The sequence below is a fragment of the Azospira sp. MPR-E4 genome (genome assembly GCF_058809645.1).
The window spans coordinates 1-42,203 of record NZ_JBXAST010000029.1; the positions used below are offsets into that span (position 1 = coordinate 1).

At 67.4% G+C, this 42,203-nt stretch carries 41 protein-coding genes; 32 read left to right on the forward strand and 9 right to left on the reverse strand.

Going from position 1 to position 42,203, the window contains the following annotated elements; translation table 11 throughout:
- The 9 genes from AC1RTA_RS10055 to AC1RTA_RS10095 all read left to right on the forward strand — a co-directional run.
- Positions 1-684 (forward strand): tetratricopeptide repeat protein (locus AC1RTA_RS10055; protein WP_492784646.1); only part of this gene is annotated, 684 nt, incomplete at its 5' end.
- A complete protein-coding gene (locus tag AC1RTA_RS10060) occupies positions 681-2,387 on the forward strand; it encodes a GspE/PulE family protein (RefSeq protein ID WP_014236489.1) in 1,707 nt (568 codons plus the stop codon). The genes AC1RTA_RS10055 and AC1RTA_RS10060, both read left to right, overlap by 4 nt.
- A gap of 9 nt (positions 2,388-2,396) precedes the next feature.
- A complete protein-coding gene (locus AC1RTA_RS10065; RefSeq protein WP_492784647.1) occupies positions 2,397-3,596 on the forward strand; it encodes a type II secretion system F family protein in 1,200 nt (399 codons plus the stop codon).
- A 3-nt stretch (positions 3,597-3,599) separates the two neighbouring features.
- Positions 3,600-5,144, forward strand: a complete 1,545-nt coding sequence (locus AC1RTA_RS10070) for a hypothetical protein (protein ID WP_492784648.1) — start codon at positions 3,600-3,602, stop codon at positions 5,142-5,144.
- Complete coding sequence (locus tag AC1RTA_RS10075) at positions 5,141-5,740, forward strand: hypothetical protein (protein ID WP_416243139.1); 600 nt, start codon at positions 5,141-5,143, stop codon at positions 5,738-5,740. The genes AC1RTA_RS10070 and AC1RTA_RS10075 overlap by 4 nt, the downstream gene beginning before the upstream one ends.
- Before the next feature lie 18 nt (positions 5,741-5,758).
- On the forward strand, positions 5,759-6,262 hold the full coding sequence (locus AC1RTA_RS10080) for a hypothetical protein (RefSeq protein ID WP_014236485.1): 504 nt from the start codon (positions 5,759-5,761) through the stop codon (positions 6,260-6,262).
- Between the two features lie 3 nt (positions 6,263-6,265).
- On the forward strand, positions 6,266-8,422 hold the full coding sequence (locus AC1RTA_RS10085; protein WP_492784649.1) for a hypothetical protein: 2,157 nt from the start codon (positions 6,266-6,268) through the stop codon (positions 8,420-8,422).
- Positions 8,419-9,135 carry a type II secretion system protein gene (locus tag AC1RTA_RS10090; protein ID WP_492784650.1) on the forward strand — a complete coding sequence of 239 codons (717 nt, stop codon included), beginning with the start codon at positions 8,419-8,421 and terminating at the stop codon, positions 9,133-9,135. Before AC1RTA_RS10085 ends, AC1RTA_RS10090 begins: the two co-directional genes overlap by 4 nt.
- A gap of 88 nt (positions 9,136-9,223) precedes the next feature.
- Positions 9,224-10,540 (forward strand): adenylate/guanylate cyclase domain-containing protein, encoded by a 1,317-nt coding sequence (locus tag AC1RTA_RS10095; RefSeq protein ID WP_014236482.1) that lies wholly within the window; start codon positions 9,224-9,226, stop codon positions 10,538-10,540.
- Here the strand turns inward: AC1RTA_RS10095 and AC1RTA_RS10100 are convergent.
- Complete coding sequence (locus tag AC1RTA_RS10100; protein WP_492784651.1) at positions 10,530-12,233, reverse strand: ATP-binding protein; 1,704 nt, start codon at positions 12,231-12,233, stop codon at positions 10,530-10,532. The two genes, AC1RTA_RS10095 and AC1RTA_RS10100, sit on opposite strands and share 11 nt — an antisense overlap.
- Positions 12,234-12,401: 168 nt before the next feature.
- Between AC1RTA_RS10100 and AC1RTA_RS10105 the strand changes: the two genes are divergently transcribed.
- Positions 12,402-13,079, forward strand: coding sequence for a prepilin-type N-terminal cleavage/methylation domain-containing protein (locus AC1RTA_RS10105; RefSeq protein ID WP_014236480.1), 678 nt, complete (start codon positions 12,402-12,404; stop codon positions 13,077-13,079).
- A 44-nt stretch (positions 13,080-13,123) separates the two neighbouring features.
- Here AC1RTA_RS10105 and AC1RTA_RS10110 read toward each other — a convergent pair whose 3' ends face one another.
- Positions 13,124-15,091: a monovalent cation:proton antiporter family protein gene (locus AC1RTA_RS10110; protein ID WP_492784652.1), complete on the reverse strand. Its 1,968-nt coding sequence runs from the start codon at positions 15,089-15,091 to the stop codon at positions 13,124-13,126.
- Positions 15,092-15,194: 103 nt separating this feature from the next.
- On the opposite strand from AC1RTA_RS10110, the gene AC1RTA_RS10115 reads away from it, so the two are divergent.
- From AC1RTA_RS10115 to AC1RTA_RS10145, 7 genes are all read left to right on the forward strand, one after another.
- Positions 15,195-16,184 carry a KpsF/GutQ family sugar-phosphate isomerase gene (locus AC1RTA_RS10115; protein WP_014236478.1) on the forward strand — a complete coding sequence of 330 codons (990 nt, stop codon included), beginning with the start codon at positions 15,195-15,197 and terminating at the stop codon, positions 16,182-16,184.
- The gene (locus AC1RTA_RS10120; protein WP_492784653.1) at positions 16,184-16,696 is read left to right on the forward strand and encodes a KdsC family phosphatase; all 513 of its coding nucleotides are present in this window, start codon (positions 16,184-16,186) and stop codon (positions 16,694-16,696) included. Before AC1RTA_RS10115 ends, AC1RTA_RS10120 begins: the two co-directional genes overlap by 1 nt.
- Positions 16,693-17,283 carry an LPS export ABC transporter periplasmic protein LptC gene (gene lptC / locus AC1RTA_RS10125; protein ID WP_152090536.1) on the forward strand — a complete coding sequence of 197 codons (591 nt, stop codon included), beginning with the start codon at positions 16,693-16,695 and terminating at the stop codon, positions 17,281-17,283. Before AC1RTA_RS10120 ends, lptC begins: the two co-directional genes overlap by 4 nt.
- Complete coding sequence (gene lptA, locus AC1RTA_RS10130; protein WP_492784654.1) at positions 17,270-17,893, forward strand: lipopolysaccharide transport periplasmic protein LptA; 624 nt, start codon at positions 17,270-17,272, stop codon at positions 17,891-17,893. Before lptC ends, lptA begins: the two co-directional genes overlap by 14 nt.
- A gap of 6 nt (positions 17,894-17,899) precedes the next feature.
- Complete coding sequence (locus AC1RTA_RS10135; RefSeq protein ID WP_014236474.1) at positions 17,900-18,676, forward strand: enoyl-CoA hydratase; 777 nt, start codon at positions 17,900-17,902, stop codon at positions 18,674-18,676.
- Positions 18,677-18,957: 281 nt separating this feature from the next.
- Entirely contained in the window at positions 18,958-19,533 is a 576-nt protein-coding gene (locus tag AC1RTA_RS10140) for a phasin family protein (RefSeq protein WP_014236473.1), read from the forward strand.
- A gap of 218 nt (positions 19,534-19,751) precedes the next feature.
- Positions 19,752-20,309, forward strand: a complete 558-nt coding sequence (locus AC1RTA_RS10145; RefSeq protein WP_014236472.1) for a phasin family protein — start codon at positions 19,752-19,754, stop codon at positions 20,307-20,309.
- A gap of 140 nt (positions 20,310-20,449) precedes the next feature.
- On the opposite strand, the gene AC1RTA_RS10150 is transcribed toward AC1RTA_RS10145, so the two are convergent.
- The 3 genes from AC1RTA_RS10150 to hrpA all read right to left on the reverse strand — a co-directional run bounded on the left by AC1RTA_RS10150 (position 20,450) and on the right by hrpA (position 26,180).
- A complete protein-coding gene (locus AC1RTA_RS10150) occupies positions 20,450-21,238 on the reverse strand; it encodes a competence/damage-inducible protein A (RefSeq protein ID WP_014236471.1) in 789 nt (262 codons plus the stop codon).
- Positions 21,239-21,274: 36 nt separating this feature from the next.
- Positions 21,275-22,042, reverse strand: a complete 768-nt coding sequence (locus AC1RTA_RS10155; RefSeq protein ID WP_014236470.1) for an EI24 domain-containing protein — start codon at positions 22,040-22,042, stop codon at positions 21,275-21,277.
- Between the two features lie 217 nt (positions 22,043-22,259).
- Positions 22,260-26,180, reverse strand: coding sequence for an ATP-dependent RNA helicase HrpA (gene hrpA, locus AC1RTA_RS10160; protein ID WP_492784655.1), 3,921 nt, complete (start codon positions 26,178-26,180; stop codon positions 22,260-22,262).
- A 127-nt stretch (positions 26,181-26,307) separates the two neighbouring features.
- Here hrpA and AC1RTA_RS10165 point away from each other — a divergent pair, with 127 nt between their 5' ends.
- On the forward strand, positions 26,308-27,987 hold the full coding sequence (locus tag AC1RTA_RS10165; protein WP_492784656.1) for a methyl-accepting chemotaxis protein: 1,680 nt from the start codon (positions 26,308-26,310) through the stop codon (positions 27,985-27,987).
- A gap of 9 nt (positions 27,988-27,996) precedes the next feature.
- Here the strand turns inward: AC1RTA_RS10165 and AC1RTA_RS10170 are convergent, their stop codons facing one another.
- Complete coding sequence (locus AC1RTA_RS10170) at positions 27,997-28,896, reverse strand: LysR substrate-binding domain-containing protein (RefSeq protein ID WP_205231326.1); 900 nt, start codon at positions 28,894-28,896, stop codon at positions 27,997-27,999.
- 103 nt (positions 28,897-28,999) lie between these two features.
- On the opposite strand from AC1RTA_RS10170, the gene AC1RTA_RS10175 reads away from it, so the two are divergent.
- The 3 genes from AC1RTA_RS10175 to AC1RTA_RS10185 all read left to right on the forward strand — a co-directional run bounded on the left by AC1RTA_RS10175 (position 29,000) and on the right by AC1RTA_RS10185 (position 31,221).
- A complete protein-coding gene (locus AC1RTA_RS10175; RefSeq protein WP_492784657.1) occupies positions 29,000-29,902 on the forward strand; it encodes a DMT family transporter in 903 nt (300 codons plus the stop codon).
- Between the two features lie 141 nt (positions 29,903-30,043).
- Positions 30,044-30,334, forward strand: a complete 291-nt coding sequence (locus tag AC1RTA_RS10180; RefSeq protein ID WP_014236465.1) for a hypothetical protein — start codon at positions 30,044-30,046, stop codon at positions 30,332-30,334.
- 50 nt (positions 30,335-30,384) lie between these two features.
- Positions 30,385-31,221, forward strand: coding sequence for a hypothetical protein (locus AC1RTA_RS10185; RefSeq protein ID WP_492784658.1), 837 nt, complete (start codon positions 30,385-30,387; stop codon positions 31,219-31,221).
- Positions 31,222-31,229: 8 nt separating this feature from the next.
- On the opposite strand, the gene crcB is transcribed toward AC1RTA_RS10185, so the two are convergent.
- Complete coding sequence (gene crcB / locus AC1RTA_RS10190; protein ID WP_416243151.1) at positions 31,230-31,619, reverse strand: fluoride efflux transporter CrcB; 390 nt, start codon at positions 31,617-31,619, stop codon at positions 31,230-31,232.
- Positions 31,620-31,739: 120 nt separating this feature from the next.
- Between crcB and AC1RTA_RS10195 the strand changes: the two genes are divergently transcribed.
- The 9 genes from AC1RTA_RS10195 to AC1RTA_RS10235 all read left to right on the forward strand — a co-directional run bounded on the left by AC1RTA_RS10195 (position 31,740) and on the right by AC1RTA_RS10235 (position 40,910).
- Positions 31,740-33,521 carry a glutamine--tRNA ligase/YqeY domain fusion protein gene (locus tag AC1RTA_RS10195; protein ID WP_492784659.1) on the forward strand — a complete coding sequence of 594 codons (1,782 nt, stop codon included), beginning with the start codon at positions 31,740-31,742 and terminating at the stop codon, positions 33,519-33,521.
- 36 nt (positions 33,522-33,557) lie between these two features.
- Positions 33,558-33,773, forward strand: coding sequence for a hypothetical protein (locus AC1RTA_RS10200; protein ID WP_492784660.1), 216 nt, complete (start codon positions 33,558-33,560; stop codon positions 33,771-33,773).
- Positions 33,774-33,788: 15 nt separating this feature from the next.
- Positions 33,789-35,810: a biofilm regulation protein phosphatase SiaA gene (siaA, locus tag AC1RTA_RS10205; RefSeq protein ID WP_492784661.1), complete on the forward strand. Its 2,022-nt coding sequence runs from the start codon at positions 33,789-33,791 to the stop codon at positions 35,808-35,810.
- 23 nt (positions 35,811-35,833) lie between these two features.
- Entirely contained in the window at positions 35,834-36,382 is a 549-nt protein-coding gene (siaB, locus tag AC1RTA_RS10210) for a biofilm regulation protein kinase SiaB (RefSeq protein WP_014236459.1), read from the forward strand.
- Positions 36,383-36,394: 12 nt separating this feature from the next.
- Positions 36,395-36,772 carry a biofilm regulation phosphoprotein SiaC gene (gene siaC / locus AC1RTA_RS10215; protein WP_014236458.1) on the forward strand — a complete coding sequence of 126 codons (378 nt, stop codon included), beginning with the start codon at positions 36,395-36,397 and terminating at the stop codon, positions 36,770-36,772.
- A gap of 1 nt (position 36,773) precedes the next feature.
- Positions 36,774-37,550 (forward strand): biofilm regulation diguanylate cyclase SiaD, encoded by a 777-nt coding sequence (gene siaD, locus AC1RTA_RS10220; protein WP_014236457.1) that lies wholly within the window; start codon positions 36,774-36,776, stop codon positions 37,548-37,550.
- A gap of 152 nt (positions 37,551-37,702) precedes the next feature.
- On the forward strand, positions 37,703-38,977 hold the full coding sequence (locus AC1RTA_RS10225; protein ID WP_492784662.1) for a M48 family metallopeptidase: 1,275 nt from the start codon (positions 37,703-37,705) through the stop codon (positions 38,975-38,977).
- A gap of 112 nt (positions 38,978-39,089) precedes the next feature.
- The gene (gene pyrF, locus AC1RTA_RS10230) at positions 39,090-39,911 is read left to right on the forward strand and encodes an orotidine-5'-phosphate decarboxylase (RefSeq protein ID WP_492784663.1); all 822 of its coding nucleotides are present in this window, start codon (positions 39,090-39,092) and stop codon (positions 39,909-39,911) included.
- Between the two features lie 183 nt (positions 39,912-40,094).
- Entirely contained in the window at positions 40,095-40,910 is an 816-nt protein-coding gene (locus tag AC1RTA_RS10235) for a peptidoglycan DD-metalloendopeptidase family protein (protein ID WP_492784664.1), read from the forward strand.
- A 42-nt stretch (positions 40,911-40,952) separates the two neighbouring features.
- Here the strand turns inward: AC1RTA_RS10235 and AC1RTA_RS10240 are convergent, their stop codons facing one another.
- Positions 40,953-41,084: a hypothetical protein gene (locus tag AC1RTA_RS10240; protein WP_014236453.1), complete on the reverse strand. Its 132-nt coding sequence runs from the start codon at positions 41,082-41,084 to the stop codon at positions 40,953-40,955.
- A gap of 78 nt (positions 41,085-41,162) precedes the next feature.
- Here AC1RTA_RS10240 and AC1RTA_RS10245 point away from each other — a divergent pair, with 78 nt between their 5' ends.
- Positions 41,163-41,480 carry a hypothetical protein gene (locus AC1RTA_RS10245; protein ID WP_492784665.1) on the forward strand — a complete coding sequence of 106 codons (318 nt, stop codon included), beginning with the start codon at positions 41,163-41,165 and terminating at the stop codon, positions 41,478-41,480.
- On the opposite strand, the gene AC1RTA_RS10250 is transcribed toward AC1RTA_RS10245, so the two are convergent.
- Positions 41,372-41,812 carry a hypothetical protein gene (locus AC1RTA_RS10250; protein ID WP_492784666.1) on the reverse strand — a complete coding sequence of 147 codons (441 nt, stop codon included), beginning with the start codon at positions 41,810-41,812 and terminating at the stop codon, positions 41,372-41,374. The genes AC1RTA_RS10245 and AC1RTA_RS10250 overlap by 109 nt on opposite strands.
- A 177-nt stretch (positions 41,813-41,989) precedes the next feature.
- Here AC1RTA_RS10250 and AC1RTA_RS10255 point away from each other — a divergent pair.
- Positions 41,990-42,203 (forward strand): GntR family transcriptional regulator (locus AC1RTA_RS10255; RefSeq protein ID WP_492784667.1); only part of this gene is annotated, 214 nt, incomplete at its 3' end.

Sequence of the window (42,203 nt, forward strand, 5' to 3'; positions counted from 1 at the left end):
CCCGTACCGGAAATGCCCGCCCCCCTTACCCGGGAGCGTCCCGTGCCCCAGGAACGCCAGCCGGCGCTGCCGCCGGAGGAGCCCAGCCCCATCCGCCTCAGCCGCGGCAAGCCGGCCACCAACCCGCTGCTGGAACGGGCCTACGGCGCCCTGCAGCGGGAGGATTTCGCCGCCGCGGTGCAGGACTACGACAAGGTGCTGCAGGCCGACCCGCGCAACACCGACGCCCTGCTCGGCATGGCCAGCATTGCCGGCCGCGAGGGCCAGACTGCCAAGGCCGAAGCCCTCTACCTGAAGGCCCTGGAGGCGGACCCGAAAAACCCGGTGGCCCTGGCCGGCCTGGTATCCCTCCTCGGCAACGGTGATCCGGCGGCGGCGGAAAGCCGCCTGAAGAATCTGCTGGCGACCCAGCCCGAAGCCGGCCACGCCCACTTCGCCCTGGGCAATGTGTACGCCCGCCAGGGCCGCTGGAGCGAAGCCCAGCAGGCCTATTTCAAGTCCCTGGCCAGCGACGGCGACAACCCGGACTATCTCTTCAATCTGGCGGTGAGCCTGGACCACCTGCGCCAGGTCAAGCCGGCCCAGCAGTACTACCAGGCGGCCCTCGGCGCCGCCGCCGGCCGCTCAGCCATGTTCGACAAGGAAGGCGCCCGGCGCCGGCTGCAGGAGTTGGCCGCGCCATGAACGCCCCCAGCCCCCAGCGCCGCCCCCTGGGCCAGATTCTCATCGCCCAGGGGATCATCTCCGAAGACCAGCTGCGCATCGCCCTGCTGGAGCAGATGAAGTCCAACCAGCCGGTGGGCAAGCTGCTGGTGTCCCTCGGCTTCGTCTCGGAAACGACCCTGCGGGAAGCCCTTTCGGAAAGCCTGGGCAAGCGCTCCATCGACCTCTCCCGGGCCGTCATCGACCCCTCCGCCCTGAAGCTGGTGCCGCGGGAGCTGGCCAAGCGCCACCACATCCTGCCCCTGGACTTCGATGCGGAAAGCCACCGCCTGACCCTGGCCCTGGCGGACATCAACGACATCGTCGCCCTGGACAAGGTGCGCAGCCAGCTCAACGCCGAGCTGGAGATCGAGACCCTGCTGGCCGGCGAGTCGGAAATCGACCGGGCCATCGACCAGTACTACGGCTACGAACTGTCCATCGACGGCATCCTGCACGAGATCGAAACCGGCGAGATCGACTGGAAGAGCCTGCAGTCCTCCTCCGACGAATACAGCCAGCCGGTGGTGCGCCTGATCGACGCCATCCTGGCCGACGCGGTGAAGCGGGACGCCTCCGACGTGCACTTCGAGCCGGAGGCCAACTTCCTGCGCATCCGCTACCGCATCGACGGCATGCTGCGCCAGATCCGGGCCCTGCATAAGTCCTACTGGCCGGCCATGGCGGTGCGCATCAAGGTCATGAGCGGCATGAACATCGCCGAGACCCGGGCGCCCCAGGACGGCCGCATCAACCTGGTGCTGAGCGGCCGCCAGGTGGACTTCCGGGTCGCGGCCCAGCCCACCATTCACGGCGAAAACGTGGTGCTGCGCATCCTGGACCGGCAGAAGGGCATCGTGCCCCTGGAGGGTCTGGGCCTGGCGGAGGACCATCTGGACCTGCTCAAGCTGATGATCGCCCGGCCCGAGGGCATCATCCTGGTCACCGGCCCCACCGGCAGCGGCAAGACCACCACCCTCTATTCGGTGCTCAACCACATCAATTCCGAGGGCGTGAACATCATGACCCTGGAAGACCCGGTGGAATACCCCATGGCCCTGGTGCGCCAGACCTCGGTGGCGGAATCGGCCAAGCTGGACTTCGCCAACGGCATCCGCTCCATGATGCGCCAGGACCCGGACGTGATCCTGGTGGGCGAAATCCGCGACACGGACACTGCCGAGATGGCCTTTCGCGCCGCCATGACCGGCCACCAGGTGTATTCCACCCTGCACACCAACTCGGCCATCGGCGCCATTCCCCGCCTGCTGGACATCGGCATCCTGCCGGACCTGATGGCCGGCAACATCATCGGCATCGTCGCCCAGCGCCTGGTGCGCCGTCTCTGCCCCGGCTGCAAGACGCCCTACCAGGCCGAGGCCCACGAATCCCGCCTGCTCGGCATCCCGGCGGAAGGGCCGCGGCCGGTGATCTACCACCCCTGCGGCTGCGAGCGCTGCGACTTCCAGGGCTACCGGGGCCGCATCGCCATCATGGAACTGCTGCGCATGACGCCGGCCATGGACGAGCTGGTGGCGCGCCGCGCCACGGCCCGGGACATCCGCAACGAGGCCACCCGCCAGGGCTTCCGCCCCCTGGCCGACGACGGCCTGCGCCGCGTGCTGGACGGTTCCACCTCCCTGGAGGAGCTATCCCGGGTGGTGGACCTCACCGACCGGATGTAGGGTCCGGCCATGGGACTCTTCAACTACAAGGCCGTCGATGCGGATGGCCGCATGGTCCAGGGGCGCCTCGACGCCATCAATCTGGTGGACCTGGAGATGCGCCTCAAGCGCATGGAAATGGACCTGGTGAACGGCACCCCGGTCAGCAGCTGGGACATGTTCGGCGGCTCGGTGCCGCGCCGGGAGCTGATCAACTTCTGCTTCCACCTGGAACAGCTGAACCGGGCCGGCGTGCCCATCCTCGAAGGCCTCTCCGACCTGCGGGACTCCCTGGAACATCCGCGCTTCCGCGAAGTCATTGCCAGCCTGGTGGAATCCATCGAGGGCGGCCAGACCCTGTCCCAGGCCATGGCCCTGCATCCCCGGGTGTTCACCAAGGTCTTCGTCAGCCTGGTGCGGGCCGGGGAACTGACCGGCCAGCTCTCCGAAGTGCTGCAGAACCTCACCGAATCCCTCAAGTGGGAGGACGAGATCGCCTCCCAGACCAAGAAGCTGCTGATGTACCCGGCCTTCGTCGGCACCATCGTCCTGGGCGCCACCTTCTTCCTCATGGTGTACATGGTGCCCCAGCTGAAGCAGTTCGTGCGCAACATGGGCCAGGAACTGCCGGCCCAGACCCGGGCCCTCTTCTTTGTCTCCGACCTGCTGGTCAATTACTGGTACCTGGTCCTGCTCCTGCCCATCCTCGGCATCGCCCTGCTCAGCTACCTGTTGCACACCAATCCGGCGGTGCGGCACGGCTTCGACGCCTTCAAGCTGAAGCTGCCGGTGTTCGGGCCGATCCTGAAGAAGATCGTGCTCTCCCGCTTCGCCAACACCTTCGCCCTGCTCTGTTCCTCGGGCATTCCCATCCTGGAGTCGATCCGCACCACGGAAGAGGTGGTGGGCAACCGGGTCATCCGCCAGGGCCTGGAAAAGGTGGAACAGCTGATCGGCGAAGGCCAGAACGTCACCACCGCCTTTCACACCATCGGCCTCTTTCCGCCCCTGGTGATCCGCATGCTGCGGGTGGGGGAAAGCACCGGCTCCCTCGACACCGCCCTGCGCAATGTCAGCTACTTCTTCAACCGGGACGTGAAGGAGTCGGTGGAAAAGATCCAGTCCCTGATCGAGCCGGCCCTGACCCTGATCCTCGGCTCGGTCCTGGGCTGGATCATGCTGGCCGTCCTGGGGCCGGTGTACGACGTCATCAGCAAGATCAAGACCTGAGCCATGCCCCAGCGCCATCTCCTCTACCTCTCCGCCCACCAGCTCTCGGCCCATGCCTGGAAGGGTGGCCGCCTGGACGCCCAGGCCAGCTTCCCCCATTCGGAGGAGGGCCTGGTGGCCTTCCGCCAGTACCTGGAAAAGCGTCGCCACGACCTTTTCTACCTCCTCATCAACGTGGCCGACGAAGGCTTCCAGCTGGACACCATCCCCTTCCTCCAGGGCAAGGACCGGGAAGCCGTGATCCAGCGCAAGCTGGGCCAGTATTTCTACAGCACCAACCTGAACATGGCCCAGCGCCTGGGCTTCGAGAAAAACCGGCGCAAGGACGAACGCCTGCTGCTGGCCGGCTTCACCAACCCGGCCCAGATCATGCCGTGGACGGCCCTGATCCAGTCCCTGGGCGTGCCCCTGGTGGGCATCTACTCCCTGCCCCTGCTCGGCCCCCAACTGCTGAAAAAGCTGCAGCCCGGCCCGGCCCCCTGCCTGATGCTGACGGTGCAGGATCACAGCCTGCGCCAGAGCTTCTTCGACAAGGGCGAACTGCACTTCTCGCGCCTGGTGCCCCTGCACGATTCCAGCATCCACGGCATCGGCCACGCCATGGCGGCAGAGGCGGCCAAGATGCACCAGTACCTGACCAGCCAGCGCCTGCTGGCCCGGGGCCAGTCCCTGCAGGCCCTGGCCCTGGTCCATCCCCAAGCGGTGCGGGCGGTGCAGGAAGCCTGCAGCGACAGCCCGGCCGTCACCTTCCGCATCGTCGGCAACGACGAGGCCGCCCGCCTCATCGGCCTGGCCGATGCCCCGGAGGACAGCCGCAGCGAAGCCCTGTTCCTGCACCTGCTGGCCGTCCAGACGCCGGCCCAGCAGTTCGCGCCGCCGCCCCTGCGCCACGACTACCGGGTGTGGCAGCTCAAGGCCCTGCTCTCTTCCGGCGGGCTGCTGGTCTTCCTCGCCTGCCTGCTTTTCGCCGGCAAGCAGCTGTACGACGCCAGCCGCCTCGGCAGCGAACGGGCCGCCATCCAGGCCCAGGCCGACAGCGCGGCCCAGCGCTATGCGGAACTGGCCCGGACCTTCCCGCCCATGCCGGTGGACAACGACACCCTGCGCCAGGTCATCAACCGCTACCAGGCCATGGAACGGCAGCCCACCACCCCGCGAGACTTTTACCTGCTGCTCAGCCGGGCCCTGGAAGCAACGCCCCAGGTGGAGCTGGACACCATCGCCTGGCAGCGGGGCGGCACCAGCGCCGGAGGCAATGGCAACGCCACTGCCGCGGCGGCAGCGCCGGGCGAGGGGGACGAGAGCGCCCTGGTGCGGGGCAGCATTCCCACCGGCCCCCAGGCCAATCCGCGCCAGGTGCTGGCCATTTTCGAGCGTTTCCTGGCGGCCCTGCGGCAGCAGCCCGGCCTGCAGGTGAATGTGCAGCAGCAACCGTTCGACGTGGAATCGGGCAAGTCCCTCAAGGGCGGCAGCAGCAGCGACGATGCCCCGGCCAGCGCCGAGCCCCGTCATTTCGTCGTGCAGATCGTGCATCGGGTGACGCCATGAAACTGACCGCAGCCGACTGGCGCAAGCTGCGCCTCAGCCTGGTGATCTTCGTCCTCTTCTGCCTCGGCGGCGCCGTCCTGGTGCTCTTTTCCCTGGAGCAGCAGCAACAGGCCCGCCGCCTGCTGGCAACGGCCCAGGCCCACAACGCCCAGGCCCAGGCCAAGCTGAAGCAGGTACGGGAAGAGGAAAGCGAGATCAAGCTCAAGGCCGCCCTCTTCAGCAACCTGGCCGCCCGCGGCGTCATCGGCGAGGAACAGCGCCTGGACTGGGTCGAGCTGCTGCGGGACATCCGCAACAACCGGCGCCTGCTGGACATCCAGTACGAGTTCTCGCCCCAGCAGCCCCTGGGCAACGGCCAGGGGCCGTGGAGCTTCCAGGTCAGTTCCATGCGCCTGCAACTGCAGCTGCTGCATGAGGAGGATCTGCTCAACGTCCTCGCCGACCTGCGCAACACGGCCAAGGCCCAGGTCCTGGTGCGCAGCTGCGAAGTCAGCCGCCAGCCCCGCCCCCCGGGCGACAGCCCCGGCCTGCACGCCAACCTCAAGGCCCAGTGCCTGCTGGACTGGATCACCCTGCGAGGCCCCCAAACCCGCTGAGACGGGGAGGAACCTGCCATGAACGCCCATTCCCTGCGCCCTCCCCAAGCTGCCCGCCCCGGCGCCCGCCTAGCCAGGCTCGCCGGCCTGCTCCTGGCCCTGGGCACGGCCGCCTCACCGCTCCTGGCCGATGAAGCCCTGGGCCGCCTCTTCTTCACGCCGGAACGGCGCCAGGCCCTGGAGCGCCAGCGGCTGTACAACATCCAGGACACCAGCCATGCCACGGAAGAACCGGTGGTGACCCTCAACGGCATCGTGCGCCGCTCCAGCGGCAAGGGCTCGGCCTGGATCAACGGCATGGTCCAGCACGACCGGGAGGACATCAGCGGCCTGCAGGTCCGGCCCGATGGCCGCCACCCGGGCCGCGCCACCCTGAAGGACCTGGGCAACGACAGCAGCACCAGCCTCGGCGTCGGCGACTCCCATCGCCGCGGCAGCAACGAATCCGCCGGCCTGCTGCCCGATGGCAGCGTGCTGCGGGTCCATCCCGCCCCCGCCGGCAGGCGCCCTGCGGCGCCCTGAGCCGTGGCCCGCCACCCCGCTCCCGCCTGCCGTCAGCGCGGCGCCGCCCTGCTGGCTTTCTTCCTCATCGTCTTCGTGCTCGGGGCCTACGGCCTTTACCGGCACCTGACCGCCGTCTCCAGTAATCCCCAGGTCCGGGCGGAAGCCTCCATGGCGGCCCTGGCCCAGGCCCGGGAGGCCCTGCTCGGCTTCGCCGCCACCTACGACCAGCGCAACAGCGGCCAGGTCTTCGGCCAGCTGCCGTGCCCCGACACCAACAACGACGGCGAGGCCGAAGCCAGTTGCGGCACCGCCGGCACCACCGTGGTCGGCCTCCTGCCGTGGAAGACCCTGGGCCTGCCGATGCTTCAGGATGAAGGCGGGGAATGCCTGTGGTACGCCGTCGGCCGCTTCAAGAACAGCCCCAAGAGCACGCCCCTCAACTGGGACAGCCAGGGCCAGTTCGCCGTGCGCAGCAGCGACGGCAGCCAGATCCTGACCGAGCCGGAGAACGCCGAGGGCGGCGCCGTCGCCGTTCTCTTCGCCCCCGGCATCGCCCTGGGCGGCCAGCACCGCAGCGGCGGCAGCGGCGCCTGCCCCGGCGGCGACAGCCCCAATGCGGCCAACTATCTGGACGGCAACTACAGTTTCGGCGGCGGCGCCAGTCTCAGCCTGACCCAGGGCACCCCGGGCAGCACCTCCAACAATGACCTGCTGCTGTGGCTCAGTCCCCGGGACATTTTCCAGCGCATCAAGCAGCGCAGCGATTTCCCGAGCCGCATCGACACCCTGATGGCAGGCCTGAAGTCCGCGCTGGATGCGGCTCCCAGCCTGCCGACCGGGGACGCCTCGAGCGACGGACTGCAGCGCCTGCCGGCCGCCTTCGATTTCAGCGCCAGCCTCGGCAGTGGCGACGAGGAGTTCCGCCGCCACTGGGACAACCAGCTGCGCTACCTCAACTGCGGCAGCGACGGCTGCCTCACGGTGCGGGGCAAGCCCTGCCGGGGCGCCCTCATTTTCACCGGGGAACGGGCCGCCACAGGCCCCCGCACCGCTGCGGAAAGCACTTCTGCCGCCAGCTTCCTGGCCGCCGCCAACATCGCCGCCGCCACGGCCACCGACGCGGCCGCCCGCCAGTTCCCCCTGCCCCAGGCCCTGGCCGCCTACGACAAGAGCCAGGCGGCCGGCGACGTGGTGCTGTGCCTGAAGGAAAGCGTCACCCTCAATTTCAGCAACGACCTGGGCGCCGCCACCGCCATCCGCAACGAGCTTGCCAGCGGCAACCCCACCCTTGCCGTGGACAGCGGCGCCGGCACCGCCACCCTGGGCACCAGCGACGTGCCTATCGGCAGCCCGCCCAACCTGCGTTACGGCTGTCTCTGGTTCAACCAGGTGGTGCGCTTCGGCAGCGGCCTGCGGGCCTTTTTCGAATACCGGGTGCAGGACCGGGGCGACGGTTTCACCTTCACCATCGCCGATGCCGAGCGCAACCCGGACGCCTCCATGTGCGGCGCACCGGACCAGCACCTGGGCTACTCCGGCGAGCCGACGCCGCCCGCCGGCGTCACCCTGCGCCCCATCGCCCCGCCCAAGCTTGGCCTGGAGTTCGATTTCGTGCAGAACCTGGGATACAACGAGAGCAACAGCAACCACGCCTATGGCCGCCAGGACCCCCTGACCATCCGGCACCTGGCCTTCACCTACTGGGGCTACCGGGAGAACAACTGGTGGGCCGGCGTCGCCGACCCCCTGTGGGACGACAACGTGCACGGTTTCGGCAGCGGCAGCGGCGATTCCCCCCGCAACCCGGCCGCCCTCACCAGCGGCCTGGCCACGCCCGGCGGCCTGGCCACCCTCGGGCAACTGGTGCGCATCCGCCTGGAAATCAGCCGCAACTACGACAGCGGCGCCGGAGCCGGCACCTACGACCTGAAGGCCTGGGCCTTCCCCGCCAGCAATTCCCTCTGTTTCGTCGAGGACGTGGCCATGGCGGATCTCAGCACCACCTTCGCTCCCAATACCGCCGCCTGTTCGCCGCCCACCATCAGGGATACCATATCCATCAGCGATTTTTCGGGCAGCGAGTCCCTGCGCAACGTCCGGCTGGGTTTCACCACCGGCTTCGGCAGCGGCGGCCAGCTGATCCTGCTGCAAAACTTCAAGGCCCAGTTCATCCCATGAACCCCCACCTGCGCCGCCCCCACGGCTTCACCCTGGTTGAACTGGCCATCGTCCTGGTCATCGTGGCCCTGCTCACCGGGGGCATGCTCTTTTCCCTGTCGGCCCAGACCGAAGTGCGGGACAACGGCGACACCAGGAAGCAGTTGCAGGACATCGGCGACGCCCTCATCGGCTATGCGGCCAGCCACTATTCGAGCAGCGGCCAGCACCCCTTCCTGCCCTGCCCGGACACGGATTACGACGGGGTGGAAGAGGCCCGCGACGGCAGCGGCAACTGCCCCAGCGCCGAGGGCGTGCTGCCGTGGACCAGTCTGGGCCTGGGCCAGTACGACAGCTGGCGCAATCACTACCGCTACCGGGTGCACACCCGTTTCAGCAACAACAAGGACGGCTTCGGGCTTGCCACCAGCGCCGGCGACATCACGATCTGCAGCGTCGCCTCGGCCAGCAGCGGCTGCTCCGTGGCCAATTCCACCCTGGCCTCCGGCCTGCCGGCCCTGGTGCTCTCCCACGGCAAGAACGGCCTGGGCGCCATCAACGCCCAGGGCGCCGCCAACGGCGCCAGCAGCGATGCCGACGAGGTGGAAAATCACGATGGCGACAACGTCTTCGTCAGCCGGGCCGTCACCCAGCAGGGCTTCGATGACCAGGTGCTGTGGCTGTCGCCCAATCTCCTGTTCAACCGCCTGATCGCCGCCGGCCGTTCCCTGTGAGGAAATGACAGCTTCAAGCATTGACCGGCCCCGGCCCCAACTGCCACACTCAGACCATCCGCCCACGCCTTCGCATCGACCCCGGCCCATGTCCTCCGACTCCTTCTTCCATTCCTTCCGCGACGTCGGCCTCTCGGCCAACGACAGCGAGGAGATGCGCCTCAACAAGTCCCTGCTGATTTTCGCCACGGGCCTCATCAGCGCCGCCTCCATGCTCTGGCTGCTGCTCTACTGGCAGCTGGGGCCGCGCTTCTCCTCCACCATTCCCTTCATCTTCCAGCTGCTGCTCACCGGCAACCTGTTGCTCTACTTCAAGACCCGCAATTTCACCCTGTTCCGCACCACCCAGCTGGGGCTGTTCCTGTTCATGCCCTTCGTTGCCCAGTGGAGCATGGGCAACTTCATCACCGCCTCGGGCATCAGCCTGTGGGGCCTGCTGGCGCCCATCGGCGCCATCCTGTTTTTCGGCGTGCGGGAATCCCTGGCCTGGTTCATCGCCTACCTGTTCCTCACCGCCCTCTCCGGCTTCTTCGATTTCTACCTGGCCGACATGGCGGCCATGGAAGCCAGCCACGTACCCCTGCGCACCAGCATCTTCTTCTTCGCCCTCAACTTTGCCGCCGTCTCCAGCATCGTCTATCTGCTGCTGCGTTTTGCCACCCTGGAGAAGCAGAAGCTGCAGGAACGCATGGTGGAGGCCCACGCCCTGCTCCAGGCGGAACAGGAGCGCTCGGAACGGCTGCTGCTGAACATCCTGCCGGGGGCCGTGGCGGAACGGCTGAAACACAGCAACCAGACCATCGCCGACGGCTTTGCCGATGTCACGGTGATGTTCGCCGACATCGTCAATTTCACCAAGGTGGCGGAGGGCCTGTCGCCCCAGCAGGTCTTCTCCATGCTCAACCGCATCTTCTCCTCCTTCGACGAACTGGCCGAAGCCTACGGCCTGGAGAAGATCAAGACCATCGGCGACGCCTACATGGTGGCCGGCGGCCTCAGTCAGGAGCGGGAGGAGTATTCCGACGCCATCGCCGACCTGGCCCTGGCCGTGCGCGATCTGCTGCACCGGGATTTCGAGGTGAACCGCATGCACCTGGAAGTGCGCATCGGCATCGGCACCGGGCCGGTGGTGGCCGGCGTGGTGGGCAAGAAAAAGTTCATCTACGATCTGTGGGGCGACACGGTCAATATCGCCAGCCGCATCACCACGGAAGGCGTGCCCGGCATGATCCAGGTGGATGAAACCACCTACCGTCGCCTGCGGGACCGCTACGATTTCTACGAGCCCCAGACCCTCTATCTCAAGGGCAAGGGCAACATGACGGTGTACCGGCTGGCCGGCAAGCGCAGCGACGGCGGCACCGGCAGCAGCCTCGGCGCCGTGCCGACCGAGGTCACCGGCTGAGGGGACGCAGGCTGAAGCACACCCGGCCCGGCTCGTTGGCGGCCAGGCTCAGTTCGTAACCGCTCTCGGTCGCCAGGCGCCCGGCCTGGTAGAGGCCGATGCCCAGCCCGTGGGCCGAGCTCACCGGCGCCCGCCCCAGTTCCGCCGCCAGCTCCGGCGGCACCGGACTGCCCGAATCCTCCACCTGCAGCTCCAGCCCCGCCCCGTCCGCCCCGGGCAACAGGCGTACCTCGATGCGCAGGTCCATTTCCCTGGCGGCCTTGCTCAGGGCGTTCTGCAGCAGGTTCTCCGCCACCATGTCGAACAGCCCGGCAGGCAGGGGCTGCTCGCCCCCATGCCATGCGGCGAAGGTCACCGCCTCGCCGCTGTAGCGCTGGCCCAGGGCCGTCCACCAGCTGCCGGCAGCAGGCTCCTCGCCGTCGGCGGCGGGCCGCTGCTCCAGCTTGTCCAGGGCCTGGCGCAGGCGCTGGGTGATCAGGGGCAGCTGGCGCTGCATCAGGGCCTGGAAAGGCTCGGCATCGTCCGCTTCCGCCTGTTCGGCCGCATGGCAGAGATTGGTCAGGGACTGCAGCAGGTTTTTCACGTCGTGGGTGAGACGGGCGCCCGTCTCGTGCACGGCCTGGATGTAGCTCATCTGCTGCAGGGCCCGGCCCCGCAGCTTGGCCAGGTAGAACTCGGCCAGCAGCCGCAGCAGCAGATGGAAATGCAGCATCAGGGCCGGCGACAGCTTGTGCCGGGTGAACAGGGTCACGTTCAGGGGCGGGCACTCGAAGCGCTGGGAGAAGGCGCCGTCGGCCAGCCCGAAGGCGCCGTGCCGGTGTTCCGCCGCCCAGGTGCCGCCCAGTACCCAGGGCAGGGCCAGCATCTCCTCCAGGGTCTGGCCGAGGAAACGTTCCGGATCGACCTCGAACTCGGCATGGTAGGTGAGGCGCCGCATCCACTGCTCGAAGGGCAGGGCCACGCTCAGGACGTAACGGGAAAAAAGCACGCCGAAGCCGGAAAAGCCGCCCCGGGGGTCCCAGGCCCAGGCCAGCAGGAACAGCAGGCCGGCCATGATGAACACGGTGGAGGCCACTGCCACGCCGTAGCCGCTGCGGTCGAGCAGCATGAAGGCCAGGGTGCCCAGCACCAGCACGGCCAGCAGGAGAAAGACGAACAGGCTGTAGACGAAGTCCACCATCTCGGCCCGGCGCGGGGGCGCTTCCTCCCGGGAGCGGGGCCACACCAGCATGGACAGCAGCAGCAGAGGCAGGGCGTAGATGAACACGGGGCTGAGGGCCGGATCCACGGCCATTTCCCGGGGCACCACCTGGGGCACCTGCCAGGCCAGCAGGGCGCCCAGCAGATAGCCGAAGGCCAGGAGCAGGAAGATGCGCTGGCGCCGGCGGCGGACAAAGAGGACCCGGCCGCCCACCAGGGCCGAGAGGATGGCGGTCCAGAAGATCAGCAGCCAGTCGTTGAGGCCCAGGGTCAGCAGCAGGATGCCGGCTCCCATCAGGGCCAGTTCGGCCACACTGAGTCGACGGCCGGTTTCGACGAAAGGCTGCCAGAGGATCAGCAGGCCGATGTGGGCCAGCCACAGGCCCCGCCCCCAGGGCTGCTCCGGTCCCACCGCGAGGGCCACATGGTAGAGGCCGAGGAGCGCCACCAGCAGGCTCTCGGGGCCCAGGGCAAGACGGGTTCTGGCTAGCACGGACACTCCCGCGACAGGAACGGGTGACGAATCTCCGACGGGAGCGTCAAGAATTTGACACTTTTCGGCGCTTTCCCGTCAGAATTGCACCCATAATGCCTTCCAGGCCCATGGCATATGATGTGCTTGGAAAAAGCAGACACATTTTCAAATTGGAAGGAGACCGCCATGTCCGCACGCCAAAAAGGCTTCACCCTGGTTGAGATTGCCATTGTACTCGTCATCATCGGCCTGCTTCTGGGCGGGGTGCTGAAGGGTCAGGAACTGATCAACAGCGCCAAGGTGAAAAATTTCATCAACGACTTCAAGACCGTCCCCCTCTTCATCTACGGCTACCAGGACAAGTACCGGGCGCTGCCGGGCGACGACCGGGACGTGGCCACCCACCTGGGTTCCGCCGCCACCAACGCCAGCGTCACCCTGCTCACCGTCACCTCCACCACCCAGGGTAACGGCCGCATCGAAGGCAACTACAACTCCACCACGGCCACCGACGAGAGCGTCGCCTTCTGGCAACAGGTGCGCCTGGCCAACCTGGCGGCCGGCAATGCCAACTTCACCGATCCGGCTGCCGCCATGCCCACCAACGCCGACGGCGGCCGCCTGGGCATCCAGAGCACCAGCCCCATCACCGGCATGACCGGCTCCTACTTTGTCTGTTCCGAAGGCATCCAGGGCAAGTTCGCCAAGCAGATCGACATCACCCTGGACGACGGCAACACCGCCACCGGTTCCGTGCGCGTGGCTTCCGGCACCTATGCCGGCACCGCCCTGACCGCCGTGCCCACCACCGGCACCGGCGGCATCGAGGACAACAACACCTACATCGTCTGCACCGCTTTCTAAGGCAGCTTCACCAAGAAAAAGGCGCCTGCGGGCGCCTTTTTTTGTCAGCCCTTGAGCAGGCGCAGTTCCGCCGCTTCCAGGCTGGCGACCGAGCCCAGCAGCACCACCACGTCCCCTTCCCGGAAACGGGTTTCCGGCAGGGGTTCCAGGGCCCGGATGTCGCGCCGGCGCACGGCGCTGATCTCGACGCCGAAATAGGCCAGGTTCAGTTCCTCCAGGCTGCGCCCCACGGCGTAGGCGCCGGCCCCCAGGGCCACTGAATGCAGGCGGAACTGCTGGGTTTCGCTGAGGTCGCTGTCCCGGTCGGAAAGACCGTGAAAGAAGCCCCGCAGCAGGCGATAACGCTGGCCCCGGATGTCCCGGATCATCTTCAGCACCCGGTTCATCGGCACCCCGAGCAGCACCAGGGCATGGGAAGCCAGCATGATGCTGGCCTCCAGGGATTCGGGCACAACTTCCGCCGCCCCCGCCCGGCTCAGGGTGTCCATGTCGGACTCGTCGATGGTCCGCACCACCACCGGCAGGTCCGGCTTCAGCTCCTGCACATGGTGCAGCACTTTTTCTGCAGCGATGGTGTTGGCGAAGCTGACGATGACCACGCTGGCCCGGGAAACCCCGGCCGCCACCAGGGTCTCGCGCCGGGCGGCATCGCCATAGACCACCGTCTCGCCGGCCGCCGCCGCCTCCCGCACCCGTTCCGGGTCCAGGTCCAGGGCCACGTAGGAAATGTTCTCCCGGGACAGGAAGCGGGCCAGGTACTGGCCGCTGCGGCCGAAGCCGCAGATGATGGCGTGCTTCTCCGTACTCATGGTCTGGGCCGCGATCTTGGTCAGCTCCATGGAACGCATCAGCCACTCGCTGGCGGCGAAGCGCAGCACCAGCTTGTCGCTGTAGAGCACGATCAGGGGCGCCAGCAGCAGGGACAGCACCAGGGCCGTCAGCACCACCTGCAGCACGGCCTCCGGCACCAGGCTGGAGGCGCTGATTTCGGTCAGCAGCACAAAGCCGAATTCACCGCCGGCGCACAGCCACAGGCCGACCCGCATGGCGTTGCCCGGCGTCGCCCCGAAGCTGCGGGAGAGGGCGGCGATCAGGCCGAACTTGCCCAGCAGCAGGATGGCCAGGGCCAGCAGCACCCAGGGCAGGTAGTCGAGCACGGCCCCCACGTCCAGGAGCATGCCCACGGTGACGAAGAAGAGCCCCATCAGCACGTCGCGGAAAGGCTTGATGTCCTCCTCCACCTGGTAGCGGTACTCGGTTTCCGAAATCAGCATACCGGCGACGAAGGCCCCCAGGGCCAGGGAGAGGCCGGCCATTTCGGTGATGTGGGCCAGCCCCAGGGTAATGAGCAGCACATTGAGCATGAACAGCTCGGCGGACTTGCCCCGGGCAACGATGTAGAACCAGCGCCGCATCAGCTTCTGCCCGAGGAACAGCACCAGGCTCAGCACCACCGCCGCCTTGCCCATGGCCCAGGCGATCTCCAGGGCCATTTCCCCCGGCGGCCGGGAAAAGGCGGGAATCAGGATCAGCAGGGGCACCACCGCCAGATCCTGGAACAGCAGCACGCCGATGACGTCGCGACCGTGGGGCGACTCCAGCTCCAGGCGCTCGGCCAGCAGCTTGGACAGCACGGCGGTGGAGGACATGGCGAAGACGCCGCCCAGGGCCACCCCGGCCTGCCAGCCCAGGCCGCTACCGACGCTGAGGCCGACGGCGAGGACGATGGTCAGCAGCACCTGCATCAGCCCCAGGCCGAACACCACCCGTTTCATGGCGTAGAGCTTGGGCAGGGAGAATTCCAGGCCGATGGAGAACATCAGGAACACCACCCCGAATTCGGCCAGGTGCTCGGCGCCGCTCACATCCTTGATGAAGTTCAGGGCGTGGGGGCCGATGAGCACGCCCACCAGGAGATAGCCCAGGATCGGCGGCAGCCCGAGGCGACGGAACAGGGTCACCACCAGGACGGCAGCGGCAAGCAGCAGCAGGACCAGTTGCAGGGAATTCATGGGCCGATAGGGGGAAGGCGGGCGGATGGGCGGAAAACCGCGCCCCGCCGGGCTTCACTGGCAGGGGTGGTATACTTCGCACAATCATAACCGCTGCCATCCCATGAACCAAACTTCCGCCCTCAACCCGGCCGCCGTGCTCGAACTGGCCCGCCAGGTCCTGCGCATCGAGGCCGATGCCGTCGCCGCCCTGAGCGAGCGGCTGGACGACGGCTTCCTGGACGCGGTCAGCCTCATCCTCAATTGCTCCGGCCGGGTCATCGTCAGCGGCATTGGCAAGTCTGGCCACGTGGGCCGCAAGATCGCCTCCACCCTGGCCAGCACCGGCACGCCGGCCTACTTCGTGCACCCGGCGGAAGCCAGCCACGGCGACCTGGGCATGATCCTGCGCCAGGACGTGCTGATCGCCCTCTCCAACTCCGGCGAAAGCGCCGAACTGCTGGCCATCGTCCCCATCATCAAGCGCCAGGGCGCCAAGCTCATCGCCATGACGGGCAATGCCCAGTCCTCCCTGGCCAAGGAGGCCGACGCCCATCTGGACGCAGCGGTGGCCCAGGAGGCCTGCCCCCTCAACCTGGCGCCGACGGCCAGCACCACCGCGGCCCTGGCCCTGGGCGACGCCCTGGCGGTGGCCCTGCTCGACGCCCGCGGTTTCGGCCCGGAAGACTTCGCCCGCTCCCATCCCGGCGGTTCCCTGGGCCGGCGCCTGCTGACCCATGTACGGGATGTCATGCGCGCCGGCGCGGCAGTGCCCCAGGTCTCCCCCCAGGCCAGCCTGGCCGAAGCCGTGCTGGCCATCTCCAAGGGCGGCCTCGGCATGACTGCGGTGGTGGATGCCCAGCAGCGCATCCAGGGCATCTTCACCGATGGCGACCTGCGCCGCGCCTTCGAGCGGGACGTGGACCTCAAGTCGGTGCCCGTCACTGCCGTCATGACCGCCAATCCGCGCTGTATCGGGGTGGACAAGCTGGCGGTGGAGGCCGTGGAAATGATGGAGCGGCACAAGATCAACCAGCTCCTGGTGGCCGACAGCGAAGGCCGTCTGCAGGGCGCCCTCAACATGCACGACCTGTTCCAGGCCAAGGTGATCTGATGAGCGCCGCCACGAATCTCAAGCTGATGGCCTTCGATGTGGACGGCGTCCTCACCGACGGCGGCCTCTACTACACGGAAGACGGCAAGGAACTCAAGGTCTTCAACACCCTGGACGGCCACGGCCTGAAGATGTTGCAGAAATCCGGCGTGCGCCTGGCCATCATCACCGGGCGCAAGTCCGGCTGCGTCGCCGCCCGCGCCGCCAACCTGGGCATCGACCTGCTGTTCCAGGGCGTGGAGGACAAGCGCCAGGTCATGGCCGAGCTGCTGCAGCGCGAAGGCCTGACCTTCGCCGAAGCCGGCTACATGGGCGACGACGTGGTGGACCTGCCCATCATGCGCGCCTGCGGCTTCTCCGCCGCCCCGGGCAACGCCCACGACTTCGTCAAGCGCCATGCCGGCTACATCTGCCGTCAGCAGGGCGGCCATGGCGCCGTGCGCGAAGCCTGCGAATATCTCCTGCAGGAACGGGGCCAGCTGCAGGCCCTGCTCGACGCCTACCTGCAATGAAACGTCTGGAACGCTTCGCCAGCGCCCTCTTCCCCATCGTCCTGCTGGGCAGTCTGACTGCGGCCACCTTCTGGCTGGCCAAGGCCACCCAGCTGCCGGAGCCGGACCATAGCGGCAAGTTCCGTCACGACGTGGACTACTTCATCGACGACTTCACCATGAGCCGGATCGACAAGCAGGGCCAGCTGCGCCATGTGATGACGGCCAAGCGCCTGGACCATTATCCGGACACGGACGAGTCCGATGTGGTCAAACCGGTGGCCAAGTTCATCAAGCCCGGACGCCCCGTGGTCACCATGAGCAGCGACACCGGCCACATCAACAGCGACGCCAGCGAAGTGCTGCTGAAAGACAATGTCCGCGTTGTCCGCGACCCATTCAAGGACCGGGAGGCCATGATCGCCACCGGTCCCGACCTGACCATATTCCCCGACTCTGAAACTGCGCAGACCAAGAGTCCGGTGGAAATGGTCCAGGGCAAGTCCTGGCTCAAGGGAACCGGCCTGCAGGTGGATAACGCTACCATGAACTCCATTCTTGAATCCCGGGTCACCGGCCAATTCGCCAGCAAACATGAAAAGCGCTGACATGATCAATCGCCGCCTCGCCGCCCTCCTGGGCGCCCTCAGCCTTGCCGCCGCCATGCCGGCCCACGCCGAAAAGGCGGACCGGGAAAAGCCGGTGAACCTGGAAGCCGACCGGGTCACGGTGGACGACGCCAAGAAGGTCCACGTCTTCGACGGCAACGTCACCCTGACCCAGGGCACCCTGGTCATCCGCGGCGACCGCATCGTCGTCACCCAGGACGATGCCGGCTTCCAGAAGGGCGTGGCCACCGGCAATCCGGCCAAGTTCAAGCAGAAGCGCGAAGGCCGGGACGACTACGTGGAAGGCATCGCCCTGCGCATCGAGCACAACGCCAAGACGGAAAAGACCGAGCTTTACGACAAGGCCTGGGTCAAGAGCGGCCAGGACGAGGTCAAGGGCCATTACATCCAGTACGACTCCCTCACCGAGCAGTATCTGGTCACCGCCTCCAAGATGCCCGGCGAGGCCAGCCCCGGCGTGCCGCCGGGCCGGGTGCGGGCCATCATCCAGCCGAAGAACAAGGACACCGAATCACAACAAGGAGCTACGGGGAGCCGGGAATCGCTCACCCTGAAGCCCGCCATTTCCCTACCATCGCGCAAGGAGTAAAGCCTCGTGACTTACGAGTACATCATCGCTGAAGCCAAGGGCCGCGTCGGCCTCATCACCCTCAACCGCCCCAAGGCCCTCAACGCCCTGTGCGACCCCCTGGTGGATGAACTGGGCGACGCCCTCACCGAATTCGAAGCCGACGAGAACATCGGCTGCATCGTCATCACCGGCTCCGACAAGGCCTTCGCCGCCGGCGCCGACATCAGCATGATGAAAGACTTCTCCTATATGGACGCCTACAAGGGCGACTACATCACCCGCAACTGGGAGAAGGTGAAGACCTGCCGCAAGCCCGTCATCGCCGCCGTTGCCGGCTACGCCCTGGGCGGCGGCTGCGAACTGGCCATGAGCTGCGACTTCATCATCGCCGCCGACAGCGCCCAGTTCGGCCAGCCCGAAGTGAAGCTGGGCATCCTCCCCGGCGCCGGCGGCACCCAGCGCCTGCCCCGTGCCGTGGGCAAGGCCAAGGCCATGGACCTGTGCCTGTCCGCCCGCATGATGGATGCCACCGAAGCCGAGCGCGCCGGCCTGGTCTCCCGCATCGTGCCCGCCGACAAGCTGCTGGAGGAAGCCCTCGGCGCCGCCGAGAAGATCGCCTCCTACTCCCTGCCGGTGGTGATGATGATCAAGGAGAACGTGAACCGGGCCTTCGAAAGCAGCCTCAATGAAGGCCTGCTCTTCGAGCGTCGCCAGTTCCATGCCGCCTTCGCCCTGGAAGACCAGAAGGAAGGCATGGCTGCCTTCGTCGAGAAGCGCAAGCCCGCCTTCAAGCATCGCTGATCTCACCTCCCGGGGCGCGCCGCCGCCCCGGGGCGCCCCCTCCGCGGCAGGCTCCCGCCCCGCCGCAAAGCCTGCATCCCCAGGCTCTCCCAACGACTGTTAAGCCACTGTTTTCAAAGCGAAGAAAATTTTTTGTGCGACGCACAAAAAATGCTTGACAGAAATCTGTCGCCCCCTATAATTGGTCCTACATGTTGCAGCGCAACAACCGGCCGCAGTCAGAAAAGCCAGTCCCGCCTTGCTCTGCGAGTGTTCCCACACTGACTTTCTAGGAGATGACCATGACCACTTTCGCTACCCCCGAGCAGTTCGCCGCCGCCAACAAGGCCACCGTTGATTCCCTGCTGGCCCTGGCCAACACCGCTTTCGCCAGCGCCGAGCGCATCGCCGCCCTGAACCTGCACACCGCCCGCGCCGTCATCGAAGACAGCGTCGCCAACACCAAGGCCCTGCTGGGTGCCAAGGATGCCCAGGAAGCCATCTCCCTGCAGGCCTCCATCGCCCAACCCAACGTCGAGAAGGCCGTGGCCTACTCCCGCAGCGTCTACGAAATCGCCGCCCAGACCCAGGAAGAACTGACCAAGGTCGTGGAAGCCCAGTTCAACGAATTCAACAAGAACGTGGCCGGCCTGCTCGACAAGGTTTCCAAGACCGCCCCCGCCGGTTCCGATGTGGCCGTGGCCGCCGTCAAGTCCGCCATCGCCGCTGCCAACTCCGCCTACGACAGCATGAACAAGGCTGCCAAGCAGGTTGCCGAGATCGCTGAAGCCAACGTGGCTGCCGCCACCAACGCTACCGTGAAGGCCGTCGGCGCCACTTCCGCCGCCGCCTCCGCTGCCAAGAAAAAGACCGCCTAAGGCGAACAGCACCGAAACCCCGGCCTTGCGCCGGGGTTTTTTTTCGTTGTGGCCGGCGACATGTGATGGTCATATAGTATTTGCTATACTGGCTTCATCCGGCGCCGCTGCCGAGGCAGTGGAATTCGACCCAAGGCCGTACTAACAACAATACCGGGCCGATATTCAACCAGCAGGATTATTCCCTTATATCTCAACGCTAAGCGGAGGATTTCCCAATGACCAACCCGAATATCGAACAGCTTACCGCCGCCCAGAAAGCCAACGCTGAAGTGATGGTGGCCCTGGTGCACACCGCCTTCAACGGCGTGGAAAAAATCGCCGAGCTGAATCTGGCTGCTGCCCGTGACTTCCTCAACTCTTCCGTCAACGGCACCCAGACCCTGCTGGGCGCCAAGGACGTGCAGGAAGCCGCCAAGCTGCAGAGCACCCTGGCCCAGCCCAATCTGGAAAAGGTCACGGCCTACTACCGCAACCTGTACGAACTGATCACCGCGACCCAGAAGGAAGTGACCGACCTGATGGAACAGCACTACAACCAGCTGTCCCAGAAGGCCACTTCCGCCATCGAGAAGACCTCCGCCTCCGCTCCCGTGGGCGGCGACGTGGTGGCAGCGGCCATGAAGTCCATGCTGTCCGCCTCCACCCAGGCCTTCGACCACTTCACCAAGATGGCCAAGCAGATGGCCGACATCGCCGATGCCAACGTGGCCGTGGCTTCCAACGCCACCGCCAAGGCCGTGGGCGCTGCCAGCAAGGCGGCTGCCAAGAAATAAGGTCTGCCGCGGGCGTTCCCCGCTTGGCGAGCACAACCCCGGCCATGGCCGGGGTTTTTTATTGCCGCAAGCGAAGCTGAAACCGGGGGCCGAAATCCCCCGCAAAACCGCTCAACCCGCTCAACCCGCTCAGTCCGGACTCAGTCGCGCCACACCCAGGTGATGCCGCGGCGCTCCACCTCGCCTTGGATTTCCGCCATGGCCCGCTCCACCTGTTCCGGCTGTCCTTCCACTCCCAGTTCCAGGTGGCGGCGCACACCGTCCTGGGTCAGGGACGGCAGGGAAAACAGGCGCAGCTCCGGGTACTCGGCGACGATGCGCTCCATCAGGTCCAGCAGGGCGCTTTCGTAGGCCCTGTCGCCGGTGAGGAGGAAGGCCTTCTCCACCTTGGGCGCCCGGTTGAAGAGATGGGCATAGAAGGTGTCCAGCACCCACTCCACCATGGGATGGGCCATCTGGGGAAAGCCCGGCACGAAGTAATGCTCCTTCACCATGAAGCCGGGAATGCGGTTGAAGGGATTGGGAATGATGCGGCTGCTGGCAGGGAAGGTGCCCAGCAGCAGGCGCTGGGGGGTGATGTCGTCGCCGAAGCGGACACGGATCTCCGCCTCCGCCTCCGGGCTCAGCACCAACTCCTCCCCCAGGGCCGCGGCGGCGGCCTGGCGGGTGTGGTCGTCCGGCGTGTTGCCGATGCCGCCGAAGGAGAACACCGCCTCGCCGCTGGCGAAGCTGCGCTTCAGGGTTTCCGTCAGGCGGGCCCGGTCGTCCCCCAGGTACTGCACCCAGGACAACTGCAGACCCCGGGCGCCGAGCAGTTCGGCCACCTTGGCGAAGTGTTTGTCCTGGCGTTTGCCGGAGAGGATTTCGTCGCCGATGATGAGGGCGCCGAAGCGCGTGGCTTGGGCAGTCTGGGAAACGGAAGCAGTCATGGGTCCTCGCGTCGTTGAGGTCGTAAAGGGTGAAAATCAGCGCAGGAAGCGGTCGGTGGGCACGGGCTCTTCCACCACCACCGCATCGACGGTCACCACGGCCCCGCCGCGCAGCTGGCGCAGGCTTTCCAGGCCGAAGTGGATGTACAGCAGGGCGCCCAGGGCCGGGGTCAGCAGGCCCAGTACCGGCACATGGGCCAGCAGGGCCAGGAGAATGCCCAGGCCCAGCAGGGGCGTGGCCCGGCGCTCCCGGATCAGGCGCCACTCGTCATCGGTGGCGTGCATGGCCAGGGCATCGTAGGCAAAGGTCTTACGGTTGAGCCAGGCCATCCAGAACAGGGGCAGCACCAGGCCCAGGCCGGGCACCAGCCACAGGGGCAGGGTCAGCAGCCAGCCGGCGATGAACAGCAAGGCGGCCCAGACGCTGTTCCAGGCACCGGCGAAGAAGCTGTCCTTGCCCATGGCCGCCACCTCCGGATAATCCCGGGCGGCCACCACCTGCAGCAGGATAGGCATGATGAACACCGCCGCCAGCACCATGGCGGTGAGATAGGAGAGGGCCAGGATCACCAGCCAGCCGCCGGCGGCGGCCAGCAGCTTGGCCAGCCACACGGCGCCCCAGCCGGAGAGCCAGCTCATGGGCGGCTGCTCGAGGAACCAGGCGGAAAGGTGGTCCAGCACCAGGAAGGTCAGCGTCAGCCATACCGCCAGGGCGGCCACGGCGGGGGACAGCACCAGCCACCAGACACGGCGGCGGGAGAGGGTGCCGAGGCTGCGGACCAGGGCGAGGATCATTTCGGGCATTCGGGCATCCTATTTTTTTGCCACAGAGGGCACAGAGATCACCGAGGGGTCGCACTCCGCCTTAGCTGCCGGAGCGGTTGCAAACCGCACCTACCCTGCAATCCAATACTGAAGCCAATCTCCAGAATGCATGACGGAAGAGTGGCGTCTCTATTACCTCCCAGGGCAGAGGCATTTTCTCTCTGTATTCTCCGTGCCCTCTGTGGCTAATCGTCTTTCAACCGTACTGTATTCCTTCCCACAGCTTCTGCAGACGCTTCACCGACACGGGCACCGGCGTCTTCAGTTCCTGAGCGAAGAGATTGACCCGCAGTTCTTCCAGCAGCCAGCGGAACTGCTCCAGTTGGGGATCGCTGACGCCCTGCTTGGCCAGCTGCAGGGCGCGGCGTTCGTACTGGGTCCACAGGGTGCTGTAGTCGGCCAGCAACTGAACGTCCCGGGCCGGGTTGGCCTTGAGCTTGTCCAGGCGCATGGCCGCTGCCTTGAGGTAGCGGGGGAAGTGCTGCAGGCGCTCGAAGGGCGTTTCCAGCACGAAGCGTTTGTGGATGAGGCGGCCGATCTGCTTCTCGATGTCCTGCACCGCGCCGGGGAAGGCCTTGAAGGCCGGCAGCTTTTTCACCAGGGCCTGCCACTCGGTCAGCACCAGGCCCACCAGGCGGCAGATTTCCTGGGCCAAGAGGCCCAGGCGGTTCTTGCCTTCGGCGCAGCGGGCCTTGAAGGATTCCGCATCTTCCGGCCAGGGCTCCACCAGGCAAGCCCGTTCGAAAATCACCGACACCAGCTGCTGGCGCAGGTCGTCGGAAGAGCCCAGGCTCATGAACTGCATGGCCATCTGGGTCAGGCCCGGCAGGTTCTTCTCGAAGTACTTCACCTGCTCCTTCAGCTGCAACTGGAAGAGGCGGGAGAGGCCCAGGCGGTGGGCCGCCAGGGCTTCCTCCTGGGAGTCGTACACGCGCAGGGAAACGGTCTCGCCGTCTTCCGTCAGGCCCGGGTAGCCGATCACCATCTGGCCGCCCACGGCCACTTCCATCAGCTCCGGCAGCTTGCCGAAGGTCCAATCGGTGAGGCCGGTGAATTCGCTGGGGGTCTCGTGCAGCTCCTGGAATTCCTGGCGCGCCTCCCGGCCCCATTCGCCGCGGAGCTGGGCCAGGCTGCGGCTCATGTCGAGCTGGCGGCCATGCTCATCCACCAGCTTGAAGTTCATGGAGAAGTGGGCCGGCAGTTCGCCGGGGCGGAAGGCATCGGGCGTCACCGCCCAGCCCCGGGCATTGAGGCCCCGGGATTCGAAAATGAAGTCGATGAGGGGGGCGATGATGCCCGGCGCCATGCGCTTCTCGTCGTTGCCCACCCAGGCGATGAACTCTTCGGCGAACTCGGGCACCGGCACCAGCTTGGCGCGGATGCGCTGGGGCAGGGTCTTCACCAGCTGCACCACCTTCTCTTTCAAGAGGCCGGGCACCAGCCACTCGCAGCGGTTGGCGGGCACCTGATTGAGCTGGGCCAGGGGCAGCACCAGGGTGACGCCATCCCGGGGGCTGCCGGGCTCGAAGTGGTAGGTGAGGGCGTAGTCCACGCCGGAAAGGCGCATCTGGGGAGGGAAGGCGTCGGTGGTGACCCCGGCCGCCTCGTGGCGCATCAGGTCTTCCTTCTGCAAGAAGAGCAGTTTCTGGTTCTCCCGCTCCGCCTCCTTGCGCCACTTGTCGAAGTCGGCGCCGTTGTAGATGCCCGAGGGAATCAGGTGGTCGTAGAAGGCGAAGATCAGTTCGTCGTCCACCAGCACGTCCTGGCGGCGCTGCTTGTGTTCCAGGTTCTCGATGTCCCGGATGGCCTTCTGGTTGTGCTGGTAGAAAGGCCAGCGGCGCACGAAGTCCTCGTTGATCTCGCCACCCACCAGCCCCTGGCGGATGAAGAGCAGGCGCGCCTCTTCCGGGTTCATGGGGCCGAAGTTCACCCGCTTCTTGGGATTGACAACGATCCCGTGCAGGGTGGAGCGCTCGTAGGCCACGGCCTGCATGGCCTTCTTCTCCCAGTGGGGGTCGAAGTAACTCTTGCGGATCAGGTGGGCGCCCACCTCCTCCAGCCATTCCGGCTCGATGCGGGCGAGGCAGCGGGCGTAGAGCTTGGTGGTTTCGGTCAGCTCGGCGCAGACCACCCACTTGCCCGCCTTCTTCTGCAGGGGCGAGCCCGGGTGAATGAGGAAGCGGATGCCCCGGGCCCCCAGGTAGTGGCTGCTGTCGTCGGACTTGCAGCCGATGTTGCCCAGGAGGCCCGTCAGCAGGGCCTTGTGGATGGGCTCGTAGGTGGCGGCAATCTCGTTCTCGCGCCAGCCCAGCTCGGTGACCATGGCATGGATCTGGTTGTACACCTCCCGCCACTCACGCATGCGCAGATAGGAGAGGAAACGCTCCTTGCAGGCCTCGGCCAGCTTGCGCCCGGAGAGGTGCCGGGCCTGTTCCTCGAACCAGTTCCACAGCTTCAACCAGGAGAGGAATTCGGACTTCTCGTCGGCGAACTGGCGGTGCTTTTCATCCGCCGCCTGCAGCCGTTCCTGGGGCCGCTCCCTGGGGTCCTGCACCGAGAGGGCGGCGGCGATGACCAGCACTTCCTTGAGGCAGCCCCGGTCCCGGGCGGCCACGATCATGCGGGCGATGCGCGGGTCCAGGGGCAGCTTGGCCAGGCCCCGGCCCACGTCGGTGAGGCGGTTGTCCTCGTCCAGCCCGCCCAGTTCCTGCAGCAGGGAATAGCCGTCGTTGATGGCCTTGGGCGGCGGCGCCTCGATGAAGGGGAAGCTCTCCACGTCGGTAAGCTTCAGGGCCTTCATGCGCAGGATCACCCCGGCCAGGGAGGAACGGAGGATTTCCGGATCGGTGAATTCGCCCCGGGCGTTGAAGTCGGCCTCGTCGTAGAGGCGGATGCAGACCCCCGCCGCCACCCGGCCGCAACGGCCCGCCCGCTGCCGCGCCGCGGCCTGGGAGACCCGCTCCACCTGGAGCATTTCCACCTTGTTGCGGTAGGAGTAGCGCTTCACCCGGGCCAGGCCCGTATCCACCACGTAGCGGATGCCCGGCACGGTGAGGGAGGTTTCCGCCACGTTGGTGGCCAGCACCACCCGGCGGCCGCCACCGGTCTTGAAGACCCGGTCCTGCTCCGCCGCCGAGAGGCGCGAGAACAGCGGCAGGATTTCCGGCTGGGGGCCGGGGAAGTGGTGCTTGCGCAGGGCCTCGGCCGCCTCCCGGATTTCCCGCTCGCCTGGGAGGAACACCAGCACGTCCCCCGGGCCTTCCCGGCCCAGTTCGTGGACCGCGTCCACGATGGCGTCGTAGAGGTCCCGCTCCTCCTGGTCTTCCTCCAGGGGCGTCACCGGGCGGTAGCGCACCTCCACCGGGTAGAGGCGGCCGGAGACTTCGATCACCGGCGCCGGCTTGCCGTGCTGGGCGAAGTGCTGGGCGAAACGCTCCGCATCGATGGTGGCGGAGGTGATGATGACCTTGAGGTCCTTGCGCTTGGCCAGCAGCTGCTTCAGATAGCCCAGCAGGAAGTCGATGTTGAGGCTGCGCTCGTGGGCCTCGTCGATGATGATGGTGTCGTAGGCGTTGAGGTAGGGGTCGGTCTGGGTTTCCGCCAGCAGGATGCCGTCGGTCATCAGCTTCAAATAGGACTGGGGCCCGCTGCGATCCTGGAAGCGGATTTTCACCCCCACGCCGGCGCCAATCTGGGTCTGCAGCTCCTGGGCCACCCGGGCCGCCACGGAGCGGGCCGCCAGGCGCCGGGGCTGGGTATGGCCGATCAGTCCCGCCGCCCCCCGGCCCAGTTCCAGGCAGATCTTGGGCAGCTGGGTGGTCTTGCCGGAGCCGGTCTCGCCGCAGACGATGACCACCTGGTTCTGCTCGATGAGAGCCTTGATCTCCTCCCGCCGCCCGTTGACCGGCAGGTCTTCGGCGTATTCCGGCTTGGGCAGGCGCCCTGCCCGCTCGGCACAGGCGGCCCGGGAGCGGGCCAGCAGGGCCTCGTAGTCGGACTTGGCCTTCTCGGCATGGGGACCGGGCTGGCCGGCGCTGCGGGAAAGGGCGCGCAGACGGGGGCGATCCTGGGTCAGGCAGTCGGCAAAGGCAGGCGGAGCGGAACGGGGGAGGGACACAATCGGGGGGTGAAAAAATTGCAAGGCGGTATTTTGGCACAAGGACCTGTTTCCCTTGGCAGAGTCTCGCGGAATTACACACTTGCTTTGCCCGGACAAAAGTGGAATCTTGTCGGCAGCAACAAAGTTGCATGCCAATAACAACCTGCCGGTCACGGTCGGCGGAATCACCACGGGGGAAAACATGTTCAAGACCATGAGTCTCAAGGGGCGGCTGACCGTCTCCCTGCTTGTCACGCTGATCGGCCTCATCGTTCTCGGCACCTTCCAGGCCCTGCATCTCAAACAGCAGTTGCTGGCCGACCGCAAGGCCACCCTGGAAACGGCCATCGACATTGCCATGACCGCCATCGTGGATATCCAGGCCCAGGAAGCCAAGGGAGCCATGGGCCGGGAAGAGGCCCAGACCCTGGCCAAGGCGGTGATCCGCAGCATGCGCTACCAGGGCAAGGAATACTTCTACATCTACGACAGCAAGGGCATGGGGGTGATGCACCCGGTCCGTCCCGAATATGAAGGCAAGAGCCACTGGGACCGGCAGGACAAGTCCGGCGCCTACACGGTGCGCAACCTGATCAAGGTGGCCCTGGACAAGAGCGGCTACACCGAAACCATGACCGCCAAGCCGGGCAGCGACGTGCAGGTGCCCAAGCTGCAGTACCTGCAGCATTTCCCTGCCTGGGACTGGGTGGTGGGGACCGGCCTCTACATCGACGACCTGGACACCCTCTTCTACCAGCAGCTGCGCCTGGTGGCCCTGATCATCGTGCTGGTGGTGCTGGCCGTGGGCGCCCTCTCCTGGGCCCTGGCCCGGGCCACCCTGGGTCAGATCGGCGGCGAGCCGGCCGAGGCGGTCACCGCCATCCGGGCCGTGGCCGGCGGCGATCTCACCGTATCCCTCGGCAACGCCCGGGACGACAGCATGCTGGGCGAACTGAACCGCCTGGTGCAGGTGCTGCGCCAGATGATCGGCGAAATCGCCCAGGGCGCCGGCCAGGTGGCCAGTTCCGCCCAGGAGATCAACAGCACCGCCACCCGGGTGGCGGACTCGGCAGCAACCGAGACGGAAGCGACCCAGAACATGGCCGCCGCCATGGAGGAACTGACGGTTTCCATCACCCACGTATCCGATAACGCCCGGGACACGGAACAGCACGCCAGCAACGCGGCTGAACTGGCCGGCGTCGGCGAGAAGAGCGTGGACACCACCGCCGCCAACATTGCCACCATGGCGGACACCATGGGCAAGGCGGCGGAGCAGGTGCGGGCCCTCACCGACAACGCCCAGGAAGTGGCCCGGGTGGCCCAGGTGATCAAGGAGATCGCCGGCCAGACCAACCTGCTGGCCCTCAACGCCGCCATCGAGGCTGCCCGGGCCGGCGAACAGGGCCGGGGCTTCGCCGTGGTGGCCGACGAGGTGCGGGTGCTGGCGGAGCGGACGGAAAAGGCCACGGTGGAAATCTCCTCCATCGTCAGCCGCATCCAGGACGAAACCCTGACCGCTGCCCAGGTCATGGACGCGGCCCTGCCGGAAGCGGAAAAGGCCAAGGAAGCCGCCGCCGAAACCTCGGAGCTGCTGCACCGCATCGCCGCCGGTTCCGAATCCGCCCGCTCCCTGGTGCGGGAAGTGGCCGACTCCACCCGGGAACAGAGCGAGGCCAGCACAGCCCTGGCCCAGCAGGTGGAGCGCATCGCCCACCAGGTGGAAGAAACCAGCGAGAGCATGCAGCACACCGCCGCCGCAGCCAGCGCCCTGGAAGCGACGGCCCAGGCCCTCAATCAGGCCACGGCACGCTTCCGCATCTAACCCGCCATTTCAGGCCGCCACCCGGGGCAGCCCACCGCCCGGCCAGGGCAGGGGCTGCCACAGGCGCGCCTCGAACATGGCGATGAGGCGCTGCACCGCGGGCCATTCACCGCTGGCGCCGGTCAGCGCCACCCACTCCACCTCCGGCAGGGGCGGCAACCCCTCGGTGTGACGTTGCAGGCCGTCGCCGAGCAGGCTCAGCGGCAGGGGAGAAACCGCCAGGCCGGCCCGCAACACGTGGCGGATGCCGGTGTGGCTGTGACCGGCAAAGGCCAGACGCCAGGGGATGCCGGCCTGGGTCAGGGCCGCCTGGGCGACGACGCGGAAAATGCAGCCTTCGTGAAACAGGGCCAGGGGCAAAGGCCGCTCCGCCACGGCGCTGCTGTGGGCACCGCCAGCCCAGACCATGGGCTCCCGCCACAGGGTGCGGCCCGCCGCCGTCGGCCGCTCGCCGATGCGCTTGATGAGGGCCATGTCCAGTTCGCCGGCCTCGACCCGGGCCGCCAGGCGGGCCGAGAGATCACACTCCAGGGCCAGCTTGACCCGGGGATAGGCGCTGTGGAATTCCGCCACCACGCTGCCCAGGTCCCGCTCCATCACTTCCTCCGCCAGCCCCACCCGCAGGCTGCCCGCCAGGTCCGCCTCGGAAAAGCAGCCGATGGCCTCGTCGTTGAGGCGCAGGATGCGGCGGGCGTAGTCGAGCAGCAGCAACCCCTCCTCCGTCACCCCCTCCAGCCGCCCCTGGGAGCGCACCAGCAGGGGCTTGCCCACCTGCTCCTCGAGCCGCTTGATCTGCAGGCTGATGGCCGATTGGGTACGGCCCAGGCGGGTCGCCGCCAGGGAAAAGCTCGCCGCCTCCGCCGTGGCCACCAGGGCGCGCAGCAGGTCCATGTCGAGATGCCGGGCCATCATTTCTCCTGGAAATATTAATTCGATATTTATTAATTTATCAAATATTCCACACCCCGGTAGGGTTGGGCCCGTCGTCTTCACCACGCCCCAGGAGCCCGCCATGAACGCCATCGCCCCGCCGCTGCCCGCCAGCATTGCCGCCGCCCCCTCCCGTACCCGGGTCCTGATCGCCGGCATCGCCTTCAGCGTCATCTGGAGTTCGGCCTTCGTCGCCGGCCGCATCGGCCTCGACCACGCCGCCCCCCTGACCCTGCTGGCCATCCGCTTCCTGGCTGCCGGCCTGCTCTTCGCCCTGCTGACCCGGGCCGGCGGCCGCAGCCTGCGCCTACCGGCAATGGCCGGCCGCGCCCTGCTGGCCGGACTACTGTGCAATGCGGCCTATCTGGGCCTGGCCTACTGGGGCCTGCAGGGTGTGCCCACCGCCCTCACCGCCGTCCTGGTCAGCGCCTGTCCCCTGCTCACCCTGCTGCTGGCCGCCGCCCTGGAAGGAGAACGGCTGACGCCCCTGCGGCTGGCCGGCATCCTCCTGGGCATGGGCGGCGTGCTGTGGATCACCCGCCACCGGCTGACGGTGGAACAGCTGGAGCCCCTGCATCTGGCGGCCATTGGCGCCGGCACGCTGGCCCTGGCCCTGGGCACGGTGCTGAGCAAGAAGGTGGCGGCGGGGCAGGACCTGATCGCGGCCGTCACCCTGCAGTTCATGGCCAGCGGCCTGGTGCTGCTGCCCCTGGCCTGGGGCCTGGAAGGTTTCCGCCTGGAGGCCCACCCGGCCCTGTGGGGCAGTCTGGCCTACAGCGTCGCCGTCTCCCTGGCCAGCACCCTGCTCATGCTGTGGCTGCTGCGCCACGGCCAGGCCAGTTCGGCCAGCAGCTTCCACTTTCTCAATCCCTTCTTCGGCACCCTGTTCGCCGTCACCCTGCTGGGAGAAACCATGTACGCCGACGACCTGCTGGGCGTGCTGCCCATCGCACTGGGCATTGCCCTGGTGGCGTGGAAGCGCTGACATCAGCTCGGAAGGACCCGGCCCTCCGCCCCCGGCTTGCCATATCGGGAGCCGGGCATTAAATTCCACCAACATACCCACAAGGGATAAAAAAGCCTCTCCGGCACCCTCATCCCTTCGCTCTCATGGAACACTGGACCTATGACCCCCATCGATTTCAAGGAACTCACCACCCTCAGCCAAGCCGGGATTGTCTGGGGCTTTTTCTGGCGCTGCATCGCCACCGCCCTGGGCTCCGCCCTGTGCGGCGCACTCCTCGGTGGTATCGTCGGCTTCGTCCTTGGCATTAGCGGCATCGCTCGCTCCGCCATTCCAATGATAGGCGGCCTGCTGGGCCTGCTGACGGGCCTGTTCTTTTTCTACCTTTATGTCCGCTGGTTGCTGGCCAGCCGCCTGGGAGCCTTCCGCTTGGTGCTGGTCCTCGCCGACTAGCCCTGCCCCTTCTGCGACCAGGGGCCCGTTCCTGCGATAACGCCGCTCCCATGAGCCGACTTCCCCCCTTGTCTCGCCAACACCATCTCCAACGCCTGCGCGGACACCTGGAGCGGGACAGCTTTCCCCGCCTGCAGATGATGCTGCTGGTACTGCTCACCGCCGGTTCTGGGCTGCTGGCATCCTTTGCATTGCTCCACGCCGGCCTGACCCACATGGGTTGGCGCTACGGAGCGGCCTTTCTCCTCGCCTACGGGGTGTTCCTCGGTCTGCTCTGGCTGTGGCTGCGCACCCGGGCGGAGGACTACACCGACATTCCTGACCTGATGGACCTGGGCAACCTGGTGCCGTCGGGACCATCGGCCGACAGCTGTTCGCCCACGGCTGAAGATCTGGGGGGAAATTTCGGGGGCGGTGGCGCCAGCAGTCATTTCGATGCCCCGCCAGTAGCCGGAGTCCCGAGCGAACCGGCAGTAGCCGCCGAAACCCTACCGGACGGCAGCAAAGCCATCGGCCAAGCCTTGGGCGCTGCAGCGGAGGGAGAGGAGCTGGCCATTCCCCTGATTGTCCTGGTGCTGGCTGCGGCCTTGTTACTGTCGTCCGCCTTCATTGTGTATTCGGCGCCGAGCCTGTTTGCTGAACTACTGCTGGACGGCACTCTGGCAGCCACCCTGTACCGGCGCCTGCACCGGCTGGAAAGGCGTCACTGGCTACAAACCGCCCTGCACCAGACCTTCTTGCCCTTCCTCCTGACCGGCCTGCTGGTGACCGGTTGCGGCGCTACCCTGCATCACTTTTCCCCAGGAGCCCACACCCTGGGCGAAGCCTGGCAACAGGCAAGAATGTCCCTGAACGCCGCCACCGGCCCGACCGACAAGGTGCGCTAAGCGGCTCCTCAGGGCCAGACCCGGTGCACGCCGACGCTCCACAGGCCGAGGAAGGTCATGGCCAGGGAGCCGAGCAGGTGCAGGGCGATGGCGCCGAAGGCCCAGGCGTATTGCTGGGCCAGCAGGCGCTCCATGACTTCGCCGGAGAAGCTGGAGAAGGTGGTGAGGCCGCCGAGGAAGCCGGTGATGAGGAACAGCTTGAGCAGCGGGGACAGGTGGGCGTAGCTGTGGAACACGCCCAGGGCCACGCCGATGAGGTAGCCGCCGAGCAGGTTGGCCACCAGGGTGCCCAGGGGAATGGCCAGGAACAGGGGATTGAGCAGCAGTCCCAGGCCCCAGCGGGCCCAGGCGCCGAGGGCGGCACCGACGCCGATGGCAAGAAAGGCATTCCAGTTCACGGCCGGACCTCGCACCCCAAGGGATAAAGGGTGAATTTTAGCGGCTTTTAACCCGGGTCTTTTCGGTTTTGCCCCTGGCCCCGGTTAAAATGGCGGACAAAGACCTTCAAGGACCCCGCTGTGAGCAACCCCAACAAGAACGCCGCGCCGATCGCCCCCGCCGCCAATTTCATCCGCAACATCGTCGAGGCCGACCTGGCCGCCGGCAAGCACGCCCAACGCCGCTGGGCCGGCCAGCCCGGCCTGGCCAGCGACCACGCCGCCGGCGCCCTGGACCCGGCCAAGATCCGCACCCGCTTCCCGCCGGAGCCCAACGGCTACCTGCACTTCGGCCACGCCAAGTCCATCTGCCTCAATTTCGGTCTGGCCCGGGACTACGGCGGCCGCTGCCACCTGCGCTTCGACGACACCAATCCGGAGAAGGAAGACCAGGAATACGTGGATTCCATCGTAGACGCGGTGAAGTGGCTGGGCTTCAACTGGGAGGATGCCCAGGAGAACAACCTCTACTACGCCTCCAACTATTTCCCCTGGATGATCCAGGCTGCCGAGTACCTGATCGCCACCGGCAACGCCTACGTGGACAGCCAGAGCGCCGAGGAAATGCGGGCCAACCGGGGCACCCTGACCGAGGCAGGCAAGGACAGCCCCTTCCGCAACCGCAGCGTGGCCGAGAACCAGGACCTGTTCAAGCGCATGCAGGCCGGCGAATTCCCGGACGGCGCCCACATCCTGCGGGCCAAGATCGACATGGCCGCCCCCAACATCAACCTGCGGGACCCGGCCATCTACCGCATCCGCCATGCGACCCACCACAACACGGGCGACAAGTACTGCGTGTATCCCATGTACACCTTCGCCCACCCCATCGAGGATGCCCTGGAGAACATCACCCACTCCATCTGCACCCTGGAATTCGAGGACCAGCGCCCCTTCTACGACTGGCTCCTGGAGCGCCTGGCCGAGGGCGGCCTGCTGCAGCGCCCCCTGCCCCACCAGTACGAGTTTTCCCGCCTCAACCTGACCTACGTCGTGCTCTCCAAGCGCAAGCTGATCCAGCTGGTGGAAGAGAAGCACGTGGACGGCTGGGACGACCCGCGCATGCCCACCCTGGTAGGCGCCCGCCGCCGCGGCTACACCGCCGAAGGCTTCCGCCTGCTGATGGAACGGGTCGGCGTCTCCAAGCACGACTCCCTCATCGACTACAGCCTGCTCGAAGACTGCATGCGGGAAACCATGAACGAGCTGGACGAGCGCCGCATCGCCGTGCTCGACCCGCTCAAGCTCGTCATCACCAACTACCCGGAAGGCAAGAGCGAGGAATGCTTCGCCCCCAACCACCCGCTCAAGCCCGAACTGGGCAAGCGCATGGTGCCCTTCTCCCGGGAGCTGTGGATCGAGCGGGAGGACTTCATGGAAGAGCCCAGCAAGGGCTACCACCGGCTCTACCCGGGCAATATGGCCCGCCTGCGCTACGGCTTCGTGGTGAAGTGCACCGGCTGCGAGAAGGATGCTGCCGGCAATGTCACCGCCGTTCTGTGCGAGTACATGGAAGATTCCAAGTCCGGCACCCCCGGCGCCGACAACTACAAGGTCAAGGGCAACCTGCACTGGGTCTCCGTGGCCCACGCCTACACCGCCGAAGTGCGCCTCTACGACCGCCTGTTCCAGGCCGCCGCCCCGGGTGCCGGCGACCGGGATTTCCTCGATGACCTCAATCCTGCGTCCAAGGTGGCCATCACCGTGCAACTGGAACCGGCCCTGAAGGATGCCCTGCCGGAACAGCGCTTCCAGTTCGAGCGCCACGGCTACTTCGTCGCCGACCGGGTGGATTCCCAACCCGGCGCCCCGGTCTTCAACCGGGCCGTCACCCTCAAGGACTCCTGGGGCAAGGCGGGCTGAGGCTCCGGGCGCAAAACCAGGAACCAGGAGCGGACCATGGCAGGCGGCGGCTGGGGTTGCCCCCACGAATCCAACGATCGCTGCGGCAAGGTGAATGACCTGCCCTGCGATCCGGGCATGAAGGGCTGCGTCCTCGCCGGCCGCTACCGCTTCGCCAACGACGACAAGAACGAGCGCCTGCGCCAGAAGGCCGAGCAGCGGCGGGAAGTGACATCACCCGCCGCGGATGCGTCCCCGGACGAGCAACAGTAAGCCAGGAAAGGCGCCATGCCCCCACTTCCCGCACCCGTGCCGCCGCCCCAGGCGGGCCGCGCCGGCTGGAGCCTGCGCAGCAAGACCGTGGGCCTGCTGCTGGCGGCCACCGCCGTCATCCTGCTGGCAGCCCTGCTCATCGGTATCCGGGTGGCGGAAGACATCCGCGAAAACCTGGGCACCGCCCTGGCCCGCAACCACGCCCAGCTGACCAAGCAGCGCATTCTCTCCGCCGTCGGGAGGGAAATGGCCCTGGCCCAGCGCTTCGCCGAATCCACCGTGCTCCGGGAATGGATGACCGGCGAGCAGGACGCTGCCAAGACCGAGCGCTTCTTCCGCGAAGGCGAAGGTTTCCGCCGCGCCTTCGCCGACCAGGCCTATTTCGCCGCCCTGGCCAGCAGCCGCCATTTCTACTTCGCCGATCCGCAGGCCGCTCCCCGGGCCGCCATGCGTTACACGGCCGACCCGGCCAACCCGGACGACGCCTGGTTCTTCGCCACCCTGAAGAGCAGCCAGGGCTACAGCCTCAATGTGGATTACGACAAGAAGCTGCAGGTCACCAACGTCTGGATCAACATCGTGGTACGGGACGAAGGGGAGCGCCCCATCGGCATCGCCGGCACCGGCCTCAACCTCAGCCGCTTCCTCAGCAACGTCCTGGCCAACCGGGAAACCGGCGTGGTCACCATGGTGCTGGACCAGAACGGCGCCATCATCGCCCACCCGGACCCGCGCCAGATCGCCTACGCCACCGCCGGCAACCAGAACATCGAAAAGACCATCTACCGCCTGCTGGAGCGACCGGCGGACAAGGAGGCCCTGCGCCGCACCCTGGTGGCGGCCGCCTCCGACGAAGGGGAAGGCACGCCGACCCTGCGCCTGAAGCTGGAAGGCGCCCCCAGCCTGGCTGCCGCCACCTACATTCCCTCCCTGCGCTGGACCGTGCTGACGGCGGTGGACCTCAACACCAGCCGGGTTTTCGACGCGCCCCTGATCACCGCCCTGGCCCTGGGTTCGCTCCTGCTGCTGGCCCTCCTGGTGGGCTTGTATACCGCCGGCCTCAACCGCCTGGTGCTGGCCCCCCTGGCCACCCTCACCGCCGCCGTGCAGCGCATCGGCGCCGGCCATTACGGGGAACGCCTGCGCTCGAACCGGGGCGACGAGATCGGCGAACTGACCCGGGCCTTCGATACCATGGCCCAGCAGGTGCGGGCCCACTCGGAGAACCTGGAGCGGCTGGTGGACGAACGCACCCGGGAACTGGCCGAAGCCCATCGCAAGGTCACCGACAGCATCCGCTACGCCAGCCTGATCCAGCACGCCATCCTGCCGGACAAGGCCCTCAAGGCCGATCTGCAGGGCCAGTACTTCGTCCTGTGGCGCCCCCGGGACGTGGTGGGCGGCGACTTCTACCTGTACCGCGGCGCCGCCGGGCAGTGCCTGTTCGGCGTGGTGGACTGCGCCGGCCACGGCGTCCCCGGCGCCTGCATGACCATGATCGCCCACGCCGCCCTGGAGGTGGCCCTGGGTGATACGCCCTGGCAGGACCCGGCGGCCCTGCTGCAGCGTACCGACCAAGTGGCGCGGGGCATGCTGCCCGGGGATGACCGCAGCCGCCAGATCGCCACCAGCATGGACATGGGCCTGTGCCACGTGGACCTGGAGCGGCGCCTGGTGACCTTCGCCGGCGCCCGCCTGGGCCTGTTCTGGAGCGACGGCGACAACTGCGAGGAAATCCCGGGCCACCGCCGCGGCGTCAACGACCGTCGCAGCGGCAGCTACGACAACGCCCAGGTGCCCCTGGCGGCTGGCCGCACCTTCTACCTGGTCAGCGACGGTTTGCTGGACCAGGCCGGCGGCGACCAGGGCTACGGCTTCGGCGCCCGCCGCCTGGCAGCCTGGATCCGGACCCATGCCCACCTGCCCCTGGCCGAGCAGAAGAGCGCCCTGCTGGAGGAAATCCAGGCCTACCAGGGCCCCCTGGCCCAGCGGGACGACATCACCCTCCTGGCTTTCCGTTTCGACGATCAGCGGTAAGATAGGCCACCCAAGGAGATTCCATGACCCAGACGGCACCCTCCCTCGACATTTTCGCCCTGCGGGAAACCTTCAACCGCGAGCGCATCATGCTCTGCTTCAACGGCCCCATCACCGCCACCCTCATCGAGGAAATCGGCACGGCCCTGCGCAAGCACATGGAAGGCCTGCAGGAATCCCCCTCCGCCGTTTCCGACGTCTTCTCGGTGTATATCGAGATGACCCAGAACATCCGCCGCTACACCCAGTCGCGCCCCGCCCTGGCCATGGAGACGGCCAGCGTCTTCGTCTCCCGGGACGAGGACGGCCGCTACGTGGTGAGCGCCGGCAACGTGCTCGAGGCGGCCGACGGCGAAGCCCTGTTGCAGCGGGTCGAACCCCTGGCCCGGCTCGACAAGGACGGCCTCAAGGCCGCCTTCAAGACCCAGCTGCGCCAGCCCCGGGAAGCCCTGGACGGCAGCGCCGGCCTGGGCCTGATCGACATGGCCCGCAAGGCCTCGGCCCCCCTGCAATGCAGCCTGCGCCCCCTGGACGGCGGGCGCGCCTTCTTCAGCCTGCGGGTCGTGCTCTAGGAAAAAAACAACATGGACAATCTCGACATCCCCCAGACCAACGCCAGCCCGGCCATCCGGGCCGATTGGGAAGCCGGCCTGATCGCCATGCAGGGCGACTCCTATCCGGAAAACTCCTTCGAACTGTTCCAGCCCCTGATCGACTGGGTCGAAGCCTACCTGGCCCAGCCCGAACGCCCCCTGCGCCTGGAACTGGAACTGCTGTACCTCAACACCAGCAGCATCCGCGCCCTCATGGACATCCTGGACCTGCTCGAAGAAGCCCACCGCAAGGGCCGCCAGGTCAGCGTGCGCTGGTCCTACGACGGCGCCAACGAACGGGTGGGCGAACTGGCCGCCGAGTTCAAGGAAGACTGCACCTTCCCCTTCGACATCGCGGCCAAGGTCTGACATGTCCGAGATCCCGGACCTGGAAGCCCGCATCGAAGCCCTGCTGCGCGACAACGCCGCCGATCCGGCCGTGCTGGCGCTGCTGCAGGAGCTGTACGACCGCTACCGCACCCAGGAACGGCTGCTGGACCGGCTGACCCATATTTCCGACCGCTTCCAGCGGGCCGAGCGGGACCGGGGCCAGTCCTACGCCGAGAACTACCAGCGCAAGGTGCGCCAGATCGAAAAGATCGTGCGCATCAGCGACCAGTACCAGTCCATGCTGCGGGACCTGAACGACCGTCTGCACACCATCTCCACCCAGGACGAACTCACCGGCCTGCCCAACCGCCGCTTCATGCAGGCCCGGCTGACCCAGGAAATCGCCCAGGCCGAGCGCAACGGCAGCGACTTCTGCATCGCCCTGGCCGACATCGACCGTTTCAAGGCCATCAACGACAGCTGCGGCCACGCCGCCGGCGACACTGCTCTGGCCCAGGTGGCCGAGGCCCTGGCCGGCAACCTGCGGGAATACGACGTCTGCGCCCGCTGGGGCGGCGAGGAATTCCTCATGCTCTTTCCCGGCTGCGGCGGCGAAGCCGCCCTGGTGCTGGGCGAGCGCATCCGCAATGCCATCGAGGCCGACGCCAGCCGCCGGCCGGACCTGCCCCCCATCACCGTCAGCATGGGCCTGACCCAGTTCCGCCCCGGCGAGAACCTGGACGCCACCCTGAAACGGGCCGACGACGCCCTCTACGCCGCCAAGGCAGCCGGACGCAATCGGGCCGTCCTGGCCTGAACCGGCGCCACCGGCTTTTGGTGCTATGCCAAAAGCCATGAAAGCAGACCTTCGGCATATCCCGAAAGCCTTAACTGGCGCGGTTCTCCGGCTTACAGACGGCTCCCGGCCGACTATCATGCAGGCATTCCGATTCGCCCCGTCGAGCCGCCATGTCCGTCATCCGCTCCCAGCGCCCGCTCCAGCCGCCGGCCAGGCTCTTCCGGCAGGAGGAATACCTCTTTGCCGCCCTGGCCCTGCCCGCCTCCGTCGCCTGGTTTTTCGCCACCTACTGGAGCGACGGCTGGATATGGGCCGCCCTGCCGCCTGCCGCACTATTGCTCCACTGCCTGCGCCATGCCCTGACCTCCCACCTGGAAGGCAACGGCGTCCGCATCACCACCCGCCAGTACCCGGACCTGCACGTGCGCCTCGAGCGCTGCTGCCGCAAGCTGGGCCTGGCCCGGGTGCCCCGGACCTACCTGATCCACGGCTGGAGCCGGCTGCACAGCCTCACCTGGCGCCTGCTGCGGCACCGCCTGGTGATGTTGCGGGCCGAACTGGTGGACGCCCTGGACAGCGATGTGGACGCGGTGGACTTCTATCTGGGGCGGGAACTGAGCCACCTGGCCCGGCCCCATGCCGGCTACGGCTGGTGGATCCTGCCCGCCCTGCCCCTGCCCCTGCTCAGCAGCGCCTACCGGCGGGCCAAGGAATACACGGCGGACCGCTGCGGCACCCTGTGCTGCCGCAGCCTGCACTCGTCCATCCGGGCCCTGGCCCTGCTGGCGGCGGGCCCCCGCCGCTGGCAGAACCTGGATGCCCACGCCTTCGTGGACCAGGCCGCCCATAGCGGCGGTTTCTGGATGTCTCTGCAGGAACTGACCGCCACCGCTCCCTGGCTGTGCAAACGCATGGCCCGCCTGCCGTCCCCGCCCATGGCCGTGCCCCGCCGCCACCTGCTGGCCTGGCCCGTGGCGGCGGTGCTGCCGGCAGTGGGCGGCGGCGGCTTCCTCGCCAACCTGGCCACCCTCGGCGTGCTCGGGCTGAGCCTCATGCTGGTGGCCCTGCCGGCCTACGAGGACTACCGCCACAGCACGGTGTACCACCCCCTCTTCTCCTATGCCCACAACCTGGCCCAGGCTGCCAAGATCCGCTACGAGGCGGAGCACACCCTGACCGCCACCCCTGCCGAGCTGGGCTTCGGCCGCCTGCCCCTGGGCATCGCCCGGGTGCACATGGACGAGGAAAACGGCCGCATCACCCTGGGCCTGACGGAAGGCAGCAACATCGTCTATTACCCCTACCTGGACACGGCCGCCCGCATCGTCTGGCGCTGCACCACCACCCTGCCGCGCCAGCACATCCCCTGGGACAGCCGCTGCAACAGCAGTTCCGAGGACGGTTCCGCCCCCATCGCCTGGCTGCGGCAACTGGCCCGGCTGTAGGTCCTTCGGCGCCGGCCGCCGCGGCCTTTTCCTTGGGGCGAGGTGCCGCCGGCGGTACAATGGCGGCCTTCACCGCCCTGGGCGGCCGCCCGCACCGATCGAGCCGATGACCATGAACTTCCGCCAATCCCTCGCTGCCGCCTGGCAGAAAAACAACTCCCTCCTCTGCGTCGGCCTGGACCCGGACCCGGCCAAGTTCCCCGCCCACCTGCAGGGCCGCGACGACGCCATCTTCGAGTTCTGCAAGAGCATCGTGGACGCCACCGCCGACCTGGTATGCAGCTTCAAGCCCCAGATCGCCTACTTCGCCGCCCGCCGCGCCGAAGACCAGCTGGAAGCCCTGATCGCCCACATCCATGAGCGGCACCCGGGCATCCCGGTGGTCCTGGATTCCAAGCGGGGCGACATCGGCAGCACCGCCGAGCAGTACGCGGTGGAAGCCTTCGAGCGCTTCGGCGCCGACGCCGTCACCATCAACCCCTACATGGGCAAGGATTCCGTGGAGCCCTACCTGGCCTACCCGGACAAGGGCGTGATCCTGCTTTGCCGCACTTCCAACCCCGGCGGCAGCGACCTGCAATTCCTCGAAATTGGCAACAGCGGCGGCGAAAAGCTGTTCGAGCGCGTCGCCCGCCTGGTGGCCACGGAATGGAACACCACCGGCCAGTGCGCCCTGGTGGTGGGCGCCACCTTCCCCGCCGAAATCGCCCGGGTGCGGCAACTGACCTGCGACCTGCCCCTGCTGGTGCCCGGCATCGGCGCCCAGGGCGGCGACATCGAAGCCACCGTCAAGGCCGGTCGCACCGCCGACGGCACCGGCCTGATGATCAATTCCTCCCGCGCCATTCTCTACGCCGGCAAGGGCGAGGACTTCGCCGCTGCCGCCCGCCGGGTGGCCCTGGAAACCCGGGACGCCATCAACCGCTATCGCTGAGAAGCAGGCGGGACGGCCATGCCGGCGATGGCATGGCCGTCAGGCAGGAAACACGCCCCTTCCCGGGCACCATTGCCGGAGGATGCCGTCCTTATTGCCTTTTCAGCAACCGCCCTGCACTCCCCCGCTGTCCATTCGCTGCAGCGCCACCCCCGGCCTTTTTCCTCTCCTTCCGGATCGCCCATGAAACGCCTCCTGCTGCCCCTCCTGGCCCTCGCCGCCTGGCCCGCCCTGGCGGCGCCGCGCCATCTGCCGGTTCCCGGCGGGGTGGCGGTGGTGCCGCTGCAGGCCCCTGCCGGCAAGGCGCCCAGGGCCTTCTTCGGTGACACGCCCCTGGCCGTGGTGCGGGAAGAGGGGCGCTGGCTGGCCCTGCTCGGCATTCCCCTGGAGACGCCGCCGGGGCGCCTCAGCCTGCGTCTGGAAGGCAGCGACGCAGCCACGGCCGAGGTGGAGGTGCGGGCCAAGGACTATCCGGTGCAACGCCTGACTGTGCGCAACCCGCGCCACGTCAATCCGACACCGGAAGACGAGCTGCGCATCGCCCGGGAGCAGGAAATCCAGGACCGCCTCAAGCGCCACTTCGCCGCCACGGCGCCGGCCACCGCCTTCCGCCTGCCCGCCGACGGGCGCCTCTCCTCCCGCTTCGGCCTGCGCCGCTTTTTCAACGGCGAGCCGCGCCGGCCCCATGCCGGCCTCGACGTGGCCGCGGGCAGCGGCGCCCCGGTGCGGGCCGCCGCCCCCGGCACCGTGGTCAACACGGACAACTTCTTCTTCAACGGCAACACCGTGTTCGTGGACCATGGCCAGGGCCTGATCAGCGCCCACATGCACCTCTCCCGCGTGGACGTGAAGGAAGGCCAACGGGTGGCCCAGGGCGAACAGCTGGGCGCCGTCGGCGCCACCGGCCGGGTCACCGGCCCCCACCTGCACTGGGCCGTGTTCCTCAACGGCACGGCGGTGGATCCCGAACTGTTCCTGCCCCCCGCCAAGGGCCGATAAAAAAAGGCGCCCGCGGGCGCCTTCTCCTGGCTGGGCCGGACCTCAGCCCTTGGGCTTGGCCGGCGTGCTCATCTGCTTGCCCTCATCCTTGGCCTTGTCGCCAGGACAGGCCAGGGCCGATACACTGACAGCCGCCAGCAGCACGGCCAACACACTCGCGCACCACTTTTGCATGGACCACTCCTTCCCACGTTGAGGAAGCCGTTGGACGCCGCCCGCTGCAGGCGGTTCCTCCAGCAAGCCGCCCCGACCATGGACACCCAGACCATCCACCTGCACCTCAAGGCACCGCCCAAGCCCGACGCCGGCCAGCCCTGCAACGGTTGCGGCGTCTGCTGCGCGGCCGAGACCTGCCCCCTGGCCAGGCTGCGCTTCCGCCGGCGGCAGGGCCCCTGCCCGGCCCTGGAATGGCTGGCGGAGGAAGCCTGCTACCGCTGCGGCCTGCTGCGCCGCCCCCACCATTACTGGCCGGGGCTGCCGGCCTGGGCCGAAGGCATGGCGCGGCGCCTGACCCGGCGCTGGATCGCCGCCGGCAGCGCCTGCGACAGCCAGGCGCAGATCGCCCCGTAGGCGCGCCGCCAAGGCAGAGATAGGGAGTAGGTCTCGGGCTGCCACCACAGCAGCGTGGCGCCGCCATCCTCGCCCCGCAGCTCGAGGACGCCGTGTTCCGACCAGTCGCACCATTCCTCCGCCCCCAGCCGCCGCTGCGGCCACCACACCCGGGCCCCCAGCCAGCGGGGCGGCCCCTGCACCGTCACCCGCCCGGCCGCCACCCACAGGCGGCAGCCGGGCTGCACCGCCAGTTGCATCACCATGCCGGCGGCCAGGTCGATGGACTGGGCCTGCTCCTGCCCTTGCGGCCCCCGTTGCACCTGTTGCCGGCTTACCTGTCTCGATTCCATGACCGTTCTCCGCGAGTTGATGGGACGGCCTCCATCCTAGAGAGAGCCCCATCGGCGCGGCAGGCACAGGCGCTGCCCGGGAGAACCGCTACAGACACCGGCTTTCTCCATCTGTTATGGTGCAAATCCCGGCCATCTATATCTGGCCGCCGCCCCCGCCACAGGAGAACATGGGCCATGGACACCGCCCTCCCCCTCTACCAGCGTCTCGCCACCCACTACCGGGAGGCCATCGCCCACGGCTCCCTGCTGGTGGGCGACCGCTTTCCCTCGGTGCGCGCCCTCATGGGCCGCCACGGCGTCAGCCTAAGCACGGCGGTGCAGGTGTGCCGCCAGCTGGAACAGGAAGGCTGGCTGGAGGCGCGGCCCCGTTCCGGCAATTTCGTCCGCC

Coding starts and splice junctions, on each gene's coding strand:
- lptC (WP_152090536.1), top strand. CDS start 16,693: ATGAAACGTCTGGAACGCTTCGCCAGCGCCCTCTTCCCCATCGTCCTG.
- AC1RTA_RS10075 (WP_416243139.1), top strand. CDS start 5,141: ATGAAACTGACCGCAGCCGACTGGCGCAAGCTGCGCCTCAGCCTGGTG.
- AC1RTA_RS10235 (WP_492784664.1), top strand. CDS start 40,095: ATGAAACGCCTCCTGCTGCCCCTCCTGGCCCTCGCCGCCTGGCCCGCC.
- AC1RTA_RS10150 (WP_014236471.1), bottom strand. CDS start 21,238: ATGACTGCTTCCGTTTCCCAGACTGCCCAAGCCACGCGCTTCGGCGCC.
- siaD (WP_014236457.1), top strand. CDS start 36,774: ATGTCCGAGATCCCGGACCTGGAAGCCCGCATCGAAGCCCTGCTGCGC.
- AC1RTA_RS10115 (WP_014236478.1), top strand. CDS start 15,195: ATGAACCAAACTTCCGCCCTCAACCCGGCCGCCGTGCTCGAACTGGCC.
- AC1RTA_RS10095 (WP_014236482.1), top strand. CDS start 9,224: ATGTCCTCCGACTCCTTCTTCCATTCCTTCCGCGACGTCGGCCTCTCG.
- lptA (WP_492784654.1), top strand. CDS start 17,270: ATGAAAAGCGCTGACATGATCAATCGCCGCCTCGCCGCCCTCCTGGGC.
- AC1RTA_RS10250 (WP_492784666.1), bottom strand. CDS start 41,812: ATGGAATCGAGACAGGTAAGCCGGCAACAGGTGCAACGGGGGCCGCAA.
- siaB (WP_014236459.1), top strand. CDS start 35,834: ATGACCCAGACGGCACCCTCCCTCGACATTTTCGCCCTGCGGGAAACC.
- AC1RTA_RS10070 (WP_492784648.1), top strand. CDS start 3,600: ATGCCCCAGCGCCATCTCCTCTACCTCTCCGCCCACCAGCTCTCGGCC.
- AC1RTA_RS10105 (WP_014236480.1), top strand. CDS start 12,402: ATGTCCGCACGCCAAAAAGGCTTCACCCTGGTTGAGATTGCCATTGTA.
- AC1RTA_RS10170 (WP_205231326.1), bottom strand. CDS start 28,896: ATGGCCCGGCATCTCGACATGGACCTGCTGCGCGCCCTGGTGGCCACG.
- AC1RTA_RS10140 (WP_014236473.1), top strand. CDS start 18,958: ATGACCACTTTCGCTACCCCCGAGCAGTTCGCCGCCGCCAACAAGGCC.
- siaC (WP_014236458.1), top strand. CDS start 36,395: ATGGACAATCTCGACATCCCCCAGACCAACGCCAGCCCGGCCATCCGG.
- AC1RTA_RS10225 (WP_492784662.1), top strand. CDS start 37,703: ATGTCCGTCATCCGCTCCCAGCGCCCGCTCCAGCCGCCGGCCAGGCTC.
- AC1RTA_RS10080 (WP_014236485.1), top strand. CDS start 5,759: ATGAACGCCCATTCCCTGCGCCCTCCCCAAGCTGCCCGCCCCGGCGCC.
- AC1RTA_RS10240 (WP_014236453.1), bottom strand. CDS start 41,084: ATGCAAAAGTGGTGCGCGAGTGTGTTGGCCGTGCTGCTGGCGGCTGTC.
- AC1RTA_RS10065 (WP_492784647.1), top strand. CDS start 2,397: ATGGGACTCTTCAACTACAAGGCCGTCGATGCGGATGGCCGCATGGTC.
- AC1RTA_RS10090 (WP_492784650.1), top strand. CDS start 8,419: ATGAACCCCCACCTGCGCCGCCCCCACGGCTTCACCCTGGTTGAACTG.
- AC1RTA_RS10155 (WP_014236470.1), bottom strand. CDS start 22,042: ATGCCCGAAATGATCCTCGCCCTGGTCCGCAGCCTCGGCACCCTCTCC.
- AC1RTA_RS10245 (WP_492784665.1), top strand. CDS start 41,163: ATGGACACCCAGACCATCCACCTGCACCTCAAGGCACCGCCCAAGCCC.
- AC1RTA_RS10200 (WP_492784660.1), top strand. CDS start 33,558: ATGGCAGGCGGCGGCTGGGGTTGCCCCCACGAATCCAACGATCGCTGC.
- pyrF (WP_492784663.1), top strand. CDS start 39,090: ATGAACTTCCGCCAATCCCTCGCTGCCGCCTGGCAGAAAAACAACTCC.
- AC1RTA_RS10185 (WP_492784658.1), top strand. CDS start 30,385: ATGAGCCGACTTCCCCCCTTGTCTCGCCAACACCATCTCCAACGCCTG.
- AC1RTA_RS10060 (WP_014236489.1), top strand. CDS start 681: ATGAACGCCCCCAGCCCCCAGCGCCGCCCCCTGGGCCAGATTCTCATC.
- AC1RTA_RS10120 (WP_492784653.1), top strand. CDS start 16,184: ATGAGCGCCGCCACGAATCTCAAGCTGATGGCCTTCGATGTGGACGGC.
- siaA (WP_492784661.1), top strand. CDS start 33,789: ATGCCCCCACTTCCCGCACCCGTGCCGCCGCCCCAGGCGGGCCGCGCC.
- AC1RTA_RS10110 (WP_492784652.1), bottom strand. CDS start 15,091: ATGAATTCCCTGCAACTGGTCCTGCTGCTGCTTGCCGCTGCCGTCCTG.
- AC1RTA_RS10145 (WP_014236472.1), top strand. CDS start 19,752: ATGACCAACCCGAATATCGAACAGCTTACCGCCGCCCAGAAAGCCAAC.
- AC1RTA_RS10175 (WP_492784657.1), top strand. CDS start 29,000: ATGAACGCCATCGCCCCGCCGCTGCCCGCCAGCATTGCCGCCGCCCCC.
- AC1RTA_RS10180 (WP_014236465.1), top strand. CDS start 30,044: ATGACCCCCATCGATTTCAAGGAACTCACCACCCTCAGCCAAGCCGGG.